Origin of the sequence: Streptomyces sp. WI03-4A (assembly GCF_033792105.1) — a bacterium.
Lineage (GTDB): Bacteria > Actinomycetota > Actinomycetes > Streptomycetales > Streptomycetaceae > Streptomyces > Streptomyces collinus_A.
This window is the reverse complement of record NZ_JARAUO010000056.1, coordinates 1-45,321: the sequence shown is the minus strand read 5'-3', so window position 1 is coordinate 45,321 and position 45,321 is coordinate 1. Positions and strand designations below refer to the sequence as shown.

34 protein-coding genes and 1 rRNA gene are annotated in these 45,321 nt (G+C 72.5%); 17 read left to right on the top strand and 18 right to left on the bottom strand.

What is annotated here, in order from left to right; translation table 11 throughout:
• A 5S ribosomal RNA gene (gene rrf, locus PV343_RS36420) occupies window positions 1-86 on the top strand; the annotation flags it as partial.
• A 94-nt stretch (window positions 87-180) separates the two neighbouring features.
• Here rrf and PV343_RS36415 read toward each other — a convergent pair.
• The 5 genes from PV343_RS36415 to PV343_RS36395 are packed head-to-tail and all read right to left on the bottom strand — an operon-like array spanning window position 181 to window position 5,815.
• Window positions 181-1,491 carry a DUF58 domain-containing protein gene (locus PV343_RS36415; protein WP_319151318.1) on the bottom strand — a complete coding sequence of 437 codons (1,311 nt, stop codon included), beginning with the start codon at window positions 1,489-1,491 and terminating at the stop codon, window positions 181-183.
• Window positions 1,491-2,480, bottom strand: a complete 990-nt coding sequence (locus PV343_RS36410; protein WP_319151317.1) for an AAA family ATPase — start codon at window positions 2,478-2,480, stop codon at window positions 1,491-1,493. The genes PV343_RS36415 and PV343_RS36410 overlap by 1 nt, the downstream gene beginning before the upstream one ends.
• The gene (locus PV343_RS36405; protein ID WP_319151316.1) at window positions 2,480-3,694 is read right to left on the bottom strand and encodes a DUF4350 domain-containing protein; all 1,215 of its coding nucleotides are present in this window, start codon (window positions 3,692-3,694) and stop codon (window positions 2,480-2,482) included. Before PV343_RS36405 ends, PV343_RS36410 begins: the two co-directional genes overlap by 1 nt.
• Window positions 3,691-4,416 carry a DUF4129 domain-containing protein gene (locus PV343_RS36400; protein WP_319151315.1) on the bottom strand — a complete coding sequence of 242 codons (726 nt, stop codon included), beginning with the start codon at window positions 4,414-4,416 and terminating at the stop codon, window positions 3,691-3,693. The genes PV343_RS36405 and PV343_RS36400 overlap by 4 nt, the downstream gene beginning before the upstream one ends.
• 4 nt (window positions 4,417-4,420) lie before the next feature.
• Entirely contained in the window at window positions 4,421-5,815 is a 1,395-nt protein-coding gene (locus tag PV343_RS36395; protein ID WP_319151314.1) for a proline-rich domain-containing protein, read from the bottom strand.
• Between the two features lie 140 nt (window positions 5,816-5,955).
• On the opposite strand from PV343_RS36395, the gene mtnA reads away from it, so the two are divergent.
• The 7 genes from mtnA (at window position 5,956) to PV343_RS36360 (ending at window position 14,896) form a co-directional block, all read left to right on the top strand.
• Complete coding sequence (gene mtnA, locus PV343_RS36390; protein WP_319151313.1) at window positions 5,956-7,098, top strand: S-methyl-5-thioribose-1-phosphate isomerase; 1,143 nt, start codon at window positions 5,956-5,958, stop codon at window positions 7,096-7,098.
• A gap of 176 nt (window positions 7,099-7,274) precedes the next feature.
• Entirely contained in the window at window positions 7,275-7,964 is a 690-nt protein-coding gene (gene mtrA, locus PV343_RS36385; RefSeq protein WP_005316841.1) for a two-component system response regulator MtrA, read from the top strand.
• Window position 7,965: 1 nt separating this feature from the next.
• The gene (gene mtrB / locus PV343_RS36380) at window positions 7,966-10,059 is read left to right on the top strand and encodes an MtrAB system histidine kinase MtrB (protein ID WP_319151312.1); all 2,094 of its coding nucleotides are present in this window, start codon (window positions 7,966-7,968) and stop codon (window positions 10,057-10,059) included.
• A complete protein-coding gene (locus PV343_RS36375) occupies window positions 10,049-11,884 on the top strand; it encodes an LpqB family beta-propeller domain-containing protein (RefSeq protein WP_319151311.1) in 1,836 nt (611 codons plus the stop codon). The genes mtrB and PV343_RS36375 overlap by 11 nt, the downstream gene beginning before the upstream one ends.
• A 187-nt stretch (window positions 11,885-12,071) precedes the next feature.
• A complete protein-coding gene (locus tag PV343_RS36370; protein ID WP_319151310.1) occupies window positions 12,072-12,941 on the top strand; it encodes a ComF family protein in 870 nt (289 codons plus the stop codon).
• A 314-nt stretch (window positions 12,942-13,255) separates the two neighbouring features.
• Window positions 13,256-13,948 (top strand): ribosome hibernation-promoting factor, HPF/YfiA family, encoded by a 693-nt coding sequence (hpf, locus tag PV343_RS36365; protein WP_387954237.1) that lies wholly within the window; start codon window positions 13,256-13,258, stop codon window positions 13,946-13,948.
• 201 nt (window positions 13,949-14,149) lie between these two features.
• Window positions 14,150-14,896, top strand: a complete 747-nt coding sequence (locus PV343_RS36360) for a response regulator (RefSeq protein ID WP_133924895.1) — start codon at window positions 14,150-14,152, stop codon at window positions 14,894-14,896.
• 35 nt (window positions 14,897-14,931) lie between these two features.
• Here the strand turns inward: PV343_RS36360 and PV343_RS36355 are convergent, their stop codons facing one another.
• Window positions 14,932-16,140, bottom strand: coding sequence for a winged helix-turn-helix domain-containing protein (locus PV343_RS36355; protein ID WP_319151308.1), 1,209 nt, complete (start codon window positions 16,138-16,140; stop codon window positions 14,932-14,934).
• A 76-nt stretch (window positions 16,141-16,216) separates the two neighbouring features.
• Window positions 16,217-16,786 carry a GNAT family N-acetyltransferase gene (locus PV343_RS36350; RefSeq protein ID WP_319151307.1) on the bottom strand — a complete coding sequence of 190 codons (570 nt, stop codon included), beginning with the start codon at window positions 16,784-16,786 and terminating at the stop codon, window positions 16,217-16,219.
• A gap of 249 nt (window positions 16,787-17,035) precedes the next feature.
• Here PV343_RS36350 and secA point away from each other — a divergent pair, with 249 nt between their 5' ends.
• Window positions 17,036-19,843: a preprotein translocase subunit SecA gene (gene secA / locus PV343_RS36345; RefSeq protein WP_319151306.1), complete on the top strand. Its 2,808-nt coding sequence runs from the start codon at window positions 17,036-17,038 to the stop codon at window positions 19,841-19,843.
• Between the two features lie 409 nt (window positions 19,844-20,252).
• On the opposite strand, the gene PV343_RS36340 is transcribed toward secA, so the two are convergent.
• Window positions 20,253-20,744 (bottom strand): Rv3235 family protein, encoded by a 492-nt coding sequence (locus tag PV343_RS36340; protein WP_319151305.1) that lies wholly within the window; start codon window positions 20,742-20,744, stop codon window positions 20,253-20,255.
• A gap of 289 nt (window positions 20,745-21,033) precedes the next feature.
• Between PV343_RS36340 and PV343_RS36335 the strand changes: the two genes are divergently transcribed.
• Window positions 21,034-21,546: a DUF6912 family protein gene (locus PV343_RS36335; protein ID WP_319151304.1), complete on the top strand. Its 513-nt coding sequence runs from the start codon at window positions 21,034-21,036 to the stop codon at window positions 21,544-21,546.
• Window positions 21,547-21,594: 48 nt separating this feature from the next.
• Entirely contained in the window at window positions 21,595-22,263 is a 669-nt protein-coding gene (locus tag PV343_RS36330; RefSeq protein ID WP_319151303.1) for an HAD family hydrolase, read from the top strand.
• A gap of 21 nt (window positions 22,264-22,284) precedes the next feature.
• Here PV343_RS36330 and PV343_RS36325 read toward each other — a convergent pair whose 3' ends face one another.
• Window positions 22,285-22,851, bottom strand: a complete 567-nt coding sequence (locus PV343_RS36325) for a DJ-1/PfpI family protein (protein WP_319151302.1) — start codon at window positions 22,849-22,851, stop codon at window positions 22,285-22,287.
• A 642-nt stretch (window positions 22,852-23,493) separates the two neighbouring features.
• On the opposite strand from PV343_RS36325, the gene PV343_RS36320 reads away from it, so the two are divergent.
• The 3 genes from PV343_RS36320 (at window position 23,494) to PV343_RS36310 (ending at window position 30,509) form a co-directional block, all read left to right on the top strand.
• Entirely contained in the window at window positions 23,494-28,431 is a 4,938-nt protein-coding gene (locus PV343_RS36320) for an NAD-glutamate dehydrogenase (RefSeq protein WP_319151301.1), read from the top strand.
• 142 nt (window positions 28,432-28,573) lie between these two features.
• Window positions 28,574-29,053, top strand: coding sequence for a GtrA family protein (locus PV343_RS36315; RefSeq protein ID WP_319151300.1), 480 nt, complete (start codon window positions 28,574-28,576; stop codon window positions 29,051-29,053).
• On the top strand, window positions 29,034-30,509 hold the full coding sequence (locus tag PV343_RS36310; RefSeq protein WP_319151299.1) for a hypothetical protein: 1,476 nt from the start codon (window positions 29,034-29,036) through the stop codon (window positions 30,507-30,509). The genes PV343_RS36315 and PV343_RS36310 overlap by 20 nt, the downstream gene beginning before the upstream one ends.
• A gap of 74 nt (window positions 30,510-30,583) precedes the next feature.
• On the opposite strand, the gene PV343_RS36305 is transcribed toward PV343_RS36310, so the two are convergent.
• The 4 genes from PV343_RS36305 to PV343_RS36290 form a co-directional block, all read right to left on the bottom strand.
• Window positions 30,584-32,248: a glycosyltransferase family 2 protein gene (locus PV343_RS36305; protein WP_319151298.1), complete on the bottom strand. Its 1,665-nt coding sequence runs from the start codon at window positions 32,246-32,248 to the stop codon at window positions 30,584-30,586.
• The gene (locus tag PV343_RS36300) at window positions 32,245-34,440 is read right to left on the bottom strand and encodes a CDP-glycerol glycerophosphotransferase family protein (protein ID WP_319151297.1); all 2,196 of its coding nucleotides are present in this window, start codon (window positions 34,438-34,440) and stop codon (window positions 32,245-32,247) included. The genes PV343_RS36305 and PV343_RS36300 overlap by 4 nt, the downstream gene beginning before the upstream one ends.
• Before the next feature lie 103 nt (window positions 34,441-34,543).
• Window positions 34,544-35,449, bottom strand: coding sequence for an ABC transporter ATP-binding protein (locus tag PV343_RS36295; protein ID WP_319151296.1), 906 nt, complete (start codon window positions 35,447-35,449; stop codon window positions 34,544-34,546).
• Window positions 35,442-36,356, bottom strand: coding sequence for an ABC transporter permease (locus tag PV343_RS36290; RefSeq protein WP_319151295.1), 915 nt, complete (start codon window positions 36,354-36,356; stop codon window positions 35,442-35,444). Before PV343_RS36290 ends, PV343_RS36295 begins: the two co-directional genes overlap by 8 nt.
• A gap of 201 nt (window positions 36,357-36,557) precedes the next feature.
• Between PV343_RS36290 and PV343_RS36285 the strand changes: the two genes are divergently transcribed.
• The gene (locus PV343_RS36285) at window positions 36,558-37,184 is read left to right on the top strand and encodes a TetR/AcrR family transcriptional regulator (protein WP_319151294.1); all 627 of its coding nucleotides are present in this window, start codon (window positions 36,558-36,560) and stop codon (window positions 37,182-37,184) included.
• A 31-nt stretch (window positions 37,185-37,215) separates the two neighbouring features.
• Here PV343_RS36285 and galE read toward each other — a convergent pair whose 3' ends face one another.
• The 3 genes from galE to PV343_RS36270 form a co-directional block, all read right to left on the bottom strand.
• The gene (galE, locus tag PV343_RS36280; protein WP_319151293.1) at window positions 37,216-38,196 is read right to left on the bottom strand and encodes a UDP-glucose 4-epimerase GalE; all 981 of its coding nucleotides are present in this window, start codon (window positions 38,194-38,196) and stop codon (window positions 37,216-37,218) included.
• Between the two features lie 94 nt (window positions 38,197-38,290).
• A complete protein-coding gene (locus PV343_RS36275; RefSeq protein ID WP_319151292.1) occupies window positions 38,291-39,901 on the bottom strand; it encodes a glycosyltransferase family 2 protein in 1,611 nt (536 codons plus the stop codon).
• Window positions 39,902-39,945: 44 nt separating this feature from the next.
• Window positions 39,946-41,217 (bottom strand): glycosyltransferase 87 family protein, encoded by a 1,272-nt coding sequence (locus PV343_RS36270; RefSeq protein ID WP_319151291.1) that lies wholly within the window; start codon window positions 41,215-41,217, stop codon window positions 39,946-39,948.
• Window positions 41,218-41,482: 265 nt separating this feature from the next.
• On the opposite strand from PV343_RS36270, the gene PV343_RS36265 reads away from it, so the two are divergent.
• Window positions 41,483-43,099, top strand: a complete 1,617-nt coding sequence (locus tag PV343_RS36265) for a glycosyltransferase family 39 protein (protein ID WP_319151319.1) — start codon at window positions 41,483-41,485, stop codon at window positions 43,097-43,099.
• Here the strand turns inward: PV343_RS36265 and PV343_RS36260 are convergent.
• Window positions 43,047-43,562, bottom strand: coding sequence for a MarR family winged helix-turn-helix transcriptional regulator (locus tag PV343_RS36260; RefSeq protein ID WP_415923539.1), 516 nt, complete (start codon window positions 43,560-43,562; stop codon window positions 43,047-43,049). The genes PV343_RS36265 and PV343_RS36260 overlap by 53 nt on opposite strands.
• A 73-nt stretch (window positions 43,563-43,635) precedes the next feature.
• On the opposite strand from PV343_RS36260, the gene PV343_RS36255 reads away from it, so the two are divergent.
• Window positions 43,636-44,049, top strand: a complete 414-nt coding sequence (locus PV343_RS36255) for an organic hydroperoxide resistance protein (RefSeq protein ID WP_317443657.1) — start codon at window positions 43,636-43,638, stop codon at window positions 44,047-44,049.
• A 59-nt stretch (window positions 44,050-44,108) separates the two neighbouring features.
• Here PV343_RS36255 and PV343_RS36250 read toward each other — a convergent pair.
• Window positions 44,109-45,321: CDP-glycerol glycerophosphotransferase family protein (locus PV343_RS36250; RefSeq protein WP_319151290.1), on the bottom strand; the 1,213-nt coding region annotated here is incomplete at its 5' end.

Below are 45,321 nucleotides of genomic sequence, written 5' to 3'. Positions count from 1 at the left end.
GTTACATTCCGAACCCGGAAGCTAAGCCTCACAGCGCCGATGGTACTGCAGGGGGGACCCTGTGGGAGAGTAGGACACCGCCGAACAAATTTTGAGAAAACCCCCGCATCGAAAGATGCGGGGGTTTTCTGCGTTCAGGGTCGTTTTTTGTCGTCCCCCGGAGGGGACAGCGATGAAGGATCACAGTCGGCCGGCCGCCTTCAGGGCGAGATACGCGTCCGCCAGCGCGGGAGCCAGATCGACCGGCGTCGCGTCCACCACGGTCACCCCATGGCGACGGAGCTGCTCCGCCGTACGCTGACGTTCACTCTGCGCCTGGGCCGCCGCGGCCGCCTCGTACACGGCATCTACAGTGCCCCGCGCCTGCGCCAACCGTTCGACGTGCGGGTCGGCCACCGAGGCGACGAGCACCGTGTGCCGCTGGGTGAGTTGAGGGAGCACCGGCAGCAGGCCCTGTTCCACGGGCGCCGCGTCCAGCGTGGTGAGCAGCACGATCAGCGAGCTTCGCGGAGCGGTGCGCAGGGCCGTCGCCGTGAGGCCACGGGCGTCGGTCTCGACCAGCTCCGGCTCCAGCGTCGCCATCGCGTTCACCAGGGACGGCAGTACATCGCCTGCGGAGCGGCCCTGCACCAGAGCACGGACCCGGCGGTCGTAGGCCAGCAGGTCCACGCGGTCGCCCGCGCGGGAGGCGAGCGCCGCGAGGAGGAGTGCGGCGTCCAGGGAGGCGTCGAGGCGCGGGACGTCGCCCACCCGGCCGGCCGACGTGCGGCCGGTGTCGAGGACCAGCAGGATGTGCCGGTCGCGTTCGGGTCGCCAGGTGCGGACGGCCACCGTGGACTGGCGGGCGGTGGCCCGCCAGTCGATGGAACGGGTGTCGTCGCCGGGGACGTACTCGCGCAGGCTGTCGAACTCGGTGCCCTCGCCGCGGGTGAGGACGCTGGTGCGGCCGTCCAGTTCGCGTAGCCGGGCGAGTCTGGACGGCAGGTGCTTGCGGCTGGTGAACGGGGGCAGCACCCGTACCGTCCAGGGCACCTTGTGGGCACCCTGGCGGGAGAAGAGGCCGAGGGGGCCGTAGGAGCGGATCGTGACGCGGTCGGCCTGGCGGTCACCGCGGCGGGTGGGACGCAGCCGCGTCGTCACGCGCCGGCGTTCGCCGGCCGGGACGGTGGCGCTGTGCCGGGAGCCCTCGGTCTCGGTGCCGGGCTGCCAGCTGCTCGGCGGCCACGCGTCGCGCAGTCGGGCCCGGAGCAGGCGCCTGGAGGGGTTGGTGATGGTCAGCGTGACGTCGGCGGTCTCGCCGAGGCGCGTGGAGGTGTCGCCGGAGCGGGACAGCACGAGGCGCCGTACGGGTGCGGCGAGTGCGAAGTCGCAGGCGCAGGCCAGGGCCAGCGGGCCGTTGACCGCGAGGATGCCCGCCCAGCCGGGTTCCAGGATCCCGACCGGGATGGAGCCGATGGCCGCGACCAGGGCGGCGCGTCCGGTGAGCGCCATCAGCGGGGGACCGGGACGTGGGCCAGGATGGCGTTGATGACGGAGTCGGCCGTCACGCCCTCCATCTCCGCCTCGGGGCGCAGCTGGACGCGGTGCCGGAGTGTGGGCAGGGCGAGTGCCTTCACGTCGTCCGGGGTGACGTAGTCGCGCCCGGTCAGCCAGGCCCAGGCGCGCGAGGTCGCGAGGAGGGCCGTGGCACCGCGTGGGGAGACGCCCAGGGTGAGGGAGGGCGACTCGCGGGTGGCGCGGCAGATGTCGACGACGTAGGCGGTGATCTCGGGGTCGACGTGGGTCTTGGCCACCGCGACGCGGGCCGCCTCCAGTTCCGCCGGTCCCGCGACGGGGCGTACACCGGCGGCGTGCAGGTCGCGCGGGTTGAAGCCGGAGGCGTGGCGGGTGAGGACGTCGATCTCGTCCTGGCGGGACGGCAGAGGGATCGTCAGTTTGAGCAGGAAACGGTCCAGTTGGGCCTCGGGCAGCGGATAGGTGCCCTCGTACTCGACCGGGTTCTGGGTCGCGGCGACGAGGAACGGCTCGGGCAGCGGGCGGGGCGTGCCGTCGACGGTGACCTGGCGTTCCTCCATCGCCTCGAGGAGGGAGGACTGCGTCTTGGGCGGCGTGCGGTTGATCTCGTCCGCCAGGAGCAGGTTGGTGAAGACCGGGCCGGGCTGGAACGAGAACTCGGCGCTGCGGGTGTCGTAGACGAGTGAGCCGGTGACGTCGCTCGGCATCAGGTCGGGGGTGAACTGGACGCGTTTGGTGTCGAGTTCGAGCGCGGCGGCGAGCGAGCGGACGAGCAGGGTCTTCGCGACGCCGGGGACTCCTTCCAGGAGTACGTGTCCGCGGCACAGGAGGGCGACGACGAGGCCGGTCACGGCGGGGTCCTGGCCGACCACGGCTTTGGCGATCTCGGCGCGCAGGGCCTCCAGGGAGGCTCGGGCGCTGCCCGAGTCCCCGGTGTTCCCGGCGTTGTCAGTGGTCGGGTCCATCATGGACGGCGTACCTCTCTTTCGAGGGCGTCGAGTTGGTCGGTGAGCGAGACGAGGGCCGCGTCGTCGCCGGGCGGCGGTCCGAAGAGCAGGGTGTGCAGGGCCTGTCCGTCGCCGTGGAGGTGGGCGGACAGCGCGGGAAGCAGGGCTTCGGACGCGTGCGCCTGGGCGACGGGGACGCCGACGAGGGGGGCGAGGCGCGTGCGGGTGGTGGAGCGAAGAGCGGTGGCCGCGCGGTCTCGGGCGGCGGCCTTGCGGTAGAGGCGGGCGCGGCCTTCGACGGTTTCGGAGGCGCGGATCGCGACGGGGAGTCGTTCGGGCACCAGGGGGCCGAACCGGCGTGCCCGCCAGAAGGCTGCGAGTACCGCGGCGACGAACAGTTGCAGGGTGGCCCAGAGCCAGCCGGAGGGCAGCAGGTCGAGGAAGTTCTTCTGTTCGCCGTCGTCGGTGGCGAGGGTGTCGGAGAGCGAGGGTAGGTACCAGACCAGATGGTGGCGGGAGCCGAGGAGCTGCAGGGCGAGCGAGGCGTTGCCCTGCTGGTCGAGCCGCTTGTTGTAGAGGATGTCGGGTGCGCCGAGCACGACGGTGTCGCCGCCGCCGGAGGTCGCAGGCACGCGGAGCAGGGTGGCGAGCCGCCTGCTGCGGTAGCAGGAGTCGGCGTCGACGTGGGTGGTGGTGTAGCGGATGCCACCGGTGTCGGCGCTGCCCGCGCGCCGGGCCTCGGGCAGGGCGCAGCTGGGTTCGAGTGTCGTGCGGGAGCTGGTGGCGGGGTCCGCGGTGACCCCCGGAGCGAGCCGTTCGACGGACCAGCTGCCGGCGGCGACGAGGACGGTGCGGCCGCCGGAGTGGACCGTCGCGGCGTGCAGCCTGGTCTGCTGACGGTGGGTGAGGAGGTCGGGGGAGGCCACGAGGAGGGTGGTGTCGGGGCCGGCGGCGGCGCGTGCCGCGCGGAGGGAGGTGACCACGCGCGTGGAGACCCCGCGGTCGGCGAGGAGGGCGGCGACGGCGTGGCTGCCGTAGGGGTCGGCGGAGCGGGGGTCGAGGGCGCCGTGCCGGGCCTGGGAGCGGACGGCGGCCATGGCGACGGCGGCGACCAGGATCAGCACCACGGCGAGGACGATGCCCCGGGTACGGGTCCAGAGCAGGCGGGCGCCGGGCGCCGTGGAGGTGGCCGGCGGCGTGTCGGTGGCGGGTGGCGTGACCCCGGTGGTCATTCGGCGGCCCCCTGGCCGGTGTGGTGGGGCGTGCCGGTGGCGCCGTGGGTGAGGGCCGGCCGGGTGCGTTCGAGGTCGTGGTCGAGTTCGGCGATGCGCTGGTACGAGGTTTGGGCCGCCCGGCGTCCGCCGTAGGTGACGTCGTCGAACTCCTGGGCGGCGGCGCGCAGCCGGTCCGTGTGCGAGGGAAGGGTGCGGCCTGCCTCGGCGGCCGCCTCGTCGGCGGTGCGGCCGGGCCGTACGTCGAGCAGGGCCCGTTCCTCCAGGGAGCGGACGATGGCGCGCATGCGTTCCTGGACGGCCTGGTTCCAGTGGCCCTGGGCGGCGTGTGCCTCGGCGGCGGCGCGGTGTTCGGCGGCGCTGCGGGGGCGGTCGTCGAACAGGGTGGCCGAGGAGACCGGTTCGCGGCGCGGGGTGCCCAGGCGCCACCACAGGGCGGCCAGGACGGCGATGACGAACAGGACCACGACGAGGAGTCCGAGGGTGCCGCCCGGGGTCGCCGAGGCGGCCCGGTCGAGCAGCTTGGCGATCCAGTCCCACAGGGCGTTCAGGGCGCGCTGGAGCAGACCGGGGTCGTTCTCGTGGTACATCCGCTTGGCCAGTTCGCGGCGTGCCGCCTCCCGCGCCGGATCGCGCGGAGTGGTCACCGGCGGCCCGCCGCCCGGGCCGGCGGCCGCGAACACGGCCGTACCGGCCCAGAGAACTCCCCCCGTCGGACTCACCGCATCAGCTCCCCGGTACGGGGCCGGGGGTGCTTGCCGTGGGGCCCTGGACACCGGCGGCGCGGGCCAGTTCGAGGTCGAGTGCCTCGCGGCGGATGCGCTGGTCGATGTAGAGGAGCACGGTGACGCCCGCGTTGATCGGGAGCGTGAGCATGGACCCGATCACCGAGCCGACGGCGCTGAGGATCAGGAAGGTCCAGGAGGGTGCCTCGCTGGTGGTGGTGGAGAAGATGCCCACCATGCCCTCGCCGCCGGCCGCGCCCGCGATGAGGGTGAAGGGGATCACCACGAGCGACGAGACGATGTTGGCGATGATCGCGGCGAGCAGCTGGATGCCCAGGACGCGCCACCAGGAGCCGCGCACCAGTTTCGCGGAGCGGCCGATGGACTTCACGATGCCCTGTCGTTCCAGCATCAGCGCGGGCGAGGACAGGGAGAAACGGACCGTCAGCCACACCAGGACGACGAAGGCGGCGAGCAGGCCGAGGACGAACAGCGCGATGGTCGCTTCCTTGCCGCCGCCGGCGATCGCGGAGACGATGCCGGGCAGGGCGCCGGCGAGCATCACGCCGAAGGAGATGAGCCCCAGCAGGAAGAGCAGCCCGAACAGCTTCGGGACCTGCTGGCGGGCGTCCCGCCAGGCCTCGCCCGCGCTGACCGGCTTGCCGAGGACGGCGCGGCTGGTGACCGTCGTGAGCAGCGCGGTCGCGATGATGCTGGCGACGACGGAGATGACCAGCACGGCGCCGGAGCCGACCGCGAGCGAGCCGAGGACCCGCAGCATCTCGTCGGCGGAGGCGTCGGGGTTGTTGAGGGTGGCGGTGGTCTCGCTGTTCTTCAGGACGAAGCCCTGCAGGAGGAGCACGCCGAGCTGGGTGACGACCGCGACCGTCAGGGAGATGCCTAGGACCGTGCGCCAGTAGGTGCGCATGGTGGAGACGGCGCCGTCGAGTATCTCGCCGACGCCGAGCGGGCGCAGCGGGATGACGCCGGGCTTGGCCGCGGGCGGGGGACCGCCCCAGCCGCCGTTCCAGCCGCCCCAGGCTCCCGGACCACCGGGGGCGCCGTATCCGCCGTGGCCTCCGGGAGGACCGCCGTGGGCGCCGCCCCCGTAGCCGCCGGGTCCGCCCGGCTGCGCGCCGCCCCAGCCCGGTCCGGGCGGGGGTGGCGGGGGAGCTTGACCGGGGCTCGGGGGACCCGTGGGAGCGGACCACTGGCCGGCCGGCGGCTGCTCGCTGGACCACTTGGGGCCCGGGCCCTGGGGGTGGGCTCCGGGCTGCGCGGCCGGTTCGGCGGGGCCGGGGCGGTCGGTGGGCCCGTCGGGGCCGGACGCGCCGGGTTCCCGCCCGTCGGGCGACGGGGCGGATCCGGGCGAGGCCCAGCCCGGAGTGTCTGTCATCGAAGCTCCTTCAGGATGCCCGTCCGCGGTCGCGGTGGCAGGTTGGCAGACATCGTGCCATGGGGTGCTCGCGGGGTGACCGGCCGCGGTAGAGCCCGCACTCCTTCAATTGTCCGCCGGATCCGGGGCAGACTGACCGCATGGCTGATCAGTACGCGCAACCCGGCGAGGACAAGCGGCCGACCGAGATACCCGTGCTCCGTTGGGAGGAACCACCCGAAGGCCCCGTACTGGTCCTTCTCGACCAGACGAGACTGCCTGCCGAAGAGGTCGAGTTGGTCTGCACGGACGCGTCGGCCCTGGTGGAGGCAATCGGTTCGCTGGCCGTGCGCGGGGCGCCGGTGCTCGGCATCGCGGGGGCGTACGGCGTCGCGCTCGCCGCCGCTCGGGGCTTCGACGTGGAGGAGGCGGCGCGGGCGCTCGAAGGGGCCCGGCCCACCGCGGTGAACCTGTCCGTCGGGGTGCGCAGGGCCGAGTCCGCGTACCGGGCGGCGCTCGCCGAGACCGGGGACCCGACCGCGGCGGCGACGGCGGCGCTGGCCGCGGCGCGCACGCTGCACCGGGAGGACGCCGAGGCGAGCGCGCGGATGGCCGCGCACGGGCTGGCCCTGCTGGACGAGTTGCTGCCGGGCGGTGGCCACCGCGTCCTGACCCACTGCAACACCGGATCGCTGGTGTCGGGCGGGGAGGGGACGGCGTTCGCGGTGGCCCTCGCCGCGCACCGGGAGGGCCGGCTGCGGCGGCTGTGGGTGGACGAGACGCGCCCGCTGCTGCAGGGCTCCCGGCTGACGGCGTACGAGGCGGCCCGGCACGGGATGGCGTACACACTGCTCACCGACAGCGCGGCCGGTTCGCTGTTCGCGGCGGGCGAGGTGGACGCGGTGCTGGTCGGGGCGGACCGGATCGCGGCCGACGGCTCGGTGGCGAACAAGGTGGGGAGCTACCCGCTCGCGGTGCTCGCCCGCTACCACCATGTGCCGTTCATCGTGGTGGCGCCGCTGACCACGGTGGACCCCGGGACACCGGACGGGGCGTCGATCGAGGTGGAGCAGCGTCCCGGCTTCGAGGTGACGGAGCTGATGGCCCCGCAGGTCCCGGTGACGGGTGCGGGAGGTGGGATCCCGGTGGCGCCGCTGGGCACGCAGGCGCACAACCCGGCGTTCGACGTGACGCCGCCGGAGCTGGTGACGGCGATCGTCACGGAGCGGGGCGCGGTGTCCCCGGTGACGGCCGAGGCGCTCGCGGAGCTGTACGACGGCCTGCGCCGGGCGGCGACCGGCTGAGCGGACCCCGGCAGGTGACCCGGTTACGGTGGCGGCCCCTCGTCCTCGCGGCGCTGCGCAGGGTGAGGGGCCGTGCCGTCCCCGTTGCGGGGGCAGACAGTGAGGGCTCCGTACGACTATCGTCACAGGCCAGTGAGCTGCCTCACCTGCGCCTCTGTCGTCGTTACGAGAATGGGATGATGTCGTTTATGAAGGGACGAGTCCTTGTCGTCGACGACGACACCGCACTGGCCGAGATGCTCGGCATCGTGCTGCGTGGTGAAGGTTTTGAGCCGTCTTTCGTAGCCGACGGCGACAAGGCGCTGGCCGCTTTCCGTGAAGCCAAACCCGACCTGGTGCTGCTCGACCTGATGCTGCCCGGCCGGGACGGCATCGAGGTGTGCCGCCTGATCAGGGCGGAGTCCGGCGTGCCGATCGTGATGCTCACGGCCAAGAGCGACACCGTCGACGTCGTCGTGGGCCTGGAGTCCGGCGCCGACGACTACATCGTGAAGCCGTTCAAGCCGAAGGAACTGGTGGCCCGCATCCGGGCGCGGCTCAGGAGGTCGGAGGAGCCGGCGCCGGAGCAGCTCACCATCGGTGACCTGGTGATCGACGTGGCCGGGCACTCCGTGAAGCGGGACGGGCAGTCGATCGCGCTGACCCCGTTGGAGTTCGACCTGCTGGTGGCGCTGGCCCGCAAGCCGTGGCAGGTGTTCACCCGCGAGGTGCTCCTGGAGCAGGTGTGGGGCTACCGGCACGCCGCCGACACCCGTCTGGTCAACGTGCACGTCCAGCGGCTGCGCTCCAAGGTCGAGAAGGACCCGGAGCGGCCGGAGATCGTGGTGACCGTCCGTGGTGTCGGGTACAAGGCGGGACCGAGCTGACATGTCCGAGGACAGTGCCGCTTCGGCTCCCGGCCGGTCCGGGGCCCGTCCGGGGCGGCCTGTCGGCCGTGGGACGGCGGGTTCGCGTTGGGGACGCCTCTTCGAGGGCGGCCTTCTGCAGGGTGGGGTCAAGGGCAGCCCGGTGGTCCGGCTGTTCATGCGCTGGGTGCGCCGCCCGCTGCTGCCCGTCATGCGGCTGTGGCGACGCAACATCCAGCTCAGGGTCGTCGCGACGACCCTGCTGATGTCGCTGGGCGTCGTCCTGCTGCTCGGCTTCGTCGTCATCGGGCAGGTGCGCAACGGCCTGCTCGACGCGAAGGTCAGGGCCTCGCAGAGCCAGGCCACCGGCGGTTTCGCGGTGGCCAAGCAGAAGGCGGACGAGGCCGCCGCCGGGACCGGCACGGCTGGCACCGTCGAGGGCACCCCCTCCACCGACGGGCAGCCCTCGCAGAGCGTCATCCCGTGGATGAGCGACCTCGTCGACTCGCTCTCCAGCGGCGGCGCCGGTGCGTTCGACGTCGTGACCCTGCCGGTCGGCAACGACAGCGGCGGCGGGCGCAGCCCCCGCGGCTCGGGGAACGTCGACCCCTCCGCCAGCGTGCCCGCCGCCCTGCGGGACCGGATCAACAGCAGCACGACGGCCGCCCAGAGCTACACGCGGATCGTCTACTCGCCGTCCCGGGAGTCCCAGCCGGCGCTGGTCATCGGCAAGCAGGTCAACGACCCCAACGGCCACCCCTACGAGCTGTACTACCTCTTCCCGCTCACCCAGGAGGAGAAGTCCCTCAGCCTGGTCAAGGGCACGCTGGCGACCGCCGGCCTCTTCGTCGTCGTCCTCCTGGGCGCCATCGCCTGGCTGGTGGTGCGGCAGGTCGTCACCCCGGTGCGGATGGCGGCCGGGATCGCGGAGCGGCTGTCCGCGGGGACCCTTCAGGAGCGGATGAAGGTCACCGGCGAGGACGACATCGCCCGTCTGGGTGAGGCCTTCAACAAGATGGCGCAGAACCTCCAGCTGAAGATCCAGCAGCTGGAGGACCTGTCCCGCATGCAGCGGCGGTTCGTCTCCGACGTCTCGCACGAGCTGCGCACCCCGCTGACCACCGTGCGGATGGCGGCCGACGTCATCCACGAGGCGCGCGAGGACTTCGACCCGGTCACCGCCCGGTCGGCCGAGCTGCTCGCCGACCAGCTCGACCGGTTCGAGTCGCTGCTCGCCGACCTGCTGGAGATCAGCCGCTTCGACGCGGGCGCCGCGGCGCTGGAGGCCGAGCCGATAGACCTCAGGGAGGTCGTGCGGCGGGTGGTCGGCGGGGCCGAGCCGCTGGCCGAGCGCAAGGGCACCCACATACGGGTCGTCGGCGACCAGCAGCCCGTCGTCGCCGAGGCCGACGCCCGGCGCGTGGAGCGCGTCCTGCGCAACCTCGTCGTCAACGCCGTCGAGCACGGCGAGGGCAGGGACGTCGTCGTCAAGCTCGCCGCCGCCGGCGGCGCGGTCGCCGTCGCGGTGCGCGACTACGGCGTCGGGCTCAAGCCCGGCGAGGCGACCCGCGTCTTCAGTCGCTTCTGGCGGGCCGACCCGGCACGCGCGCGTACCACCGGCGGTACGGGCCTGGGGCTGTCGATCGCCCTGGAGGACGCCCGGCTGCACGGCGGCTGGCTCCAGGCGTGGGGGGAGCCGGGCGGCGGCTCGCAGTTCCGGCTGACGCTGCCGAGGACGGCGGACGAACCGCTGCGCGGCTCGCCGATACCGCTGGAACCCAAGGACTCGCGGCGCAACCGCGGGCTCGACGACGCCGGTCTGCCCCGCGGGGGCGAGGAGAAGCGGGCGACCGTCCCGGTGCAGCCGGGCGGCGGCCAGATGTCGCCGCTGCCCGCACGCGCCCCGCGCCTGGCCTCCGTCAGCCCCGCCGCCGACCCGACCGCGCTGCCCGGCAACGGCAACGGCGCGCGTGTGGTGCCGCGGCCGACCGGCCCGCAGCGGCGCGCCGACGACGGACCGGCGCCGGCTCCTGCGCCCGACACGCACGCCGGCCGTTCCGGGACCGCCGGGACCGAGGACTCGACCGAGCCAGGGGAGGCATTTCGTGGGCGCTGACCGCGAGGGGGGCGTCCGGCACCGGCCGGGACGCGCGGTGGCCTACACGGCCTTGGGGGTCGTTCTGCTGGCCGGGTGCGCCTCGATGCCCGACAGCGGCGACCTGCGGGACGTCGAGTCCACGCCCAGGCAGGACACCGGGGTGCGGGTGTTCGCCATGCCGCCGGCCGAGGACGCCCAGGCCACGGAGATCATGCAGGGCTTCCTGGAGGCCCTGACCAGTGACGATCCGGAGTACGACACGGCACGCAAGTACCTGACCGCCGACGCCGCGCGCGCCTGGCGGCCGGAGCGGTCGGCCACCGTGCTCGCCAACGGGCCGAGCATCGTGACCGACAACCAGCCGGGCGGCCGTGGCGCGAACGACAGCCTCACCTTCATCCTGACGGGCAGCAAGGTCGCCACCGTCGACGACCAGCAGGCGTACGCGCCGGCCGACGGCGACTACCGCAAGAAGGTGCACCTCACCAAGGACGCCAAGAGCGGCCAGTGGCGCATCGACTCGCTGCCGCAGGGCGTCGTCATGGGCAAGACCGACTTCCAGCGCAACTACACGGCCGTCAACAAGTACTACTTCGCCTCCGGCACGACGGTCGCGGCGACCGGGCAGCCGGTGGCGGTCGCCGACCCGGTGTTCGTCCGCGGCAAGGTGGACCCGATGACGCAGGTGGTGCAGTCGCTGCTGCGCGGCCCCACCAGATGGCTCGGGCCCGTGGTCCGGTCGAGCTTCCCGACCGGCACGGCCCTGCCCAAGGGCGTGTCGGGACTGACCCCGGACGACCAGAACCGGCTGACGGTGCCGCTGAACGACAAGGCCGCCGGGGTCGGGCAGACCAAGTGCATGGAGATGGCGACCCAGCTGCTGTTCACGCTGCGGAATCTGACGCCGACGCTGGAGTCCGTCGAGTTGCAGGGGCCCGGTGGGCACCGGCTGTGCGACCTCATCGGTGAGCGCGCCGACTCCGCCGCCTGGCACGCCTCGGTCCAGCGCCCCGACTACCTGTACTTCCTCGACGGCAAGCACCGGCTGGTGCGGCTGCCGAGCGAGGCCACGGGGACCAGCGCCGTCCCGGTGCCCGGACCGCTGGGCGAGCCGGGCGGCAGGGTGCTGAAGTCGGTGGCCGTCTCGCGCGACGAGCACACCGTGGCCGGGATCGGCGCGGACGGCAAGTCGCTGTACGTCACCTCGCTGTCCTCGGACGCCTCCCTCGGCGAGGCGGCCGTCACCAGCCAGGGGGCGTCCGAGGAGGACCGGCTGACCACCCCGAGCTGGGACGCGCACGGCGACCTGTGGGTGGCCGACAAGGACCCGGACCACACGAAGCTGTACGTGCTGGAGCAGGGCGGCGGCAAGCCGGTGCAGGTCACCGTTCCCGACCTGCCCGGGCACATCCGGGACGTGCGGGTGGCCGCCGACGGGGTGCGGGTCGCGCTGGTGGTGGAGAAGGGCGGCAAGCAGTCCCTGCTCATCGGGCGGATCGAGTCCGGGGACAAGGCGGGCGACAGCCCGGCGGTCGTCGAGCTGCGCCCGGCCGCCCCGGACCTGGAGCAGGTCACCGCCATGTCCTGGGCCGGGGACAGCCGGCTGGTCGTGGTCGGCCTGGAGCAGGGCGGCGTGCACCAGATGCGGTACGTGCAGGTCGACGGCTCCACGCTGGACGGTCCGGCGCCCGCCGCCCTGTCGGGTGTGAAGGCGATCGCCGCGTCCGAGGACGAGCGGGTCCCGCTGGTCGCCTATTCGGAGGACGGGATCGTACGACTGCCGTCCGGGGCGCAGTGGCAGAAGGTCGACAAGGACGGGACCGCGCCGATCTATCCGGGCTGAGGAGCCAGGGTTCTTTGCGGGCCGAGGAGCCATGGTCCGTCCGGACCGGGCTCCTCGGCCCGTCCGTCCGGTCGGCTCAGCGGCCTCACTCGTGCGAGTGATGAGTCTCGGGTGCCGCTCCGGCTCGTCCACAGGGCGTTTTCCACAGGGGTGGCCGGCCGGTCCCGGCCTTGGCACAGTGGAGCGCATGCGGGGCTGGTGGCGGGACCTCACCGACCTGGTGCTGCCGGCCGAGTGCGCGGGCTGCGGGGCACCTCGCACGGATCTGTGCCGGCGGTGCCGCACCGCCCTGTGCGGCACCGCGCCACGGCGGGTGCGGCCGGAGCCCGAGCCGTCCGGGCTCCCGGTGGTGCACGCGGCGGCTCCCTACGCGGGAGAAGTGCGGACCCTCCTCCTGGCCCACAAGGAGCGGGGTGCGCTGGCGCTCGCGGCGGCTCTGGGCGCGGCCCTGGCGGGGGCCGTGCGCGCGGGGCTGGCACCCGACGGGCGCGGCGGTCCTCCCCCGACCGGCCGGGCTCCGGGGACGGTGCTGCTCGTCCCCGTGCCGTCCGCCCGCTGGGCGGTGCGGGCGCGCGGGCACGATCCGGTGCGGCGGATGGCCCTGGCGGCGGCCGCGGAGCTGCGGCGCACGGGCACACCGGCCCGGGTGGCCGCCGTGCTGCGCCAGCGGCGGGCCGTGGCGGACCAGGCGGCTCTGGACGCCCGGCAGCGCCTGGCCAACCTCGCCGGCGCACTGGAGGTGACGGCCGGCGGGGCGCGGCTGCTCGCGGGCGGCCATGTCGTGGTCGTCGACGATCTGGTCACCACCGGGGCGAGCCTCGCCGAGGCGGCGCGGGCCGTTCGCGAGGCGACGGTATCCCGCCGTCATGGCAGAACGCCTGTGTACGAGGCCGCAACTCGGGAAGGTAGGGGAGAACGACGGATCGAGGCCCGGCAGGAGAGAGGAAAGTGGGTGCATGGTGCACCTGAAAAGGCGGTACCGAACGTCAAAGGGGAGACGCTCCGAGCGGCCGTCGTCGCCGCTCCTCGGGATTCCTTCGTAATAAGCAGGAACTGAGCGCTGACTTGCATCGTTGCAGGTAGTGAGAGGGGTAATTCACCTGAACGGAGGTACGCGGCAGTAGAGGGTGACGACATCCGTCCGGGCGAGATATGTTCGGTTGTGAGGAAAGGCGCAGGCCACACCTCGCTTATCCGAATGCCGTGCTGCGGGTTTTCCTCTATCACCCGAGCCGGCGGGGTGGAGATCTTGCCCATGGGGGAGGAGGAGGTGGAAGTCACCGAGTCCGAGGTCCCGGGGCTTACCGGGACCTGGTGCAAAAGGGAGATGCTCCGCCGGTGCGGCGGAGTGATCCGGGAACGGAGTTCTGCGTGGACATCGTCGTCAAAGGCCGCAAGACCGAGGTGCCCGAGCGGTTCCGCAAGCACGTGGCCGAGAAGCTGAAGCTGGAGAAGATCCAGAGGCTCGATGCCAAGGTGATCAGCCTCGACGTCGAGGTGTCCAAGGAGCCCAACCCGCGACAGGCAGACCGCTGCGACCGGGTGGAGATCACCCTCCGCTCCCGCGGTCCGGTGATCCGGGCGGAGGCGGCGGCCAGTGACCCGTACGCGGCTCTCGACCTGGCGGCGGAGAAACTGGACGCACGGCTGCGCAAGCAGCACGACAAGCGTTTCTCACGACGCGGCGCGCGGCGGATCTCGGCGGCCGAGGTTCCCGACCACGTCCCGGGCGTGGCGACGCTCAACGGCAACGGCCAGCCCGTCCACGACGAGGAGACGGACGGCGTGCCCACCAAGAAGATCGGCTCGCTGGAGGTCAAGGGCGAAGGCCCGCTGATCGTCCGCGAGAAGACGCACGTCGCCTCCCCGATGAGCCTCGACCAGGCCCTCTACGAGATGGAACTGGTCGGCCACGACTTCTACTTGTTCGTCGACTCCGAGACCAAGGAGCCGAGCGTCGTGTACCGACGACACGCCTACGACTACGGCGTCATCCACCTCAGCACCGACCCGATGGTCGCTGAGGTGCAGCCCCCGGCGGCAGGGGGCACGCTGGGCGGCTGACCGCCCGGCCGGAGCTCAGCCGGTGCCCCTGGAAGCGCCTGTGCGCCCCCAGGGGCACCGGCGTGCGACCACTTCGCGCCCCACACGTCACCCCCGTGTCGTCCGGGCATGGAATCATGGCCGCACCGGCCCAACCGGTGGGCCGATGCCTTGGGTTGGCGACGGTACTGGTCACGGGCCGAAGCCACAGGGGGAGGAACGATGGCGGACACCTTCGGACCGATGCGGCACGCCGGCGACGGCCACGCCGCCGTCGGCGCGGACCCGGACACGGGTCCTTCGCGCTCGGAGCCGATCAGAGTCCTGGTCGTGGACGACCATGCCCTCTTCCGCCGTGGCCTGGAGATCGTGCTCGCGGCCGAGGAGGACATCCAGGTCGTCGGCGAGGCCGGTGACGGCGCCGAGGCGGTGGACAAGGCCGCGGACCTGCTGCCCGACATCGTGCTGATGGACGTGCGGATGCCCAGGCGCGGCGGGATCGAGGCGTGCACCTCCATCAAGGAGGTCGCCCCCAGCGCGAAGATCATCATGCTCACGATCAGCGACGAGGAGGCGGACCTCTACGACGCGATCAAGGCGGGCGCGACCGGATACCTCCTCAAGGAGATCTCCACCGACGAGGTGGCCACCGCCATCCGCGCGGTCGCCGACGGGCAGTCGCAGATCAGCCCGTCCATGGCGTCGAAACTGCTCACCGAGTTCAAGTCGATGATCCAGCGCACCGACGAGCGCCGGCTGGTGCCCGCCCCCCGGCTGACCGACCGCGAGCTGGAGGTGCTCAAGCTCGTCGCGACCGGGATGAACAACCGGGACATCGCCAAGGAGCTGTTCATCTCCGAGAACACCGTGAAGAACCACGTCCGCAACATCCTGGAGAAGCTCCAGCTGCACTCCAGGATGGAAGCCGTGGTCTACGCGATGCGGGAGAAGATCCTCGAGATCCGCTAGGGCGGCGCACAGGGCCCGACCCCGGATCCGGCGATCTAACCGACCAGGGCGGCCAGTTCCCGGGTGAGGGGCTCGCGCAGTTCGGGCGCGTCCACCCGCTCCACGCGGACGTCCACGCAGTCGACCCAGGTCGCCGCCTCGGCCAGGGCCTGCGCCACGGCCGGGACCGCCTTCGGGCCGTCCAGGCTGATCTGCCGGGCCACCAGCGTCCGGCCCTCGCGGGCCGGGTCGACCCGGCCGACCAGCCGGCCGCCGGCCAGGACCGGCATCGCGAAGTAGCCGTGGATGCGCTTGGGCTTGGGGACGTACGCCTCCAGGCGGTGGGTGAAGCCGAAGACGCGCTCCGTGCGCGCCCGCTCCCAGATCAGCGAGTCGAACGGGGACAGCAGGGTCGTGCGGTGGCGGCCGCGCGGCGGCGCGGCGAGGGCCGCCGGGTCCGCCCAGGCCGGCTTGGCCCAGCCCTCCACCTCGACCGGGACCAGACCCGAGTCGGCGATCACCGCGTCGACCTGCTCGGCCTTGAGCCGGTGGTAGTCGGCGATGTCCGCGCGTGTACCGACGCCGAGGGCCTCACCGGCCAGCCGGACCAGACGGCGCACGCACTCGGTGTCGTCCAGGTCGTCGTGCAGCAGCGCCTCCGGGATGGCGCGCTCGGCGAGGTCGTACACCCGCTTCCAGCCGCGGCGCTCGACGCACACCACCTCGCCGTACATCAGCGCGCGCTCCACGGCGACCTTGGTGCCCGACCAGTCCCACCATTCGCTGGTCTTCTTCGCGCCGCCCAGCTCCGTGGCCGTCAGCGGGCCCTCCGCGCGCAGCTGCTTGACGACCTGGTCGTACACACCGTCGGGGAGCTGATGGTTCCAGTGCGGGCGGCCTCGGTAGGCGCGGCGGCGGAACGCGAAGTGGGGCCACTCCTCGACCGGGAGGATGCACGCCGCGTGCGACCAGTACTCGAAGGCGTGGGGCCGGGCCGGAGCGTCGCCGGCGGAACCGGCACCCGCACCCCAGTACGCGGCCTCGACCGTCTTGCGGCCGACCGCGCCGAGCCGGGCGTAGGCGACCAGCTCGTGGGAGCGGGCCAGGACCGAGATGGTGTCCAGCTGGACCGCGCCGAGGTGGCGGAGCACCCCGCGGACACCGGCGCGCCGGTCGGGCGCACCGAGGAAGCCCTGGGCCCGCAGGGCGACACGCCGGGCGTCGTTCGCGGTGAGCGTGGTGGTGGGGCGCGGAAGGGTCGTCATGCGTCGGACGATAGAGGGTGCCACTGACACACCCTGACCGGCCTGCGGTTCCGTCCCGGCGGCCGGGCGCGGACGGTCAGGCCCGGGCGGGCAGGTACGGCGCCGTCGACGCGAGGCCGAGGTCCGACGGGAGGAGGGAGCCCACCCAGCAGTCCCGGCGGACGCCCTTGTTGTTGACGGCCGAGCGCAGGGTGCCCTCGACGGTGAAACCGGCGCGCTCCGCCACCGCGCGGGAAGCGTGGTTGCCGACCTCGGCGCGCCATTCGACGCGGTCGACGCCGACCTCGGTGAAGATCCACCGGCAGGCGGTGAGCACGGCCTCGGTGACGTAGCCGCGCCCGCGGTGTTCCTTGACCGACCAGAAGCCGACCTCGGCCACGCCGAGCGCGCGCATCGTCAGGCCGAGCATCCCGGTCAGCGTTCCGCCCGCCGTGAACACGCCGAAGGTGAACATCGAGCCGTCGGACCAGCCGTCGGGGACCATCTGCTCCGTGAAGCCCCGGGCGTGCTCGGGCAGGTACGGGGAGGGGATGGTGGTCCAGCGCTGGATGTCCGGGTCCTGGGCGGCCTCGTACACCGCGGCGGTGTCGTCCGGACCGACGGTGCGCAGGACGAGACGGTCGGTGGTCAGCGTCACGGGTTCCATCGGCCGATTCTGTTCGGGGGACCCCCGCCACGCCAGTGTTTTCGCGGTGTGTGAGCGGGCCGTCACAATTCGCGCAATTCCTCGCACGGGGCGGCACCATCCGCCGCTCCCGGCCGTTGGAACGTGTGAAGCAGCCGTCGGGCCGCCAGGCCTCCCGGCGCGGCCGGGTCCTCGCATACGATGGCCGTTGCTCAGTACGTCAAGGAAAACCGACCGTCCCAGGCCCGACCGGCAAGGAGACCAGCCCCCGTGTCCGTCCTCTCGAAGATCATGCGTGCAGGCGAAGGCAAGATCCTGCGCAAGCTGCACCGCATCGCGGACCAGGTCAACTCCATCGAAGAGGACTTCGTCGACCTCTCCGACGCCGAGCTGCGTGCCCTCACGGAGGAGTACAAGCAGCGCTACGCCGACGGCGAGAGCCTGGACGACCTGCTCCCCGAGGCGTTCGCCACCGTCCGCGAGGCCGCCAAGCGCGTCCTCGGCCAGCGGCACTACGACGTGCAGCTCATGGGTGGCGCCGCCCTGCACCTCGGCTACGTGGCCGAGATGAAGACCGGTGAGGGCAAGACCCTCGTCGGCACGCTGCCCGCGTACCTGAACGCCCTCTCCGGAGACGGCGTCCACCTCATCACGGTCAACGACTACCTGGCCGAGCGCGACTCCGAAATGATGGGCCGCGTCCACAAGTTCCTGGGCCTCGAGGTCGGCTGCATCCTGGCCAACATGACGCCGGCCCAGCGCCGCGAGCAGTACGCGTGCGACATCACCTACGGCACGAACAACGAGTTCGGCTTCGACTACCTGCGCGACAACATGGCGTGGTCGCAGGACGAGCTGGTCCAGCGCGGCCACAACTTCGCCATCGTCGACGAGGTCGACTCCATCCTCGTCGACGAGGCCCGTACGCCGCTGATCATCTCCGGCCCGGCCGACCAGGCCACCAAGTGGTACGGCGACTTCGCCAAGCTGGTCACCCGCCTGAAGAAGGGCGAGGCGGGCAACCCCCTCAAGGGCATGGAGGAGACCGGCGACTACGACGTCGACGAGAAGAAGCGCACCGTCGCCATCCACGAGTCGGGTGTCAGCAAGGTCGAGGACTGGCTGGGCATCGACAACCTCTACGAGTCGGTGAACACCCCGCTCGTGGGCTACCTGAACAACGCCATCAAGGCCAAGGAACTCTTCAAGAAGGACAAGGACTACGTCGTCATCGACGGCGAAGTCATGATCGTCGACGAGCACACCGGCCGTATCCTCGCCGGCCGCCGCTACAACGAGGGCATGCACCAGGCGATCGAGGCGAAGGAGGGGGTGGACATCAAGGACGAGAACCAGACGCTCGCCACGATCACCCTGCAGAACTTCTTCCGCCTCTACAAGAAGCTCTCCGGCATGACCGGTACGGCCATGACCGAGGCCGCCGAGTTCCACCAGATCTACAAGCTCGGCGTGGTCCCGATCCCGACCAACAAGCCGATGGTCCGCAAGGACCAGTCGGACCTGATCTACCGCACCGAGGTGGCCAAGTTCGAGGCGGTCGTCGACGACATCGCCGAGAAGCACGAGAAGGGCCAGCCGATCCTCGTCGGCACGACGTCCGTCGAGAAGTCGGAGTATCTCTCCCAGCAGCTCAGCAAGCGCGGCATCCAGCACGAGGTGCTGAACGCCAAGCACCACGAGCGTGAGGCGTCGATCGTCGCCCAGGCCGGCCGCAAGGGCGCCGTGACGGTGGCCACCAACATGGCCGGCCGTGGTACCGACATCAAGCTCGGCGGCAACCCCGAGGACCTCGCCGAGGCGGAGCTGCGCCAGCGCGGCCTCGACCCCGAGGAGCACATCGAGGAGTGGGCGCACGCCCTGCCCGCCGCAATGGAGAAGGCCGAGCAGGCGGTCAAGGCCGAGAAGGAAGAGGTCGAGGACCTCGGCGGTCTGTACGTGCTGGGCACCGAGCGGCACGAGTCGCGCCGGATCGACAACCAGCTGCGCGGTCGTTCCGGCCGCCAGGGCGACCCGGGCGAGTCCCGCTTCTACCTGTCCCTCGGCGACGACCTGATGCGCCTGTTCAAGGCCCAGATGGTCGAGCGCGTGATGTCGATGGCGAACGTGCCGGACGACGTGCCGATCGAGAACAGGATGGTCACCAAGGCGATCGCGTCCGCGCAGTCGCAGGTCGAGCAGCAGAACTTCGAGACGCGCAAGAACGTCCTGAAGTACGACGAGGTGCTCAACCGGCAGCGCGAGGTCATCTACGGCGAGCGCCGGCGCGTCCTGGAGGGCGAGGACCTGCAGGAGCAGATCCAGCACTTCATGGACGACACCATCGACGCGTACATCGGCGCGGAGACCGCCGAGGGCTTCCCCGAGGACTGGGACCTGGACCGGCTGTGGGGTGCCTTCCGGCAGCTCTACCCGGTGAAGGTCACCATCGAGGAGCTGGAGGAGGCGGCCGGTGACCGGGCCGGTCTGACCGCCGAGTTCATCTCCGAGTCCATCAAGGACGACATCCACGAGCAGTACGCGTCGCGCGAGACGCAGCTCGGCTCCGAGATCATGCGTGAGCTGGAGCGCCGGGTCGTGCTGTCGGTCCTCGACCGCAAGTGGCGTGAGCACCTCTACGAGATGGACTACCTCCAGGAGGGCATCGGCCTGCGCGCGATGGCGCAGAAGGACCCGCTGGTCGAGTACCAGCGCGAGGGCTTCGACATGTTCACCGCCATGATGGAGGGCATCAAGGAGGAGTCCGTCGGCTACCTGTTCAACCTGGAGGTCCAGGTCGAGCAGCAGGTCGAGGAGGTCCCGGTCGAGGACCTCGCGCTCCCCGAGGGCGTCCAGGACACCGTGCCGGCCCAGGCGGGCGCGCGTCCGGAGATCCGCGCCAAGGGCCTGGACGTTCCGCAGCGCCGGGACCTGCACTTCTCCGCGCCCACCGTCGACGGTGAGGGCGGCATCGTGGAGCGCGACCTGGAGGACGACGAGCCGGTGCGCTCCGAGTCGGACGGGCTGACCCGCGCCGAGCGTCGCAAGCAGGCCAAGGGCGGCCGGCGCCGCAAGAAGTGACCTGCGGCCACTGAGCCCCAGCCACTGACCCGCGGCCACCGAGCCATGGGCCGAAGGGCCGGACCCCTCACGGGGGCCCGGCCCTTCGCCGTGCTTGCGAACCTCTTGCCGCGTCGGCGGATCCTGCGGCGGACCCGCGGGCCCTTCGCGGCGCTCGCGGGCCCCTTCGCCGTGTCTGCCGGCCTTCGCCGTGCCTGCGGTCCTTCGCCCCGCCTGCAAACCCCTCGCCGCGCCTAGGGACCCCTCGCCGCGCCTAGGGACCCCTCGCCGTGCCGGCGGATCCTGCGGCGGACCCGCGGGCCCTTCGCCGCGCCTGTGGACGCCTCGCCGCGCCGGCGAATCCTGCGCCGGGTCGGCGGCGGCTCCGTGTGCGGCAGCAGGCCGGTACGGGTCAGAAGGCCCGTGCGGGTCAGTCGGGTCGGTCCTCGGGGGTGCGGGGCGTCCTCGGACCCAGCTCGATCGCCGTGCAGCGCCAGCGGTGGTCCGGGCCCTGTTCCAGCCGGAAGGCCATGGCGCGGAGCCGGCCGCCGGCGGCGATACGGGCGAAGACCTCGAGGGCGCCGACGCGGGGCACGAACCAGCCGAGGTCGTGGACGACGGGGCGGGTGCCGCGGGTGCGCAGGGGGCCGCGCTCGGCGAGGCGCGCGAGGTCGTCGTAGGCGCGGCCGGCGGTGTGCCGGAGCATCCAGTGGACGGGGCGCTGACCGCTGAGGACGGCCAGCAGGCGGTCGGCGAAGAGGTCGGTGGGGCGTGGCCGCGCCGGGGCCGTCTCCGGCGCCGTACGGGCACCTCCACGGACCGGGTTGCGGGGTGGCGCTCCGCCCGGGCGGCGGGAGTCCTGGCGGGTCGGCGGCCGGTGCCGCGGGCGGGACTGCGCGGCGCGGCTCATGACCTTGTTCATGGGGGTCCCCGTTCGGCGGGCCCGGTCGTACCGGGCGGTAACTCGCTGGTGGGGATCTTGTACGGGGGCCGGTGGGGGCCCCGCAAGGAAGCCGGAGCGGGTGGCGAGGGCCCGGAGAGGTTCACTTATCCGAGTGATGGTGGCCACCGGAAAGCCCGTGGGAGCGGGGTGGCAGCGGGTGAAGTGAGCACCGGCGGGTGGACGCCGCGGAGGGGGTGGGCGGGAACCCGAAAGGGGACGGCCGCACGTATCCTGAAGGCCCGTCGGCGACCAGGAAAGAGCGGCAGCCATGCGCGTCTACGTCCCCCTGACCCTCCCCGGTCTCGCCGAGGCGCACAAGACGGGTGAGCTGGGGACGGGGCCCCTCGTGGCGTACGCCGTCACCCCCGCGCTGCGCGAGTGGTACCTCTCGGACGACGTGGAGGAGCTGGAGTACGCGGCGCTCAGCCGGGCCGCGCTGGCCTCGCTGCGGCTGCTGGCGGGCGATCCGGACGCGGTACGGCGCCGGGTCGTGGTCGCCGTCGACGTGCCCGACGGTGTCGCCGAGGCCGGTCCGGACCGCGGTTCCGACCCGTCCGCGCTCGGCGAGGTGACGGTGACCGGTGCGGTGCGGCTGGCCAAGGCGGCGGCGGTGCACGTCGACGCCGACGACGCGGAGCGGGACGTGGCCGCCGCGGCCGGGGCGCTGGAGGCCGCCGAGGGCGGTGACGACGACGCGCAGTTCCTCGTCGACGAGGCCGACGACCACGAGCTGCTGTGGTTCGCCACCCAGGAGATCCCCAACCTGGTGGACGGCGTCTAGGAGCCCGGGCGGCGGTGACCGTCAGTGCGGGCGGGTACGGTCTCTGGCATGGGGATGCACGCAAGCGCGCACATCGTCTGGGACTGGAACGGCACCCTCTTCCACGACAATGACGCGATCATCGGGGCGACGAACGCGGCCTTCGCCGAGCTGGGCCTGGAGCCGATCACGCTGGAGCAGTACCGGACGCTGTACTGCGTGCCGGTGCCGAAGTTCTACGAGCGGCTGCTGGGCCGGCTGCCCACGGACGCCGAGTGGGAGCTGATGGACGGCGTCTTCCACCGGTACTACACGGAGCACCGGGTGCGCTGCGGGCTGACCGACGGCGCCGCCGAGCTGCTGGCCGGGTGGCGCTCGGCGGGGCACAGCCAGTCGCTGCTGAGCATGTACGGGCACGAGGACCTGGTGCCGCTGGTACGCGGTTTCGGGATCGAGGCGCACTTCATACGCGTCGACGGGCGTACGGGCCCGTCGGGGGGCAGCAAGGCCGAGCACATGGTGCGCCACCTGGAGGCGCTCACGGGAGCCGTGGAGCTCGCGCGCACGGTGGTGATCGGGGACGCGGCGGACGACGCGGTGGCCGCCCGGCACGTGGGGGCGCGCGCCGTGCTCTACACCGGAGGGTCGCACAGCCGGGCCAGCCTGGAGTCGATCGGTGTGCCGGTGGTGGACACGCTGGCGGAGGCGGTGGCCGAGGCACGCCGCCTGGCGGCCTAACCCCCGGCGGGGCGCCGCCGTTCAGGTCGCCGGGGTCTTCGCCCGAAGCACCGTGAGGAACTCGCGCATCCAGGCGGGATGGTCCGGCCAGGCGCGGGCCGAGACGAGGGTGCCGTCGACCACCGCCTCGCTGTCCTCGAAGTGCGCTCCGGCGGACTGCATGTCCAGTTCCAGCGCCGGGTAGGCGGTGACGCGGCGGCCGCGGAGGCTGTCGACCGCCGCGGTGAGCAGCGGGCCGTGGCAGATCTGGGCGACCGGCTTGTCCGCGTCGAAGAACGCCTTGGTGATCTTGCGCAGTTCGGGGTCGTTGCGCAGGTACTCGGGGGCCCGGCCGCCGGGAATGACCAGGGCCGCGTACTGACCGGGGTCGACCTCGGCGAAGGAGAGGTCGGCGGGCCAGGTGTAGCCGGGCTTCTCGGTATAGGTGTCGTAGCCGGGCTCGAAGTCGTGGACGACGAAGCGGAGCGTCTTGCGGGTGGGGGCGGCGATGTCGACGTCGTAGCCTTCCTCGCGCAGCCGCTGGTAGGGGTAGAGGACTTCCAGGGACTCCGCTGCGTCGCCGGTGACGATGAGGATCTTCGCGGGCATGTCGGCTCCTCCGGGGCGGCACTGTCCCCTCCGCGGGGGACGGGCACTGTTCAGGGCAACGTGCCTCGGCGGGGCGCGCTTGCCAAGAGGGCCCGTTGCTTTCAGGGTGCGTCCCTCGGCGCCGCCGCGCGACCGGATGCGGCCACCGGACGGGCGCACGGCACCGGAGCGGCACGGGGCGTCCGACCGGTTACGTCACGCGCCCCGGCGCCGCTGCTGTGCAGAACGTCAAACTTCGGCCCCCTCTTTTGTACACATACGGCTCATGACGGGTCCGGGGTGAGGAGCGATAGCCTTGTGGCGTGATCAGCGCGATAGCTCGCGGGGGCGATGCTGCCCCTGCCCCGCGCCCGGGTTGCACGGAACACCTCCGTGACCGGGCGGCGGTCGCTGGTCTTCGCGGGCGGGAAGGGGGCGCGGAAGCCCCCAGGACGCCGATGCCGGCCCCGGACAGGACGGTGCCGAGAGCAGCGTCACATCCGACGGACGGGCCGAGAATGGCCGAATACACCCCGCTCGTCTCACCTCGCGGCATAGCGTCGGATCGGACCGGACACCCCGGGCCGTGGCGTCGAGCCGGAGGGGAAGAGACCGTTTTTCCTTCTACGTCACGCAACGGCGCGCGACAGGAGCCAGAGGACAATGCAGACCAAGCTGGACGAAGCCAAGGCCGAGCTGCTCGAACGGGCCGCCCGGGTAGCTGAGAACAGCCCGGTCGGGGGGCACCTACCGACCGGGACGACGGGCGAGGGTACGGCCGGCACTCCCGACAGCGAATCCGTGCTCGCGTTCCTCCAGCGCTACTACCTGCACACCGCACCCGAGGACCTGGCCGACCGCGACCCGGTCGACGTCTTCAGCGCCGCGGTCTCGCACCATCGGCTGGCCGAGATGCGACCGCAGGGCACCGCGAACGTGCGGGTGCACACCCCGAGCGTGGAAGAGAACGGGTGGACCTGCAGCCACACCGTGGTGGAGGTCGTCACCGACGACATGCCCTTCCTCGTCGACTCGGTCACCAACGAGCTGACCCGGCAGGGCCGCGGCATCCACGTCGTGATCCACCCCCAGTTCGTGGTCCGGCGCGACGTCACCGGCAAGCTCGTCGAGGTGCTGGCGACCCCGCCCGCCGGCGACCTGCCGCACGACGCGCACATCGAGTCCTGGATCCACGTCGAGATCGACCGTGAGACCGACCGCGCCGACCTGAAGCAGATCACCGCCGACCTGCTGCGCGTCCTGTCCGACGTCCGCGAGGCCGTCGAGGACTGGGAGAAGATGCGGGACGCGGCGGCCCGGATCGCCGACGGCCTCGGCGACGAGCCGGTGCCGGGCGACCTGCCCGCCCCCGAGGTCGAGGAGGCCCGCGAGCTGCTGCGCTGGCTGGCCACCGACCACTTCACCTTCCTCGGCTACCGCGAGTACCAGCTGCGCGACGACGACACGCTCGCCGCCGTCCCCGGCACCGGTCTGGGCATACTGCGCTCGGACCCGCAGCACGCCGAGGACGACCAGCACCCGGTCAGCCCGTCCTTCGAGCGGCTGCCCGCCGACGCCCGCGCCAAGGCCCGCGAGCACAAGCTGCTCGTGCTGACCAAGGCCAACAGCCGGGCCACCGTGCACCGGCCGTCGTACCTGGACTACATCGGCGTCAAGAAGTTCGACGCGGACGGCAACGTCGTCGGTGAGCGCCGCTTCCTCGGCCTGTTCTCCTCGGCCGCCTACACCGAGTCCGTGCGCCGCGTCCCGGTCATCCGCCGCAAGGTCGAAGAGGTCCTTGACCTCGCCGGGTTCTCGCCCAACAGCCACGACGGCCGCGACCTGCTCCAGATCCTGGAGACCTACCCGCGCGACGAGCTGTTCCAGACCCCGCCGGCCGAGCTGCAGGCCATCGCGACCAGCGTCCTGTACCTGCAGGAGCGCCGCCGGCTGCGGCTCTACCTGCGCCAGGACGAGTACGGCCGCTACTACTCGGCCCTCGTCTACCTGCCGCGCGACCGCTACACGACCGGCGTGCGCCTGAGGATCATCGACATCCTGAAGGAGGAGCTCGGCGGCATCAGCGTCGACTTCACCGCCTGGAACACCGAGTCGATCCTGTCCCGGCTGCACTTCGTCGTCCGGGTACCGCCGGGCACCGAGCTGCCCGAGCTGTCGGACGCCGACAAGGAGCGCATCGAGTCGCGCCTGGTCGAGGCCGCCCGCTCCTGGGCGGACGCGTTCGCCGAGGCGCTGACCGCCGAGGTCGGCGAGGAGCGCGCCGCCGAGGTGCTGCGCCGCTACAACAACGCCTTCCCCGAGGGCTACAAGGCCGACCACTCCCCGCGTGCCGCCGTCGCCGACCTCGTCCACCTGGAGCAGCTCAGCGAGGACAAGGCGTTCTCGCTCAGCCTGTACGAGCCGGTCGGCGCCGCGCCCGAGGAGCGCCGCTTCAAGATCTACCAGAAGGGCGGCACGGTCTCCCTGTCGCACGTGCTGCCGGTGCTGAGCCGGCTGGGCGTCGAGGTCACCGACGAGCGGCCGTACGAGATGCGCTGCGCGGACCGGACGACCGCCTGGATCTACGACTTCGGCCTGCGCATGCCGAAGACGGCGGGCGCCGGCGGGGACCTGGGCGACGACGCGCGTGAACGGTTCCAGGAGGCGTTCGCCGCGACCTGGACCGGCAAGGCGGAGAACGACGGCTTCAACTCCCTCGTGCTGAGCGCCGGGCTGGACTGGCGGCAGGCGATGGTGCTGCGCGCGTACGCCAAGTACCTGCGGCAGGCCGGCTCCACCTTCAGCCAGGACTACATGGAGGACACCCTCCGCAACAACGTCCACACCACCCGGCTGCTCGTCTCGCTGTTCGAGGCGCGGATGTCGCCGGAGCGGCAGAAGGCCGGACTGGAGATCACCGACGCCCTGCTGGAGGAGCTGGACGCCGCTCTCGACCAGGTGGCGAGCCTGGACGAGGACCGCATCCTGCGCTCCTTCCTGACCGTCATCAAGGCCACCCTGCGCACGAACTTCTTCCAGGAGGCGCTCGGCGGCGCCCCGCACGACTACGTGTCGATGAAGTTCGACCCGCAGGCCATCCCGGACCTGCCCGCACCGCGCCCGGCGTACGAGATCTGGGTGTACTCGCCCCGGGTCGAGGGCGTCCACCTGCGTTTCGGCAAGGTCGCCCGAGGCGGTCTGCGCTGGTCCGACCGGCGCGAGGACTTCCGCACGGAGATCCTCGGCCTGGTCAAGGCGCAGATGGTGAAGAACACCGTCATCGTGCCGGTCGGCGCCAAGGGCGGCTTCGTCGCCAAGCAGCTGCCGGACCCGGCGGTCGACCGGGACGCGTGGCTGGCCGAGGGCATCGCCAGCTACAAGACGTTCATCTCGGCGCTGCTCGACATCACCGACAACATGGTGGCCGGCGAGGTCGTGCCGCCGCAGGACGTGGTGCGCCACGACGGCGAGGACACCTACCTGGTGGTCGCGGCCGACAAGGGCACCGCGACGTTCTCCGACATCGCCAACGGGGTCGCCGAGAAGTACAACTTCTGGCTCGGCGACGCCTTCGCCTCCGGCGGATCGGCCGGCTACGACCACAAGGGCATGGGCATCACCGCGCGCGGCGCCTGGGAGTCCGTGAAGCGGCACTTCCGCGAGCTGGGCGTGGACACGCAGACCGAGGACTTCACGGTCGTCGGCATCGGCGACATGTCCGGTGACGTGTTCGGCAACGGCATGCTGCTCTCCGAGCACATCCGCCTGGTCGCCGCCTTCGACCACCGGCACATCTTCATCGACCCGGTCCCGGACGCCGCGACCTCCTACGCGGAGCGCCGCCGCCTGTTCGAGCTGCCCCGCTCCAGCTGGGAGGACTACGACACCGCGCTGCTGTCGGCGGGCGGCGGGATCTTCCCCCGGACCGCCAAGGCGATCCCGCTGAACGCGCACATCCGGGAGGCCCTGGGCATCGAGGAGAAGATCTCCAAGATGACCCCGGCCGACCTGATGAAGGCGATCCTGCACGCGCCGGTCGACCTGCTGTGGAACGGCGGCATCGGCACCTACGTGAAGTCGTCGGCGGAGTCCAACGCCGACGTCGGCGACAAGGCCAACGACGCCATCCGCGTCGACGGCCAGGACCTGCGGGTCAGCGTCGTCGGCGAGGGCGGCAACCTGGGTCTGACCCAGCTCGGCCGCATCGAGTTCGCGATGCACGGCGGGAAGATCAACACCGACGCCATCGACAACAGCGCCGGTGTGGACACCTCCGACCACGAGGTGAACATCAAGATCCTGCTGAACGGTCTCGTCGCCGACGGCGACATGACCGTCAAGCAGCGCAACAAGGTGCTCGCCGAGATGACCGACGAGGTCGGCGCGCTGGTCCTGCGCAACAACTACGCGCAGAACGTGGCCCTCGCCAACGCCCTGTTCCAGGCCAAGGACATGCTCCACGCCCAGCAGCGGTTCATCCGCCACCTGGTGCGCGAGGGCCACCTGGACCGGGCGCTGGAGTTCCTGCCCACCGACCGCCAGATCCGCGAGCGCCTCGGCCACGGCCAGGGCCTGACGAGTCCGGAGACGGCCGTCGTGCTGGCGTACACGAAGATCACGGTGGCCGAGGAGCTGCTGCACACCTCGCTGCCGGACGACCCGTACCTGCGCACCCTGCTGCACGCCTACTTCCCGTCGGCGCTGCGCGAGCGGTTCGCCGACGCCATCGACAACCACCCGCTGCGCCGTGAGATCACCACGACCGTGCTGGTCAACGACACGGTCAACACGGGCGGTACGACGTACCTGCACCGGCTGCGCGAGGAGACCGGGGCCTCCCTGGAGGAGATCGTCCGGGCGCAGACCGTGGCCCGCACGATCTTCCGCTCGGCGCCGGTGTGGGACGCGGTCGAGGAGCTGGACAACAAGGTCGACGCGGCCGTCCAGACCCGGATCAGGCTGCACTCGCGCCGCCTGGTGGAGCGCGGCACCCGCTGGCTGCTGAACAACCGGCCGCAGCCGCTGCAGCTCGCCGAGACCATCGAGTTCTTCTCCGAGCGGGTCGAGCAGGTCTGGCAGCAGCTGCCGAAGCTGCTCAAGGGCGCGGACCTGGAGTGGTACCAGCACGTGTACGACGAGCTGTCCGCCGCCGGTGTCCCGGACGAGATCGCCACCCGCGTGGCCGGCTTCTCCTCCGCCTTCCCGGCGGTCGACATCGTCTCGGTGGCCGACCGCATGGGCAAGGAGCCGCTGGACGTCGCCGAGGTCTACTACGACCTCGCCGACCGCCTCGGCATCACCCAGCTCATGGACCGCATCATCGAGCTGCCCCGCGCCGACCGCTGGCAGTCCATGGCCCGCGCCTCCATCCGTGAGGACCTGTACGCGGCCCACGCGGCACTCACGGCGGACGTCCTGGCGGTCGGCAACGGCACCTCGACGCCCGAACAGCGGTTCACCGACTGGGAGCAGAAGAACGCGGCGATCCTGAGCCGGGCGCGCACCACCCTGGAGGAGATCCGCGGTTCGGACTCCTTCGACCTCGCCAACCTGTCGGTCGCGATGCGCACGATGCGGACGCTGCTGCGCACGCACTCGTAGCCGAACGACGCCGTGAGGCGACCAGGGCGCCCCGGGCCGGTCCAGGCCCGGGGCGCCCTCGTTCTTGCCGATTGCTAGCCGAAAACGTGCGGTGAATTTACCGTTTCCTGCTAATCGGGACGTTTCGGATAGGGTCTGCGCTGTGACTGTGAACCTCACCGAGACCCGCCCGCCGGCCGCGGCTCCCGCGCCGGCTCCGGCCCGCCCGGTCACGCGAGTCGTGCTGGAAGTCGTGAAATTCGGGGTCGTCGGCGGCAGCGGCGTCCTCGTCAATTTCCTGGTGTTCAACCTGCTGCTGCACGGCCTGCGTTGGCCCGCGATGACCGCGACGGTCCTGGCGAGCTGTATCGCCATGGCGACCAATTACGTGGGCTTCCGGTATTTCGCCTATCGCGACCGGGCCTCGCGCACCCGCCGTCAGATCGTCCTGTTCTTCGTCTTCAGCGGTCTCGGTGTGGTGATGGAAAGCGGACTGTTCTGGGTGGGATATCACGGGCTCGGGCTGCACGGCACGGTCGAGTCGAACGCGGTGAAGGCACTGTCGATCGTCCTCGCCTCCGCCTTCCGGTTCCTCGTCTACCGCACCTGGGTGTTCCAGCAGGATGCGCGCCACGCCGCCTAGCGGTGCGAGCGCCGGCCGGGTGCTGCCCCAGGCCGCCGCCGCGCTCGTCCTGCTCCTGATGGTCCTGGTGATCGTCCGCCTGCCCTGGGCGGGCGACCTCGGCATGCACGCGGCGACCGTGCAGAGGCTGCGGCACAGCCTGCTGCACCCCGGCAACCCGCTGGTCGCGGCGGACACACCGAGCCCGTACTACTCCCCCTGGATGCTGCTGCTGGGCGCTGTCGCCCGGGTGACCGGCCTGCCCGTCTTCGTCGTCCTGCGGATCGGGGCGCTCGCCGGTCTCGGCCTGCTGATCACCGGCGTGTGGCGGTACGTCCGCACGCTCAGCGCCCATCGCGCCGCCCCCGCCCTGGCGATCCTGTGCCTGCTGCTGCTGTGGGGGCCGCTGCTGTTCAACTGGAGCGGCTTCCTCGGCCTCAACTCGCTGGCGCTGACGGTGGCGTACCCCAGCGTGTGCGCGCTCGGCCTCTCCTTCCACCTCTGGGCCTGGCTCACCCGGGCGCTGCGCGGTGAGATCTCCTGGGGCGTGGCACTGGGGCTCGGCCTGCTGTGGGGACTGATCCTGCTCTGCCACCAGTTCACCGGGGTGGTGGCCTCGCTCGGCGTGCTCGCCACGGTGATCTCCGCGCGGCCGGACCGCGGGACGCTGCTGCGGCTGGGCGCCGGAGCGGCCCTGGGCGTGGCGCTGCTGTGGGTGTGGCCGTACTACGACTTCTTCGCCCTGTTCTCCGCGGGAGCGGACCTGGAGGCGATCCACCGGCCGCTCTACAGTCACCTCCTCCAGCGGTTCGGGCTGGTCCTGCTCGGGGTCGTGGCCCTGGGCCTGCGGCTGCGGCGGGACCGCCGGGACCCGCTGGCGCTGTTCTTCGCGCTCGGGGTGCTGGTGTTCGCCGCGGGCGGGCTGACCGGGCACTACTCCTGGGGGCGCGCCCTGCCGGCCGTGCTGATCCCCGCGCAGCTCGCGGCCGCGCTGGAGACCGTGTCGGCGGGCCGGCGCGCGGTCCGCGCGGCGTGGGCGGGCGTGCTGGCCGTCGCGCTGACGGTGGGCGCGTGGACACAGGTGGGGACGCTCGGCTACGTGGTCGGGCGCGACGCGCTGCCCGCCGCGGTCGCGGCGAAGTACCGGACGCCGTGGGTCGGCTACCACTGGATCACGCCCTGGGTGAAGTACGGGGACGTGGTCATGGCGCGCACGATGCCGTCCCGGCAGATCCCCGCGTACGGGCCGTACACCGTGGCCCCCGGGTACCCCGACGTGTTCCTGCCGGACGCGGCCAGGCGGGACGCGGCCGTGACGCACTACTTCGCCGCGGACACCCCGGCCGGCACCCGGCGGGCCATAGTGCGGGAGTACGGCGTGCGCTGGGTCGTGGGCGGCCGGGGCGCCGCCGAGCCGTGGCTGCGGCGGGTCGCCACCGGCCCTGGCGGACAGGTGCTGTACCGGGTGGAGCGCTGACGAAGACGCCTCAGGGGCGTGCGGGACGGCGTCGGCCGTCCCGCACGCCCCTGTTTTCGGGAGCGGCCGGGCGCCTACCTCAGTACGCTCGCCACCAGCCGTGCCGCGTTGCGCACCTTCGGCCGGGCCACCTTGCGCACCACCGGGCGGATCACCCGGGCCGTGACCCCCACCGGGCGCCAGCGGATCTGGAGCCGGCCGGGGTTGCGGCCCTCGGGTTCGACGGTGACGTCGTGCGTGGTGGCGCCGGAGCGGTACTCCACGCGCGCGGTGCGGGTCGGGAAGTCCAGCGGGGCCAGCAGCAGGCCCGAGTGGACGAGGCCCTGCTGTTCCAGGCGGAGCAGCGGGTGCCGCACCCCGTCGAAGCCCTGCACGGGGAGGGACGCGGCCGCCAGGTCGAGCCTGACCCGGCCCTCGAAGAGGCCAGGGCGGACCGGGTCGAGCCGGAACGGGACCGTCAGACGGCGCCGGCCGGGGGCCAGCACCAGACTCGCGCGCTGCGGACCGACCGGGAGCCGCAGCCCCGGGTCGTAGGTGCGGATCGCGAGGGTGAGACAGGCCCCGGGGCCCGCGGTGAGTTCGGTGATCTCGTGCCGGAACTGCGCGCTGGGGAACGGCCGGGTCTCCAGCTCCAGGTCGGACAGGGCCAGTTCGCGGCGGGCCCGGTCGGACGCGGGGACGGTGTCGCCCCAGTAGGTGGCACCGGAGGCGTCGGCGGCGACGTGCCGGGGTGCCACGCCGTGCGCCAGGCCGCGCGCCGCGAGCCGGACGTCGGCCAGACGGCCGTCGCGCAGGAGCTGCAGTACCACCCGCTCCGAGCGCGGCAGCCGGGCGAACGCGCCCTCCGCCAGCGTCTCCAGGTACGGGTTCATGATCTCGGCGAACGACGCCAGCCACTCGTCGTCCCGGTAGGGCAGGTCGCCCGCGTACATCCGGAAGTCGTGCTTGAGGAACTTGAAGTCCTTGTCCTCGCGCAGCGCCGTGTGCCCGTTCTCCACCAGGAAGTCGTCGATCAGGCGCTGGACGTGCACCCGGTCGCGGACGTTGGAGATCTTGTGCCGCTGGTTGGAGATGGAGGCGGCGGACTCGGTCGCGAAGGGCTCGATGTACCAGACGTACACCGGGTCGGGAATGATCGTGAACGCCTTCGCCAGGCAGTACGCCTGCGCCGAGAAGAGCTGGTCCTCGTAGTGGATGCCTTCGGGGAAGCGGAGCCGGTGGCGGTCGAGGAAGGCGCGGGCGTACATCTTGCTGGTCGACAGGTGCTCGAACAGCAGCCGCGGGTCGGCCTCGATGCCGTCCAGCGTGCGGCGCTCGGTGACCAGGTGGGGCATCCACGTCGAGCGCCGGCCGTTGTCCACCCGCACCCGGCGTACCGCGCCCATGGTGAAGTCCACCTCGCGCTCTCGGTGCTCGGCCAGCAGCAACTCGACCGCGCGCGGCGGCAGTTCGTCGTCGCTGTCCAGGAACATCAGGTACGGCGCCCGGGCGATCTCGATGGCCCGGTTGCGCGGGGCGCTGCACCCGCCGCTGTTCTCCGGCAGCCGCAGGTAGCGGATGCGGTGGTCCTGCGCGGCCAGTTCGCGGGCGACCCGCGGTGTCTCGTCGGTGGAGTGGTCGTCGCTGATGACGATCTCGATGTCGGCATGCGTCTGGGCGCGCAGGGAGGCGACCGCCCGGGGCAGCCGGGCAGCGTCGTTGTAGACGATGACCGTGACCGTCACGTCGGGGGTCGTCATGCGGTGGCCTCCTCGGGGGTCGGGGCGGGGGTGCGTTCCTCGAGCGGGATCACCGGGGGCAGCGCCTCCTCGGGCTCGCCGAGGAAGACCCGGCGTACCACCCGCTCGGCGGCGCGGCCGTCGTCGAACTCGCAGAACCGGCGCCGGAAGGCCGCCCGCGCCTTGGCGGCGCACTCGTCGCGCCAGGCGCCCGAGGTGAGGATCTCCGTCAGCTCCTCCTGGGTGCGCGCGACCCGGCCCGGTGCCTCGGCCGTCAGGTCGAAGTAGACGCCCCGGGTGGTCCGGTACGTCTCCCAGTCGTCGGCGTAGACGACGATCGGCCGGTCCAGGTTGGCGTAGTCGAACATGATCGACGAGTAGTCCGTGACCAGCGCGTCGGCGGCCAGGCACAACTCCTCGACCGGGTCGTAGGAGGAGACGTCGATGATCCGGCCGGAGCGCCGCAGGTCGGTCAGCGGGGAGGCCGCGCCGCCGTAGAAGTAGTGCGCGCGGACCAGCAGGACGGTGTCCTCGCCGAGCCGGTCGGCGAGGGCGGCCAGGTCGAGGCGGGGGGTGAAGCCGGCCTCGTAGTCGCGGTGGGTGGGGGCGTAGAGCACGGCGGTGCGGCCGGGCGCGATGCCGAGGCGCTCGCGGGCCGCGCGGACGTCGGCCGCCGTGGCGGTGTAGAAGACGTCGTTGCGCGGATAGCCGTGGTCCAGGGACACGTAGCGGGCCGGGTAGGCGCGCTCCCACATGCGGGTGGTGTGGCTGTTGGCGCTGACGCTGTAGTCCCACTTGTCGACGCGGGCCAGCAGGGCGGCGAAGTCCAGGCCCTTGGCGGCGGCCGGGTGGTCCATCTGGTCCAGGCCCATGCGCTTGAGCGGGGTGCCGTGGTGCGTCTGCAGGTGGATCGCGTCGGGGCGCTTGACGACCGCGTTGGGGAAGTTGACGTTGTTCGTCAGGTACTTGGCGGTGGCCAGCGTCTCCCAGTAGCGGCGGGTACCCGGGATCACGTGGTCGGTGCCGGGCGGCAGCAGGGCCGCGTTCTCCTTGTTCACCACCCACACCCGGCGGATGTGCGGGGCGAGTTCGGCGAGCTTGGCGGCGATCGCGGCCGGGTTGCAGGCCACCCCGCGGTCCCAGTAGGCGGCGAAGACGGCCAGGTTCGGGTCGACCGGGCGGGCGAGCGCCCTGCGGTACTGCTGGTCGCGCAGTTTGGCGCCGATCTGGCGCTTGCGGGTTCTTACCGTCTTCCTGGCCGCGCGGCGGGTGCGGTTGGCGGCCTGGAAGGCGCGGTACTTGGTGTAGGCGCCCTCTTCGAGCAGGCCGTGCCGTACGCCTTCGAGGCCGGCCGGCCGCCGGTGGTTCTCGGGGCGCCAGCGGACCGCGGCCAGGGAGGCCCGGCGGAAGAACTCGCGGGCCACCGCGTCGGGCAGCTGCTCACCGGCGAAGGCGCGCACCAGGTCGCGGACCATCAGGTCGTACATGACCGCGCGGGCGGCGCGGCGGTCCCGGGCGAGCGGGAGGAGGGACTCGTAGCGGTCGATGAGCGCGAAGCGGTCCTCGGGGGCGCGCGGCGGCAGGCTCTGGGGGCGCAGCCTGCGGTGTTCGTACGCCACCTGGTTCAGGCAGGCGACCCGCTCGGCGTGCAGCAGGGCCGCGTAGGCGGCGCCCGGCTCGTCGTCGGTGGTGAGCCGTTCCTCGTGGGCCCGCCAGAACGCGGCCCGCAGGACGCGGTTGCCGAGCAGCGGGGTGAGGCGCAGCAGGTCGGAGGCGTCGTCCAGGGCGAGGACGGCGCGTCCGGCGGCGGCCAGGTGACGGCCGTCGCGGGAGGGGGCGGCGGCGGTCTGCCAGGTGGTGGTGACGTGGTCGAGGAGGAGGACGTCGACCGAGTCGTCCAGCTCGGCGGCGCGCTCGGCGATCAGCCGGGTCGCGCCGGCGGGCAGGCCGTCCTTGGCGTGCACGAAGTGCAGCCAGCGGCCGGCGGCCCGCGCGGCCCCCGCCGCACGGGCCGCCGCGTCGGAGGTGCCCTCCGGCAGGGGGACGACGACGGTGTCGGGCGCGTGGCCCTCGGCCGTCTCCCGCGCCCAGTCGCCGACCGCGGCGACGATCACCTCGGCGTCCGGGAGGGGCCGGGTCTCCAGCGCGTCGAGGAGTTCCGTCAGATGCCCCTGGGTGTTCGGCCCGTAGACGATGACGCTCAGTTGGGGCATCGCGGGTGGACTCCTTCGCCTTGTCGTCTGCAGGGGGACCTTTCTTAACATACTGTCACTAGATGGGTGAAAGGGATAACCACGCCTGAGGTAAGAGGAAGCCTCACGAAGGTAGAGGAATATTCGGCGCCGCGGGTTGCGCCGCCGCCTTCTTCGGGGCCGCCTTCTTCGCCGGTCTGGCCGGCTTGTCGCTCTTGTCGCCGGTGAAGGCCTCGTACTCCTTGAGGACGTCCTCGGTCGGCCCGTCCATGCGCAGCTCGCCGCGCTCCAGCCACAGCACCCGCTCGCAGGTGTCGCGGATGGACTTGTTGTTGTGGCTGACGAGGAAGACCGTGCCCGCGTGCCGGCGCAGTTCGCGGATCCGTTCCTCGGAGCGCTTCTGGAAGGAACGGTCGCCGGTCGCGAGGGCCTCGTCGATCAGCAGGACGTCGTGGTCCTTGGCGGCGGCGATGGAGAACCGCAGGCGGGCGGCCATGCCGGAGGAGTACGTGCGCATCGGCAGGGTGATGAAGTCGCCCTTCTCGTTGATCCCGGAGAAGTCGACGATGTCCTGGTAGCGCTCCTTGACCTGCTCCCGGGACATGCCCATGGCGAGGCCGCCGAGGTGCACGTTGCGCTCGCCGGTGAGGTCGTTCATCAGGGCCGCGTTGACGCCGAGCAGCGAGGGCTGGCCGTCGGTGTAGATGTGTCCGTTCTCGACCGGCAGCAGTCCGGCGACCGCCTTGAGCAAGGTCGACTTGCCGGATCCGTTGGTGCCGATGAGGCCGATGGCTTCACCCTTATAGGCGACGAAGGAAACCTTCTTCACCGCGTGCACCCTGCGGACGCCGGCCGCCTTCTCGGCCTGCTTGCGGCGCAGCATGCGGTTGAGGGCGGCGGTGGCGGAGCCGCGGCCCGCGCCGGTGCCGTTGACCCGGTAGACGATGTCGACGCGGTCGGCGACGACGGTGGGGATCTGCTCGGTGGTCCCGCGGTTCTCGGGCGCGTTCGCGAAGGTCTGCTCAGCCACGGCCGTACGTCTCCTCAGCCTTCCAGAAGTAGATGAAACCGCCGACGCCGGCGAGCAGGGCCCAGCCGACGGCCGCCGCCCACACGTGCGGGGGCAGCTGGTGGGCGTGGAAGCTGTCGATCAGCGCGTACCGCATGAGGTCGATGTAGACCGCGGCCGGGTTGGTCTCCAGCAGGATCGTGACGATGTGCGGCAGGTGGTCCTTCGTGGTGAGCTTGTCGATGCTCCACATGACGCCGGAGACGTACATCCAGGTCCGCAGCACGAACGGCATGAGCTGGGCGATGTCCGGGGTCTTGGCGCCCATCCGCGCCATGATCATCGACACGCCCGCGTTGAAGACGAACTGCAGGACCAGCGCGGGGATCGCCAGCAGCCAGGAGGCGGCGACCGGCACGCCGAAGCAGAGCAGGATGACGACCAGGGCGGCCATCGAGAACAGCAGCTGCTGGAGCTGCTGGAGCGCGAAGGAGATCGGCAGGGCGGCGCGCGGGAAGTGCAGGGCGCGCACCAGGCCGAGGTTGCCGGCGATGGCCCGGGTGCCCGCCATGATCGAGCTCTGTGTGAACGTCCAGATGAACACGCCCGTGACCAGGAACGGCACGTAGTCCGGGACGTTGTGCTTGGTGCCGAGCAGCACGCCGAAGATGAAGTAGTAGACCGCCGCGTTCAGCAGCGGGGTCATGACCTGCCACACCTGGCCGAGCTTCGCCTGGCTGTACTGGGCGGTGAGCTTGGCGGTGGCGAACGCGGTGATGAAGTGGCGCCGGGCCCACAGCTGGCGGACGTACGCCGGCAGGGAGGGGCGGGCGCCGCTGACCGTCAGGCCGTGCCGGGCGGCCAGTGCCGCTAGGTCGTCGCCGGCCGGGACCTGGGTCGGGGGCGGTGTGTGGAGGACCTGGCTCACATCCGCTGCTTTCGCTCGGGGGAGGGGGGCGGCCGGGCTGCCTGCCGGGCCGGTGCGGTCCCCGTCCGTCATCCGGCGTTTCCTTACGTTTCTCTTCACGTTCTCTTACGTCGGGACGGGACCGTATCGTCGCAACGTGAGCGTAGAACCAACCGGCGTCGGAACGCAACCGTTTCGTCGTAACGGCCTATGCTGGTCCGTATGACGACGAACGCCGACGAGGCCCCCAAGCGCACGCGCCGCCGGGCACCCGCCGGGGCCGCCGTGCTCCGGGAGGACGTGACCGAGGCCATCCGGGCGGCCGTCTTCGAGGAACTCGCGGCGGTCGGGTACGCGCGGATGTCCATCGAGGGGATCGCCCGGCGGGCGGGCGTCGGCAAGACGGCGGTGTACCGGCGGTGGCGCTCGAAGCTGCACCTGGTGCTCGACGTGGTGTCGGCGATGGCCGTGATGGGGCTGCCGGTGCCGGACACCGGCTCCCTGGAGGGGGACCTGCGGCTGCTGTACGAGGTGACCTCGCGCGCGCTGCGCCACCCCGTCGCCTCCCAGATCATTCCCGACCTGCAGGCGGAGGCGGCCCGCAACCCGGACATCGCGGACGCGATGCAGAAGGCCCTGCGGGACGGGCAGGACAGCGTCGCCAGCAGGATCGTGGCCGCGGCGGAGGAGCGGGGGGAGGTGCGGCCCGGGGTGAACCCGGACCTCGCCCTGGACCTGATCTCCGGCCCCCTGTACTGGCGCTCGGTGGTGATCCGCTCCCCGAAGCTCCCCAAGGGCTACCTGGCGGACCTGGCCAGGGCCACGGCGGGGGCGCTCAAGGCGCTGTGAGCCGGCCCGGAGCTCCCGCCGGGTCCACGACCTAGGACCGGGCCGCCTCCGGGTGCAGCCGCAGCCAGCCCTCCCAGGCCGAGGTGATCATGTCCTGGACGTCGTACTTCGCCCGCCAGCCGAGTTCCGTGGCGATGCGGTCGGCCGAGGCCACGACCCGGGCGGGATCGCCGGGGCGGCGGGGGGTGACCGTCGGGGGGCGGTCGTAGCCGGTGACCGCGTTCATGTGGTCGATCATCTCGCGCACCGACACGCCCTCGCCCCGGCCGATGTTGAGAGTGAGGTCGTGCCCGGGGGCGGAGCGCAGCGCCCGGGCCACGGTCACATGGGCCTCGGCCAGGTCGACCACGTGGATGTAGTCACGGACGCAGGTGCCGTCCGGGGTCGGGTAGTCGTCGCCGAAGATCCGCGGGGACGCGCCCTCGGTGAGCTTCTCGAAGACCATCGGGACGAGATTGAAGACGCCGGTGTCGGCCAGGGCGGGCGTGGCCGAGCCCGCCACGTTGAAGTAGCGCAGCGACGCGGTGGCCAGGCCGGTCGCCCGGCCGGTCGCGCGTACCAGCCACTCGCCGGCCAGCTTGGTCTCGCCGTACGGGGAGAGCGGGACGCAGGGCGTCTCCTCCGTCACCACGTCCACGTCCGGCATGCCGTAGACCGCGGCGGAGGAGGAGAAGACGAAGGCCGCGACCCCGGCCTGGGTCACCGCCTCCAGCAGGACGCGCAGGCCCTCCACGTTCTCCCGGTAGTAGTCCAGCGGCCGGTCGACGGACTCGCCCACCTGCTTCTTCGCCGCCAGGTGGACCACCCCGGTCACCTCGTGCTCGGCCAGGGTGCGCGCCAGTGCCTCGCCGTCCAGGGTCGAGCCCCGCACCAGCGGCACCTCGTCGGGCACCCGCTCGGCGATCCCCGTGGACAGGTCGTCGTAGACCACCGTCCGCTCGCCCGCCTCGGTCATGGCGCGTACGACGTGCGCCCCGATGTATCCGGCGCCGCCGGTGATCAGCCAGGTCATGTGCAGCCGTCCCCTCGTCCGCCGGCCGGTGTCCGGCCGGCGGTTCCGTGTCCCTGTGGCTCTGGGTCCCCGTGTGCCTGTCCGCCTGTGCCGCTCAGTGAAGCAGGCGGCGCAGCCGGCTGCGGGCCACCGAGGCCACTCCGCGCACCCCGGCCGCCACGCGCAGCGCCAGCGCGCCGGAGTGGGTGGCGTACGGCTGGGTCAGCAGTACGCCGTGCCGGGCGCTCGGGACGGCGTGCCGGCGCAGCCGGCCGGCGCCCGCGCGGGCGTGCGCCGTCATGGTCCGGGCCGTGCCGTCCGCGAAACGCAAGGTCAGACGCAGATCCCAGGTGCCCGCGCCGAGCGCGGCGAGATCGACCGGCACCTCGGCCGACCAGAGCTCCGGGCCGCAGGGCGTGAACGTCGCCGTCGCGCGCTGTGCCGTGCGCTCGTGCTCCCGCGACTGCCACCGCACCTCCACCTCACCCGGTCCGGCCTCGGCCACCCGCCCGTACAGCTCGTGCAGCCGCAGGCACAGCCGGGTGTCCCGGGCGCGGGGCCGCAGCTCCGCGTCGACCGCGAACGGCAGCAGGGGGGTGGCGCGGGTCAGCAGCGGGGTGAGCGCGACCTGCGGGAGCTCGGCGGACCACACGGGGGTGCCGCCGGGGGTGCGGGCGTAGGGCGGCAGCAGCCGGGCCGGGCGGGCGGCCAGCTCCCGCAGCCGGGGCAGGTCGAGCGGCTCGGCGGACTCCATGATCACCCGGGCGAGCAGCCGGCCCGGCGCCGAGGGGTTGCGTTCCCAGTCGGCGGCGTCGTAGCGCGCGAGGTACTCCCGGGTGTGCGCCCACCACGCGCTCCGGTACCGCGCGTCGCGCAACGCCAGCTCACGGGCGTACATGCGCACCTCGTGGTCGAGGAACTTGCCCCGCGCGGCCAGCGCCAGCTCCTTCTGCCCGGCGCCCAGCAGGATGTCGTGGACCAGCGCGCACGCCTCGGTGCGCGCCTGCCAGTTCTCGACGCGGTCCCGGTCCAGGGAGAGCGACAGCCGCTCGGCCGACCGGCGCACGTGCCACACGTACACGCGGTCCGGCACGAGCGCGATGCGCGGCGCGGCGGCGAGCACCCGCGCGGTGAAGACGAAGTCCTCGTACAGGAAGCGACCTTCGGGGAAGCGGATGCCGTGCTCGCGCAGGAAGTCGGTGCGGTACAGCTTGTTGACACAGAGCGTGTCGTGGACGAGACGCGGGCGCTGGGAGGGGCGCGCGAGGACCGCGTGGGTCTCGTAGAGCGGCGCCTGCCAGGGCTGTTCGCGTCCCGAGGGCAGTTCCCGGCGCACGCACAGCCCGCTCGCGACCTCGGCGAGCGCCCCCGTCACCGCCGTCAGCAGCGCGTCCACCGCTCCGGGCGGCAGCACGTCGTCACTGTCGAGGAACATCAGGTACGGCATCGTCACCGCGTCGATCCCGGTGTTGCGCGGGCTGCCGCAGCCGCCGCTGTTGACGTCCCGGCGCAGCACCCGCAGCCGGGGCTCCCCGGCGGCGAGCCGGGCCAGGAGTTCGGCGGTGCCGTCCGTCGAGCAGTCGTCGACGGCGACCACCTCACCGACGGCGGCGCCCTGGTCGAGCGCCGAGCGCACGGCGTCGGCCAGGTGCGCGGCGTCGTTGTAACCGATGACGACGACGGCGACCTGGGGCGTCGGGCGGGGGTCTCGTTGGTCTGGCTGCATGGGGTCCACGGGCCGGGAGCGTAGGAATGTTCGGTAATACCCCGTTAAGAGATGCTTAGCACTCGATCAGGAAGACGGTCGGAATCGGGTCGGGGTTCATCCCTGGGCGCGGATCCTTCGGCCGGCGGCCGGGCGGAGCGCCACAGCAGGACCAGGGAGAGCACCGCGGCGGCCGCCAGCAGGGCGTTGCGGGCCACCATCAGCAGACAGCCGGGCCAGGTCCCGGCGACCACGTCCCGGTAGAACACCGGGAACACCACGGAGCTCAGCGCGCTCGCCGCGAGGACCAGCACCGCAACCGGGCGCTGGCTGGTGTGCCGCGAGGTCAGGCATACGGCGGCCAGCCCGATCAGCCAGATCATGTACTGCGGGCTGATGACCCGGCTGGTGACTGTGAACAGCAGCACCCCGGTGAGCGCGGCGTCGTACGGGGTGGCCGGGGTCCAGTGCCGTGCCCGCAGCCGCCACAGCACCAGCAGCCCGAACGCGCACGCCGTGAGCGCGAGGGAGGCGGTGGCCACGGCGTGCACGTACGGGCCGACCAGCTCGATCGCGCCGTACTGGTAGCGGGGCCGGCCGGACCAGCCCGCGTGCCGCGCCAGGCTGAGCGCCGTTCCGCCGAGCGACTCGATCTGCACACCCCGGCCGCCCTGCTGCGAGAGGAAGGCGAGCGGGTCGCGGAACGCCACCGCGAGCAGCGCGCCGCAGGCGCCCCCGGCGGCCGCCGCCCACCGCCACGCCGTCCGGGTGCCCGTCCCCCGGGGCGCGCCCAGGAGCACCAGCGCCGGCCACACCTTCACCAGGGCGCCCAGCGCGCCCAGCACCCCGCCCGCGCGCGGCGAGCGCCCCAGCGCCAGCAGCGAGAGGACGGCGAGCGCCGTCACCTCCACGTCGTACCGGGCGAGCGGGAGGTGCAGCAGCAGCGGCAGGCCGCCGGTCCACACGGCCGCGCCGAGCAGGCTGTGTCCGGGGCGGGTCCCCGCACGGACGAGGGCCACCGCGATCAGCGCGTCCGCGGCCAGCGTCAGCACGACGAACGCCTGGAAGTACGTCAGCCAGGGCAGCAGGCCCGGGGCCAGCAGTACCGGCCCGGCGCCCGGCGGGTACTGCCAGGTGCTGTCGTGCGCCGGGAACGCGCCGTGCGACAGGACGCCGTACCAGTGGAAGTACAGGCGCCACACCTCGCGCGGCACCGCACCCCCGCCCAGCCGGGGCGAGCTGTCGTGCGTGAGCAGCCGGCACATCAGGGCGCGGGTGGCGAGCCATGCGGCGGTGAGGGCGAGGACCGGGCCGGGGGTGACACGGAGGCGGTTCATCACGGCGGAGCCTAATCCGGGCGGATGGTGTATTCATGCCGATACGCCGTCAATGACCCGCAAAGGTTCGCTAATCGCAAAAGATCAAGCCGTGGCGAACGTCAGGTCTCTTGTGGAACCGCAGTCGCGCGGACCGGCCGGAAAGGCAACCGGGGCACCGGCCGGTGGAACGGCGAGCGGGACGGCCGGTGGAGCGGCGGGGGGAACGGCCGGTGGGGCGGGGCGGGGCCGGTGGGCGCTCGCCGTCTGTACACCCGCGGTGGCCATGCTCGCGCTCGGGCTCTGGGGCCTCGACCGCTCCGGGATGTGGCGGGACGAGGCGGTCACCTTCCAGGTCGCGCGCCGCACGGTGCCCCAGATCTGGCGGCTGCTGCACGGCGTGGACGCGGTGCACGGCCTCTACTACCTCCTCCTGCACGCCGTCCTCACCGTGCATCCCGGTGAGGTCGTGCTCAGGCTGCCGTCCGTCTGCGCGGCGGCGCTCACCGCGGGCCTGGTCGCCGCGCTGGGCGCCCGGCTGGTCCGGCCGCGCGCCGGACTGTGGGCCGGACTGCTGTACGCCGTGTCGCCGATGGCCGGCCACTACGCGCAGGAGGGCCGGTCCTACGCCCTGGTCGCGGCCGGCGCCACCGGCGCCACGCTGCTGTGGGTGCGCGCCGTGCGGAAAGGTTCCTGGTGGGCGTACGGCGTGGTCCTCGGCCTCACCTGCTGGCTGCACGAGTTCGCGGTCCTGCTGCTGCTCGCCCACGCGCTGTCGCTGACGCTGGCCCGGGCGGGGGCGCGGGTGTGGCGGGGCTGGGGGTGCGCGGCGGGCGCGGTGTGCGCCGTTCTGGTGCCGATGGTCCTGGTGTCGCGGACCCAGTCGGCGCAGGTGGCCTGGTTGCGGGAGCCGACCTGGGACACCGCGGCCGACCTGCTCCGGTCGTGCCTCGGGCCGACGGACGGGGTGTACGCGGTGTGCCTGGTACTCGCCGCGGTGGGTCTGACCGGGGTGGCGGGGCGCCGGGGGGAGCCCACCTGCGCGGGCGTCGCGCTGCCGCTGCTCGTGGTGCCGCCGGCCGCGCTGATGCTGGCCTCGCAGGTGGCGCCGCTGTACGTCGACCGGTACGTGCTCTACGCCCTGTCGGGTGCGCCGCTGCTGGTCGCGGCGGGCGCGGAGCGGGTGGCGGCGGCGGTGGGCCGCCGGTGGGCAGGCGGTCGCCGCACACCCGTGGCCCTCCCGGGCCGCCCCGCGCCTGTCGTCCTCGCGGCGAGCGCCGGGCCTGCCGCTCTCGCGGGGAGCGCCGGGCCTGTCGGCCTCCCGGACCGCGCGGCCCCCCGCTCCTCGCGTCCGTCCCGCCCGCGCACCCTCGGCCCCGCTCTCGCGGGTGCCGTCGGCGTGCTCCTCGCGCTGACCCACCAGTGGCCGCTGCTGCGCGACGACCGGGACCCCGCCCGCCGCCCCGACGACCTCGCGGCCGTCTCCCGGGCCGCCGGGCGGATGCTGCGGCCCGGGGGTGCCGTGCTCTTCCTGCCCGCGCAGACCCGCAACGTGGCCCTCACCTACCCGGGCGCGTTCCACGGCGCGCGGGACCTGGCCCTGGCCGGACCGGCGCCCGCGTCCGGGACCCTGTACGGCACCGAGGTCGGGGCGGCGGAGCTGCGCCGCCGTACGGACCGGCTGGAGCGGGTGTGGGTGCTGGCCGACCGGGACCTGCTCGCCGGGCGGTGGCGGGTGGGCGACGCCACCGAGCGGGCGAAGCTCGCCGTCCTCGCCCACGACTTCGTGCCGGGCCCGGAACGGGTGCGGGGTGACGTGACGGTACGGCTCTACGTCCGCAGGGCCGCCGTCACGCGCAGCCCGGCGTCTCCGACAGCGCCGCCGCGTCCAGCGCCGAGGTGAGCTGGTCCAGGCGTTCGCGCAGCTCGCCGATCTCGGCCACCTCGAAGCCCGTCGCCGCCGCGATGCGGCGGGGCACCTCCAGGGCGCGCTCGCGCAGCGCCGCTCCTTCCTCCGTCAGGCGCACCCGCACCGACCGCTCGTCCTCGGCGCTGCGCTCACGCCGTACGAGACCGGCCGCTTCCAGCCGCTTGACCAGCGGGGACAGCGTGCCCGAGTCCAGCCGGAGCTGCTCGCCGAGCTTCTTGACCGGCAGGTCGTCCCGCTCCCAGAGCACCAGCATCACCAGGTACTGGGGGTAGGTGAGCCCGAGATCCTTGAGGATCACGCGGTACACGCCGTTGAAGGCGCGGGACGCGGCGTGCAGGGAGAAGCAGATCTGGCGGTCCAGGCGGAGCCAGTCCGTCTCGGGGGCGCTGGGGGTGGGCATGGCGGTCATGGCTCCAGGGTAGCTCGTGCGGACCATTCAGTTGCGCACAACTTAATTGTGTGCTCTACTTGTGCTCACAAGCACCCCACACCCCAGAGGGATGGTCTCCATGGACGCGCTCTACACCGCTGTCGCCACCGCCACCCACGGCCGTGACGGTCGCGCCGTCTCCTCCGACGGCAAGATCGACCTCGAACTGGCCCCGCCGGTGGAGCTGGGCGGCAACGGCCAGGGCACCAACCCCGAGCAGCTCTTCGCCGCCGGCTACGCCGCCTGCTTCGGCAGCGCCCTCGGCCTGGTCGGCCGGCAGGCGAAGGTGGACGTCAGCGACGCGGCCGTGACCGCCGAGGTCGGCATCGGCAAGCAGGGCGAGGGCTTCGGCCTGAAGGTGACGCTGCGCATCGAGCTGCCCGAGACGGTGGACGAGGCGACCGGCCGCAAGCTGGTCGAGACCGCCCACCAGGTCTGCCCCTACTCCAACGCCACCCGCGGCAACATCGAGGTCGACCTCGTCATCGAGTAACACCTCGGTCAGGCCCCGGCCCGCGGCCGGGACCCGGACTCACGGCGACCTGCGCGGCCTCACGTCGGGGCCAGCAGGTCGCCGCCGACGTTCTGGCCGGGGATCCGCACGGCGCCCTCCCCGGCGGCCGGCATCGACTCGCCGAGCAGCAGTGTCCGCACCACCCGCTCGGCGGCCCGGCCGTCGTCGAACTCGCAGAACCGCGCCCGGAACTCCGCCCGCGACCGCGCCGACTCCTCGTCCCGCCACGCGCCGGAGGCGAACAGCCACGCCAGTTCCCGCTGGGAGCGGGAGACATGGCCGGGCGCGTGCGCGGTGATGTCGAGGTAGGCGCCCCGGCTCGCGGCGAACGGGGCCCAGTCGTCCGCGTGGACCACGATCGGCCGGTCCAGGTTGGCGTAGTCGAACATCAGGGCCGAGTAGTCGGTGATCAGCGCGTCGGAGGCGAGCATCACCTCCTCGACGTGCGGCTCGTCCGTCGCGTCCACGACGACCCCGCGCCGGGCCAGCTCGGTCAGGCCGAGACCTCGCGCGGGCCCGGCCGCCAGCGTCGGGTGCAGCCGGACCACCAGCGTGTGCCCCTCGCCGAGGTCCGCCGCGAGCCGGCCCAGGTCGACCCGCTCCACGTAACCGCCCCTGCGGTAGTCCCGGCGGGTCGGCGCGTACAGCACCACCGTGTGGTCCTCCGGGATGCCGTGCCGCAGCCGGAAGGCGTCGCCGGCCCGGTCCCCGGCACCGACCAGCACGTCGTTGCGCGGGCTGCCGGTGCGCGCCGAGGCGAAGTGGCAGGGGTAGGCCCGCTCCCACACCAGCTCCGAGTGCCGGTTGGCGACCAGGCTGAAGTCCCAGCGGTCCGCCCGGCGCAGCATCTGGGGCACGTCGAAGCCGAGCCGGGCGCCGGGCCTGTGCAGCAGGTCGGCGCCCATGTACTTCAGCGGGGTTCCCTGGTGGGTGTGGATGTGCACGCTGCCTGGCCGCTTGACCAGTGAGCCGGGCCAGTTGACGTCGTTGACGAAGAACTTCGCCCGGGCGGTGACCTCCAGACAGCGCCGGGAGCCCACGAGCACGTGCTCCACCCCCGGCGGGAGCTGCGCCGCCGCCTCCTCGTCCCGGACCACCCACACCCCGCGCAGCCGCGGGGCGATCTCCAGCGCCTTGTGGAAGACGGCGGCCGGATCGCCCAGCACGCCCCGGTGCGAGGACGCCGAGTACACCACCAGGTCCGGGTCCAGCGGCCGCCGCGCGTGCAGCCCGGCCCAGCCGCCCCGGGCC

Bases quoted from the DNA above. Each gene is read 5' to 3' on its own strand.
- galE (WP_319151293.1), bottom strand. From the start codon at position 38,196: ATGACCTGGCTGATCACCGGCGGCGCCGGATACATCGGGGCGCACGTC.
- PV343_RS36310 (WP_319151299.1), top strand. From the start codon at position 29,034: ATGCGCGCCACGCCGCCTAGCGGTGCGAGCGCCGGCCGGGTGCTGCCC.
- PV343_RS36260 (WP_415923539.1), bottom strand. From the start codon at position 43,562: ATGGTCCGCACGAGCTACCCTGGAGCCATGACCGCCATGCCCACCCCC.
- PV343_RS36340 (WP_319151305.1), bottom strand. From the start codon at position 20,744: ATGAACAAGGTCATGAGCCGCGCCGCGCAGTCCCGCCCGCGGCACCGG.
- PV343_RS36355 (WP_319151308.1), bottom strand. From the start codon at position 16,140: ATGACGACCCTTCCGCGCCCCACCACCACGCTCACCGCGAACGACGCC.
- PV343_RS36370 (WP_319151310.1), top strand. From the start codon at position 12,072: ATGCGGGGCTGGTGGCGGGACCTCACCGACCTGGTGCTGCCGGCCGAG.
- mtrB (WP_319151312.1), top strand. From the start codon at position 7,966: ATGTCCGAGGACAGTGCCGCTTCGGCTCCCGGCCGGTCCGGGGCCCGT.
- PV343_RS36275 (WP_319151292.1), bottom strand. From the start codon at position 39,901: ATGCAGCCAGACCAACGAGACCCCCGCCCGACGCCCCAGGTCGCCGTC.
- PV343_RS36320 (WP_319151301.1), top strand. From the start codon at position 23,494: ATGCAGACCAAGCTGGACGAAGCCAAGGCCGAGCTGCTCGAACGGGCC.
- PV343_RS36255 (WP_317443657.1), top strand. From the start codon at position 43,636: ATGGACGCGCTCTACACCGCTGTCGCCACCGCCACCCACGGCCGTGAC.
- PV343_RS36285 (WP_319151294.1), top strand. From the start codon at position 36,558: ATGACGACGAACGCCGACGAGGCCCCCAAGCGCACGCGCCGCCGGGCA.
- PV343_RS36330 (WP_319151303.1), top strand. From the start codon at position 21,595: ATGGGGATGCACGCAAGCGCGCACATCGTCTGGGACTGGAACGGCACC.
- PV343_RS36300 (WP_319151297.1), bottom strand. From the start codon at position 34,440: ATGCCCCAACTGAGCGTCATCGTCTACGGGCCGAACACCCAGGGGCAT.
- mtrA (WP_005316841.1), top strand. From the start codon at position 7,275: ATGATGTCGTTTATGAAGGGACGAGTCCTTGTCGTCGACGACGACACC.
- PV343_RS36360 (WP_133924895.1), top strand. From the start codon at position 14,150: ATGGCGGACACCTTCGGACCGATGCGGCACGCCGGCGACGGCCACGCC.
- PV343_RS36410 (WP_319151317.1), bottom strand. From the start codon at position 2,480: ATGGACCCGACCACTGACAACGCCGGGAACACCGGGGACTCGGGCAGC.
- PV343_RS36305 (WP_319151298.1), bottom strand. From the start codon at position 32,248: ATGACGACCCCCGACGTGACGGTCACGGTCATCGTCTACAACGACGCT.
- PV343_RS36270 (WP_319151291.1), bottom strand. From the start codon at position 41,217: ATGAACCGCCTCCGTGTCACCCCCGGCCCGGTCCTCGCCCTCACCGCC.
- PV343_RS36405 (WP_319151316.1), bottom strand. From the start codon at position 3,694: ATGACCACCGGGGTCACGCCACCCGCCACCGACACGCCGCCGGCCACC.
- PV343_RS36325 (WP_319151302.1), bottom strand. From the start codon at position 22,851: ATGCCCGCGAAGATCCTCATCGTCACCGGCGACGCAGCGGAGTCCCTG.
- PV343_RS36415 (WP_319151318.1), bottom strand. From the start codon at position 1,491: ATGGCGCTCACCGGACGCGCCGCCCTGGTCGCGGCCATCGGCTCCATC.
- mtnA (WP_319151313.1), top strand. From the start codon at position 5,956: ATGGCTGATCAGTACGCGCAACCCGGCGAGGACAAGCGGCCGACCGAG.
- PV343_RS36395 (WP_319151314.1), bottom strand. From the start codon at position 5,815: ATGACAGACACTCCGGGCTGGGCCTCGCCCGGATCCGCCCCGTCGCCC.
- PV343_RS36335 (WP_319151304.1), top strand. From the start codon at position 21,034: ATGCGCGTCTACGTCCCCCTGACCCTCCCCGGTCTCGCCGAGGCGCAC.
- PV343_RS36350 (WP_319151307.1), bottom strand. From the start codon at position 16,786: ATGGAACCCGTGACGCTGACCACCGACCGTCTCGTCCTGCGCACCGTC.
- PV343_RS36265 (WP_319151319.1), top strand. From the start codon at position 41,483: ATGCTCGCGCTCGGGCTCTGGGGCCTCGACCGCTCCGGGATGTGGCGG.